We start from the raw sequence: 57172 nt of genomic DNA on the forward strand, positions 1-57172 counted from the left end.
ATCCCGCTGCAGTTCACCCACGGTCGTGCGGCCTTGCACGTCGGCCCGCATGTAGGTGCCGCCGATGCCGAACACGCTCATGCTGCCGGCGTCCTTGCCCTCGACATAGCCCGGGTCGAAACGCATGTTCTCGCCCAGGTCGATCGTCTCCTTGACGTTCCAGCGGCCGTAATCGATGGTGTAACGCGTTGCGATGCCGGTGTAGCGCGTCTGGGCGTCCGCCTCGGCCAGATCCACATAGCCGCCCGCCGAGCTCAGCAAGGTGGACTTCACCAATGCCGAGTCGTACCGCACACGACCACCCGAGAGGTCCACCTGCACGCCGGATTCGATGATGGTGGCACCCTGTGAGGCGATGCTCACGCTGCCGCCACTGGTGGAGCGCTCGGCCACCGTGCGCTCCATGCGTGCCTGGTAGCTCTCCAGGCTGTCCCTGGCGATCAGGGTCGATTCACCGGACTTGGCCTTCGCCAGGGCGCGCGCCACATCGACATAAGCCTTCTGGCCACGCAGCGGGCCGTTGCGGTTGATCGGGGAGTCCTTGAGTTCGTCGCCACGCAGCTCCACCTCCACCGTATTGCGGGCAGCAGACACCTGAACCTCTTCGACACCGGCCACGTCGATGCGCGCTCCGCTGGCAATGTGCACGCGCGCCTGGCTGGACACCGGGCTGTTGCCGGTGTAGAGCGAGTCCACCGAGCCCGGTGCATCCACCGCCGTGATGCTCACCTGACCCGACGGCGCCTTGATCAAGGCACCGCCCGCCATGCGAATGTCCTGGCCCAGCACCTGGATCTGCGAACGCTTTTCAAGGCCGTCCGCCCGCGTGCCATCGACCGACCCGGTGGTGTCGGTGAGCTCGGGCAAGACCTGGGTCACGCTGCCGGCACCCATCACCACACGGCCGCCGCGCTGCGCGCCAGCGGGGTCCAGTGTTCCGGAGGTGCTGCTGATCGCACGGTCCTTGGCTTGCAGGTACACCGAACCATTGGCCACCACCGACGTGGTTGCGCTGGCAAGGCCCATCTGGTTGACGGCATAACCCACCATGGTCACGTTGCCCCTCGCGGCCGAGAGCTGGCCGAAGTTGCTCACATGGCCGAGCTTGTCGTCGCTGGCATTGGTGAGCGCAACCGCCTGGCCGTTCAACACGCCGTCCCGGATGCCGGTGTTGGTGGTGTCGAAATCGTTCAGGCTCGCAGGCGAATCGATCTCCACCAGCAGCCCGCGCACATTCGTGTCCTCGCCACCTGCGGCGGTCAGGTACACCTTGGAAGCGGCGGCTGCGATCACCTGCCCGTCGGGCGCCGTGACCTTGCCCCGGTTGATCACCGTGGGCGCGAGCAGCATCACACGCCCGAAATTGCCCGCCGTGATCTCGGCGCCTTCGAACACCTTGATGAATCCACCCGTGCCGACAAACTGGGGCGTGCGATCGCCTGGAAACAGGGACTCGTTGATGAAGCGGTCGGCGATGTCCAGGCTGGACGCCGTGAAGCTGTTGAGGTTCACCTGCGAACCACCCATGAAGGCGATGCCGTTGGTGTTCACCATGATCACGTTGGCCTTCTGGCCGGCCGCCTGCGTGATGCTGCCCGCGATCACACTGGGGTTGATGTCCCAGATGCGGTTGAGGGTGGTGAAGCTGGCACCTGGCACGAACTGGTTGTTGATCAGATCGTTGACCTGACCGAACTGCACCGTCTTGCCGGCACCCACGTTGAAGGTCTGCCAGTTGTGGATGGCCTTGTTGCCCACCTGGTTGACGAACGCCCGGTTGCCAATGACGCTGTACCCCGCATTCGCACCCTGGGGCACGGGCAGCTCGGCCAGTGCGGGCGCCGCCAGCAGCAAACTGCCCAGCAACACGCCGGCGCTGCGCGCGCCGCTGGCCGACTTGCCGCGCCCGCGCGCGCTCTCGGCGACGGGCACCAGCCCCCCCAGGCTCGGGCTGAAGACGAGGCGGTAGCGTTGACGGTTCATGGGGTTCTCCTGCGCTGCATCACCACTCGTAGGCGACGCTGAAATGGAAGCGGTGGTCACCGCGGGCGGTGTTGCCCACGGCTTTGAGGGGGTACGCCCATTGCAGGGCGGCATCGAGACCGTTGAAGCCTTTGAGGCGCAAGCCCAGGCCCAGACTGGCCAGGGTGAAGCGGCTGGTGGCCGTGATGGGTTCGAGCACGCGCACGGTGCCCGCGTCCACAAAGGCAATGGCGTGCAGGTCGGTCACCGCTTCACCCAGTGAGGGGAAGCGGCCCTTGAAGTTGGGCGACTTGCCCTCCAGCGACACCGCCAGACCGGTCTCGCCCAACGCGGCCGACTCCAGGTAGCCACGCACCGTGTCCACACCGCCGATGGCGAACTGCTCGTTGGAGATGAGCGGCTGCCCGGCCACTTGCCAGGTGGTTCGCACTGCCACGCCGTAGTTGTTGGTCAGCGTGCGTTCCTGCGAAGCATTGCCACGCAGGTAGGCATAGGACGGCCGGCCCTTGAAGCGTTTGTCGGCAAATTCCTGCTCGTCGCTGCCCAGGCCCTGCACGTTGAAGTTGAACGAAATACCCAGGCGCGAAGTGCGCTGCTCGGCGAGCCAGGTGCTGTCCCAGCCGACGGTGAATGGCGTGTACTTGATCGGCGTGTTGAAGCCACCGCTGCCGATGAGGTTGACCGACTGGTCGAAGTCCTTGACGTCCACGCCGAACGAAGCGCTGTGGAAGAACGAATCGCTGCCCGGCAAGGGCACGATGTAGCGCGCGCCCAGGATGGTGCCGCGGCCGACCACGTTGAGCGTGCCCACGGCCGACACGTCGGAGTCGGACTTGACGCCATAGAGCGCGAGAAACTCACCCCCCGCCAGCGGAATGGTGTAGTTGACCGAAAACACCTGGCTCTCGCTGGGGTTGCTGGGCGCGGTTTGCAGGCTCAGGCCAATGCTGTGTTGTTTGCCCCAGAGGTTGTCGTAGCGCACGCTGGCGTTGAGCCGGGTGCGCGACGTGTCGGGGCTGTAACGGTCGTTCAGCTCCACACTGCCATGCAGCGGCAGCTTGTCCTGCACCTTCAGGTCCACCTCCACCGTGCCGGGTGTCTTGCCCGGGCGCAGCACGGGCGTGACGCGCCGGTCGGCGTTGCGGTTGAGCGCGGTCAACTCGGTCTGCATGTCTTGAAAGTTGGGCACATTGCCCTCGGCCAGCTCGGGCGCACCGGCGCGGATGGCGCCCTGGTCGAAGTAGCGCGACTCCACCACCCGCAGGCGGTCCACCGGCGCTTCGGTCACGGCCAGGCGCACCACGCCTTCGTTCACCCGCTGCTGCGGAATCGTCACCAGCACGGTGAGGTAGCCCACACCGTGGTAGGCCTTCTCCAGCGCCTCGCGCGCTTTCTCCACGTCGGCCAGGCTCTTCTTTTCGCCAAGATGGGGATAGACCGCCTTCTCCACCGCCAGCGCGGGAATCAGCGTGGTGCCTTCCACGCGGTATTCGAAGATGTCGAACTGCGTCTCCTGGGCGTGTGCACCACAACCCACACACACCAGCAGCGCCACCACCCAACGCGACACACACCCATCCATTGCAAAGCGCTTCATCATTTCAAGAGGTCTCGCCACAGCCACACACAGGGCTTCATGAAAACGAAAAACCACCCCCTGTTGAAAGGGGGTGGATGGACGAAGATCCCAACCCGGCTGGCCCCTGCCAGTCCGGGTGTGACGGTCATTACTCGGCCAGAACCTGCGGTGCGCAGAAGTTGCCGTTGCGCGTGCCCTTGTGCACTTGCGTCGGGAAGGCGGCGAAGGTCGAACCCAGAGCCGGGTTGTTGGCCTGGAAGATGCCGCGGGTGTTCAGGGCGGTCGGGTCGGAGAAGGTGTCCTTCAGCTTCGTGAAGAAGGTGTTGAAGGCCGAACCGTTGGGCCACAGCATCTGCAGCTCAGGCGACACGGGGTACTGGCCACGGATCGTGCTGATGCGCTGGTTGGCATCCTGAACCCAACCGTCGGCTGCACCACCACTGGCCACGTCTTCGGCGCTACCGACGGCGGTCTGGTAGGCGTTCGGCGACACGCCGTCGATCTTGATGTACTTCCAGCCAGCAGCTGGTGCGTTCTCCAGCGAGATCCAGCCGATGGCGTACTTGCCCAGGGCCGCATCGGCCACGTTGTTCGGGTTGTTGCCAGCGTTGCGACGGATCACGCAGTTGCGTGCGTCGCCCGTGCCGGAGCCTTCGAACAGGGCGAAGGCGCCACCGAAGTCGTCGTAGTTGCCGGTGACGGCGTTGGCTGGTGAGGCAAACACCACAGCTGTTGGGTTCGCCAGATCAACCCGCTTGGGTGCAACGAAGCCGTTGGTCGGGTTCGCCGAGGCGCAGGGGTTGTTCAGGAAGAACGCGTTCGACACGGCCTGGGTGCCCGAGGTTTCCACGCGGCGGCACAGGTTGACCGGGTTGGCATCGCCGGTGAGGGCGCCGTTGTTCACGTAGGCAAAATTGTTGCCGTCGATGATGGCGGTGTACTCTTCCTTGGTGATGCTGGGCTGCGCCGCGCCGGGGGTGTAGTCACCCACGACCACGGTGCTGGCCAGGCGACCTTCGGTCTTCTGCTTGGTCTGCATGGCCTTGTACAGCTCTTCGCTCACCATCACGCCAAAACCCTGGCCGGCAAAACCGCCGAAAGCCTGGGTGGAGCCCAAAGGGGGCACGGGAATGCTCAGGGCGCCGGTGCTGGCCGAACCGACCCACACGTTGGTGTCCACATCGGTCAGGCCGGCATTGGGCTTGATCGGGGTGGTCGTGTCCAGCGTGCAGTCGGTCGCGTTGCAGCTGTTGATGTTGGCCCAGCGCAGCAGGTTGGTCTGGCTGATGACGGGACCCACGCCGGCAAAGGAGCCGTCGGTGTCGCGCTTGACCAGGGCAAACGGGCCAGCGAACTGGGCACCCGCCACACCACTGGTGGTGCAGACGAACACGCGGCCGTCGGACGTGCCGCCACCGATGGTGAGGGTGCGCACGTTGGCGGCGCCACCGGTGCACAGCTTGGCCATCACGGCGGTGAGGGAACCGGTCAGGGCGGAAGCGCCCGACATGAACATGGTGTTGGCCACGGGCACGCCGAACTGCGACAGCAGGCTGGCCGAAGCGGGCGCGGAAGCCAGGGCGGCGACGGCGGCCACGGCAAAGGAGATGTTGCTGAGTTTCATGGTGGTGAATTCCAGTAGATGAAAGGAGATGCGTCCGGCTCAGGCCTGGCGGCGGCGGCGGGCGATGGTGCCCATGAGGCCCAGACCGGCCAGCAGCAGGGCGTAGGTCTCGGGTTCCGGCACCGGAGCGGCGGACGAATAGATCAGCTGGTTCTGCAGCGTGTCGAACGACCAGCTGCCGGCGTACTTGGTCACGGTGGCGGCGTTGGCGGCGGTCGAGCTGGTGTTGGACAGGTAGAAGAAGTTCAGCGGGTTGGAGGCGGAGCCAGGGCTGGTGAAGGACACGGCACCCTTCCAGTTGTCACCACTGCCGTTCTGGAAGCTCACGTTCGTTGCGTCACCGGCGTCGTACATGTTGGCGCCCGCAGCGGCAGAGCCGTGCGTGCTGTTGGTGGCATCGGCATTGGCGGCGGTCGTGTACGCGTCAACGTTGTCCATGGCAAATACTTGGCCATTCGATGCTGTAAGCGAAGCGGCAGACGAGGTCGAAAGGTAACGATTGGCACCTGCACCAGCAAAGCTCAGCGGGAAGCCATCCATGGCCTTGACGTCGAACACCAGGTCGGAAGCCGAAGCCACGGCCGGCGTTTCGAACATGTTGAAGATGCCGCCGTAGTTGATGGCTTGCACCTGAGCGGCCAGGCCGGTCAGGGTCGTGCTCAGGTCGGTGAAGCTGCCGGCACCGTCCAGGTCCCACACCAGCTTGATGCCCAGGGCCGAAGGGGCCACGGCAGCGTAGAACTGGTCCAAGCGCAGGCCCAGGTCGACCGTGAAGGAGGCAGAGCTGGCGGCGCTGTAGAAGCTGCCAAAAAGGTCGCCAGAGGTAGCGGTGTTGTCGTTGCTGTCGGCGATCGCTGCGTTAGCAGCGCCGGAAGCGGCCATCATGGCGGCCAGGGCGATGAATTTGAGTTTCATGAGTGATTCCAATCTGAAGTGAAGTAACAAGGAAGGGGGGAACTTTTCGCCGGTTGCAGCTCCAAGCCATCGGCTGCACAGAAGGAACTGTAGAAATCCAACGTTGCACCGCGTTGGGGCAGTTCCCGGGTCCGCGTAGTCCGTTCAGGTAGTGAAATCCGTCACGAAACGGATTCGGGCCCTGCGCCCTTCCCCCTGCTTGCTTCCTTGCTTCCTCGCCTCAGTTCAGATCGCTGTGCGCCATCAGGCGCAGCGTGGCGCTCTTGCCCACCGCTTGGGCGCGGTTGTTCACGTTGAGCTTGCGCATCACCTTCTGCAGGTGGTTCTTCACCGTGGGTGGGCTGATGCCCAGGATCTGGCCGATCTCCATGTTGGTCTTGCCGTTCTTCACCCAGTGCAACACCTGAATCTCGCGCTTGGACAACAGGGTGACCGGCGTCATGTCGGCGCAGCTGCCGCCGCTCTCGCGCATGCGCATGCGGTGCAAGGCCAGGTGCAGGTGGGGCATGAGCAACTCCAGCAGGTAGGCATCGCGCTGGTTGGGCACGTGGTCCATGCCGGCGAACACGAAGAAGCTGCCGTGTTCACCCTGCAACTCGCGCACGCCGTGCACCGCCACATGGTTGAAGCCGCAGTGCTTGAGCTCGCTGATGAGCTGGCGCCGGCCGACCTGGTCACCCCCTTCGCTGCTGAGCAGGCGCGGCATGCGTCCACCGCGGATCCAGTCGTCCACCAGACGCGGCAACAGGCCATCGGTGGCATCGGTCACCTGGGCCTCGATGCGTTCACTGGTGACGCCGTTGGAGAACGACTCCACCCGGAACCGCATGCGCTCGATGTCGCCGTGGGCACACCACAGGGCTTCGTGTGCGATGAAGCCCTGCAGCGCCCCCTGGGCCCACAGAAAGAATTGCGAACGGGTCTGGACTTCCAGCGCCCGCTCCATGGTCATGAGCAAGTGCTCCAGATCGCTGGCGTTCAGTCGAACAAACGATGAGGTGGTGTTCATGGGGATCCTGCTGTGACGGGTGAGATGTCGGAAGGGGCGGTGGCGGGCGGCTCGGCCACGAACACCCACTGGCTGTAGGCGGTGGTGCCGCTCAAGCTCGCGTCGCGCGGCTCGTGCACATGGCGCAGCGGCTCGCCCTCGTGGCGGGTGTGCACGCCGGTGATGCGCCCACCGGGTTTGACCAGCACCCAGTCGGTGCTGTTGGTCATGGGGTCGCGCCAGAGGCGGCGCAGGTGCGGCACGGGCTTGGGAAAGCGCTTGTCCTGCAGCAGGTCATCGAGCGTGGCGGGTGTGTTGGGCGAACCCTCGGGGCTGCGGTCGCGGTACGAGGCCAGGGCCAGTCGGAACTGGTGGCCCACGAAGAGCAACTGCGCCTCTTTCTCGCGCTGGGCCGCGGTGTGCCACACCTGGCCCGCGCTGGCCAGCGAGATGCCCATGGCCGCCAGGGCAAACAGCACCATGAGGTACCCGAAGCCCTGCTGCTGGCGACGGCCAACAGGCGGGCGATCACCACTGGTCATAGGTCTTGCCCTCCTCTTGCGCGCCGCTGCGCAAGTCCCACACGCCGCTGGTGACCTCGGTGGAATCCCCCTGCAGGCGGCTGGGCGGCGGCAGCAGGGCCCAGGTGTCGTTGCGGTCGGTGATCGGATCGGTGGGCAGGCTGCGCAGGTAGCGCTTGTCCACCAGCTCCTCCAGCGTGGCGGGGTAGCGGTCGTTGTCGGCGTGGTACTTGTCGATGGCGTCTCGCGTGACGGCCAGCGTCTGGCGCAACGCGGTTTCCCTGGCGTGCTCCAGGTGGGCGAAGTAGCGTGGCGTGACGATGGTCAACAGCGTGGCCACGATGGCCATGACCACCATGAGCTCGATGAGGGTGAATCCGCGCAGCCGTCTCATGGTCACCATTGCCGGTAGGGTTCGCCGTTGAGGCCGGTGCGCCCGGAGCGCGAGTACACGTCGTACACGTCTTCACCTTCGGCGGGCGCATCGGGCGGGCTGCTGTAGGCGCGCAGGCCCCAGGTGTCGGCCGCGTTCAGGTTGCGGTCGGCGTTGAACGGATCGCGCGGCAGGCGGCGCAGGAAATAGATGCGCGCGGTCGTGGGACTCTTGGCATCGGGCACCCCCTCAACCAGCTCGCCGAGGGTGCGCGGGTAACCACTGCCCCCCGTGCGGGCCAACACCCGGCCCTCGTCGGTGGCGCGTTTGTGCGCATCGAGTGCACCGCGGATCTGGCGCAGTGCGGTGCGCAGCTCGTGTTCTTTGGCCCGCTGCACGCTCAGCTCCACCAGCGGCACCGCCACCGAGGCCAGGATGGCCACGATGGCCACCGTGACCACCAGTTCAATGAGCGTGAAGCCACGGGCCTGGTGCTTCATGGCGCCTGACCTGCCGGGCGGGCGGGCGCCAGTGGCGCAACCGGTGTGAGCGTGACCGACGACGCTGGCGCACCGGCCGCCGCCGGTGCCGCCGGCACCGTGGGCGGCTGCGCGGCGGGCACGGCTGCAGCACCGTCCGCGCCGGGCGCAGGATTGACTTCGGCTGGCGCGTCGGGCGTGGCATCGGGTGCGACGGGGGTGTCGGGAGACCGGGCCGCGGGCAAGGCACCGGGCGGGCGCGGCAACGGACGCGCGCCCGCGCCGCCGCTGGACATCGACAGGCTGCGCGGCACGGTGCGCTTGAGCTGTATCGGCGGCGCGCCCACGTCGGCTTCGGAACCGGCGGGCTCGTTGAAGGCGTTGGCGTCGGGCCGGGCCACGTTGCGCACGATGCGCGGTGTGATCAGCAGAACGATCTCGGTTTTGCTGTTGTTGTCCCGGGTGCTGGAGAACAGCCGTCCCAAGGTCGGGATGTCGCCCAGCCCGGGCAGGCGGTTGGCGCTGCTGCGCTCTTCGTCGCTGATCAACCCCGCCAGCACTTGGGTCTCGCCGTCGCGCAGGCGCAGCACCGTGGCCGCGCTGCGGGTGCCGATCTGGTAGGCCAGGGAGCCAGCGGGGCCGGTGACTTCGCGGGTCACGGAGCTCACTTCCATCTGCACTTTGATGCCGACCTCATCGTCCAGGTACACGTTGGGCTCCACGTCCAGCTTCAGACCCACATCCAGATAGGACACCGAAGCCGACACGCCCACGTTGGCGGTGGAGGTGGTGGTAAAGACCGGCAGCTTGTCGCCGATGTGGATCTTGGCTTTCTCGCGGTTCTTCACGCGGATGCGCGGGTTGGCCAGGGTGTTGCCGTCGCCCGCTTCGCTCCGCAGGTTCAGCGTCAGCGCCGGGTTCGACACGAACGACGTGAGGCCGTTGCGGTTGCGCAGGTCAACAAAGCCCTGGGCCAGTGTGCCGCCCAGCGTGGTGTTGCTCTGCGTCACGCCGTTGTTGACGATGGTGGTGTTCAGATCGGGCTGCAACCGGCCGTAGCCGATCTGGTCGGGGAAGCGAAGGCCGAGCTCCTGCAAACGGCTGCGGGTGACTTCGAGCACTTCGACGTCCAGCATCACCTCGGGCTCGGCCATGTCGAGCGATTCGATCAGTTTCTCCGCCAGCCGCACCGCGTCGGCGGTGTCCTTGATGATCACCAGGTTGAGCTTCTCGTCGATGAAGATGTCCTTGGTCTTCACCAGCGTGCGGATCATCGCCTGCGCCTGCTTCACGTCGGCATTGGCGAGAAAGAAGCTGCGGGTGACCAGCTCCTTGTAGTCCCGCGCCTTGGCTGGCGTGTTGGGATAGATCATCAAGGTGTTGTCATTGAGCAGCTTGCGTTCGAGCTGGTTGGTGGTGAGCACCAGCTCGATGACTTCTTCAATGCTGGCATCGCGCACGAAGATGGTGACGCGGGTGTCGGAGCGCACGTCCTTGTCGAACACGAAGTTCACGCCCGAGGTGCGGGCGATCACGTCGAACACCGACTTGATCTGCACCTCGCGAAAGTCCAGCGTGATGGGCTTGGACAGCGCGGCGGTCAGGGCGTTCGGCGGTGCGTCGGGGCGTGGTGCATCGGCGCGCAGGCGGGCCAGCAGGCGGCGCGCTTCGGCCTGGGTGGGCGCCACCGACAACACCTCGCGCAACACACGTTCGGCGGCCGCGCTGTCGCCCTTGGCGAGCAGGCCGCGGGCCTGGGTCATTCGGGCAGCCACGCGGCGCTCGTTCTCCAGCGCGATCATGCCGTCGCGCACGCGCGGGTTGTTGCCATCGAGCCTGTTGGCGCGCTCGTAGAGCGTCTGTGCCTCGTCCAGTCGGCTCTGCAGTCGCTCGGTCTCGGCCAGGGCCACGAGCTGGGCCGACACCCGGTCGCGCTGGCGGAAATACAGGGCGCGCAGCTCGGTGTTGTTGGCCGATTCGCGCACACCCGCTTCCAGGCGCTGCACGCTTTCATCGAGCCGCCCCGCATCCAGCAGCGCCTGGCTCTCGCGGATGGCGGGGTGGGTGGCGCAGCCCGCGCACACGCACAGGATCAGCATGGCCGCCATGCGGCTGGAGATGAACAGGGGATTCAAGGATTGCTTCCAAACAGCAGGCGCTGTGTTTCGTTCAAGGGCAGGTAGGTCAGGCGCATGCCCAGCGGGGTGATTTCATCAACGCGGTAGTTGGACAGCAGGTCGCCCTGGCGCACCACGCGCGGTTGCTGTTGGGCTCCCTCGGCCAGAAACGCGATCACGCGGCCGTCTTCTTCCATGCGTCCCAGGTAGCGGTAAGGCAACTCGGGGGCGCGCGGTGGGGGCGCCGGAGCCGCCACCGCGGGCGGTGGTGGGGGCGGCTTCCAGCTTTGTGCGGCAAAGAGGTTGCCGCCGTCGCGCGCCATGCGTTGAGGTTCGTTGGCGTCGCGTTCCGCGGGCTCGCGGCCCACGGCGACATCCAACGCTGTGTTCGGTGCGGCAGCCCCGCCCGGTGCGGCCGTCCGACCCGATGGAGCGGCGCGTTGTGGCGCGGCCAACATCTCGTCTGCGGCCTCGTCAACGCTCGCGGCGTACCAGGTGGCCACCAGTGTGAGCACCAGCGCCCCGCCCAGCATGAGTGATCGGCGGCTGGCCATCAGGGCACCCTGAGGTAGAAGGACCAGCGCACCCGCGCCTGCACCTGGGTCTCACCCACGGCATTGCGCTTGAGGCTGATTTCGTCGAGTGCCATCGATGGCAACTCGTTGAGCACATCGGCCATCCAGGCCCGCAGATCGGGGTAACTGCCATCGGCCGGCAGGGTGATCTGGTAACGCTGCAGGCGGCCACCGGACTCGGGCACCAGACGGTACTCGCCGCTGGCCAGCACCACACCGTGTTCGGCCGCGCTGCGGTGCATGTGCCGCACCGCTTGAAGCGCGGCCGGTGCCTGCGGCAAGCGGGCCTCGAACTCGGCCAGTCGGGTGGCCTGGTCGGCCTGAGGGTCGGGCTGGCGGGCCTGGCGCTCGCGCTGCTCGGCCTGCGACTGTTGCAGGGCGCGCGTCTGCGCACGGGCACCATCGGCGCCGAAGTGGGCGAGCGGCCAGGTGAGCGCCATCAGCAGCAGCCCCAGCAACGCGGGCCAGCCGTGGCGGTGCAGCAAGAACAACAGGTGGCTCATGGGTGAGGCTTTCACGAGGCCCCTCCCCAGGCCATGTCCAGCGAAAAGCGGATCACCGGCACACCGTCTTGCAGGATCACTTCGTGCGAGCCCAGCACGACCGAACTGCTCAATGGCGAGCGGCGCAGGCTCTCGAGATAGGCGATCACCTCGGGCATGGTCCTGGCCTCCCCGGTGATGCGCAACTGGCGCGAAGCGCCCTGCGCTTCGATGCCCAGCAGGGCAATGCCCGGATCGGCCAGTTGTTCCAGTTCCCTGAGCAGGCGTCCCCAGGGCGGGGCGACCGCGGCGCCCACGCGCGCGCTGGCCGTCAGCACGCCAGAGGCCGGCGCCGGTGCGGTGCTGCGGGGTCTTGTCTTGGCGCTGCGCGCCTGGCGCTCGGCCCGGTCCAGCGTGGACTGCAGTTCTTCGCGCGCCTGCGCGTAATCCAGCGCCGCCAGCGCCATGCCGACCACGCCCACCAGCATGAGCGCCCAGCCCAACAGGGAAGCCGGTGGACGGCGCCTCAGAAAGTCAATGCGCAGAGCTTGCATGTCTAGATTCCCCAGGCCATGCGCTCGACCCCCGAGGGCCCGCCACCTTCGGCCGCGAGCCACACCACGCCCGCCTCGCGGCGATCGCCTGCTCCACCACCGCAGCCCACCAGGTACACCGGAGGAGCCTTGTCGAGCTCGATGCCGCTGGCCAGCTGGATCTGGGCCTGCAACGCCGGCAGCAAGCTGCGCCAGCCGGACGCGGAGGGCTGGGCGTGACGCGCCGATCGAAGTCCCCGCCAGACACCACGGTGCAGCAGGCCCAGCGTCAGGCTGCCGGGTTCGATCACGCCAAACCAGGCCACCTGATGGCCCAGGCTGCCGCGCCAACGGTCAAAGGCCGCAGAAAAGTAAGGCACCACGCTCGACACCTTGGTCTGGCCAATGCTGCCCAAGGCCTGCAGCTCCGCCAGCAGGGCTTCGTCGATCGCGCAGGCGGGCAGCGCACGCCCGGGCAGAGGCTCGGTGTGGACCACGCGCCAGCTGTCAGCCGCCGCGCCGAAGGTGGCGCGGAAACGAAGATGCACATAGGCCTCCAGCTCCTGCGGTCGCGTCAGCTGCGGCTGCCACTCGAGCAGTTGCCAGCGCACCAGCTGGCTGCTCAGAAACACACGCAGGTGGGCACGCTGCAAACCCCGTTCTCGCAGCCAGCCAGACAGCGCGGCCACAGCGGGCTGCCAGGCCGGCGCCTGAGGCGCGGCCAGCGGCAGGTTCAGCACCTCGGCCTTGAGCCCGGCCTTGCTGCGGCGTCCGTCAGCGCCGCCGATCACCAGACAGTTTTCCAGCAGGGCCACCTGCAGCTGCGTACGTTCAGCGAACAACACGGTTGAGCTCCTGCAGAGTGGTTTCGCCCTGACGCACCAGGTCCAGGCCAACGTCGCGCAACACGCGCGTGCCCTTGCGGTGGGCGGCCTCCTTGATCCGGCGAACAGGTTCCTTGGTGACGATCATTTCGCGCAGCTCGTCGTCCAGCATCAGCACCTCGGCCACCGCCTTGCGCCCCTTGAAGCCGGTGCCGCGACAGCTCGCGCAGCCCCGTCCGGCCATGAAGCGGAAACCGCTCACCTCGCCCAGCCCACTCTCGGCCAGCAGCTCGGCCGAGGGCGTGTCGTGCACCGCGCAATCGGGGCAGTTCACCCGCACCAGACGCTGCGCCACGATGCCATTGAGAGCGGCGACCAGGCTGTAGGGATCCACCCCCATGTGGGTGAAGCGGCCCAGCACGTCGAACACGTTGTTGGCGTGCACGGTGGTGAGCACCAGGTGTCCGGTGAGCGCGGCCTGCACCGCGATCTGCGCGGTCTCGCCGTCGCGGATCTCGCCCACCATGATCTTGTCGGGGTCGTGGCGCAGGATCGAGCGCAGGCCGCGCGCGAACGTGAGGCCCTTCTTCTCGTTGACCGGAATCTGCAGCACGCCCGTGAGCTGGTATTCAACCGGGTCTTCGATGGTGACGATCTTGTCGTGCCCATGGTTGATCTCGTTGATCGCGGCGTACAGGGTGGTGGTCTTTCCGCTGCCGGTGGGGCCGGTGGCCAGCAACATGCCGTAGGGCTCCTGACACAGCGCCCGCAAGGCACGCATGGTTTGTGGATCGAAGCCGAGCGCCTCCAGCCGCAAGCCCGTCACCTGGTCCGACAGGCGCTCCTTGTCGAGCACGCGCAACACGGCGTCCTCGCCGTGGATGCTGGGCATGATGGAGACGCGGATGTCGATGTCCCTGCCGAGGGCGGCCACCTTGAAGCGGCCATCCTGGGGCACGCGGCGCTCGGCGATGTCGAGCTCGGCCATCACCTTGATGCGCGAGATCACCTGCTCGGCGTTCTCGCTGCCGTGGATGCCACCCACGCTGGCCAGCACGCCGTCGATGCGGTACTTGATGTAGATGCCACCACCGGCGGTCTCCAGGTGGATGTCGCTCGCCCCCGACTTGAGCGCGTCGTACAGCGTGGAGTTGACCAGCCGCACGACCGGGCTCGCGTCCTCGCTGATGCTGCGCAAGGAAATGTCTTCGCCCTCGGTGGCGCCCGCGGCCTGCTGCATCGGGGCCAGGCTGTCCATCGCGCGAAGGCTGTCCTCGTGGCGCGCCAGGTAGGCCGCGATGTCGGCGCGGTGAGCCAGTCGCAACTGCTTGGGTTGGCGCACGCGCTCTTCGGCCCAGGCCAGCAGATCGGTGTTGAAGGGGTCGGCCATCACCAGCACCAGATCCCCCTCGGTGCCATCGGCCGCGGGCTCTGCGCGCATGAGCAGGCATTCGCGCTGCAAGGCATCGCCATAGGGCAACAGGTCAAAGGCGGGCTGCAGCGCGTGCAGTTCGTCCATGCCCAGCGCGGGTACGCCGGCGGTCGCGGCGAGCCGGGCGAGCCAGCCGCCGGGCAGACCCTGCTGGCCCTCATGGCCCTCCAGCCAGGCGATCAGACTCAAACCTTCGGTCAGCGCGGCGGCGCGCGCCTGTTGCAGCTCGGCCACCGAAAACGCCTGCGCCAGATGCTGCATTTCGCGCGGCGCGTTCATTGCACGCTCTCCGCGAGCTGGAAGATGGGCAAGTACATGAGCACCACGATCGCGCCAATCACCAGGCCCATGATCAACATCAGCGCCGGCCCCAGCAAGCGCGTGGCCCAGTCGGCCCAGCGAGACAGCTCTTCGTCGTGGAAGGCGGCGGCTCGCTCCATCATCTCGCCCATGTTGCCGGTGCGTTCACCCACCCGAAGCATGCGCAACGAGACGGCCGTGCTCAGGCCCTGGGCCTCGAAGGCCTGCGACATGGGCTGCCCTTCGCGGATGCGGCTGGTGGCCGCCGTCAACCGGGGCTGCAGCGCGGGCGACAGAAGACCACTCACCATGTCGAGCGCAGGAACGATGGCAATGCCGCCGCGCAACAGCATGCCCAGCGTGCGGTACAGACGGGCCAGCTGGAACACACGCATGCGCTCACCCACCGCGGGAATGCGCCAGAGCTGCCCCATCAGGCGCAGGCCGAGCCAGCGGCCACCGCCCATGGCGAGTGCGGCCACCAACGCCGCCATGAGACCCAGCAGCACGGGCCAGTGTTGCTCGACCGCCTGACCCCACTGCAGCATGAGCCGCGACATGAAGGGCAGCTTGTCGCCCATGTCTTCATAGATGTGCGAGAAGCGCGGCACCACATAACCCATGAGGAACAGGATCACGAGGGAGCTCACACCGATCAGCATGGCGGGGTAGATGGCGGCACTCACCAGCTTGCCGCGCAAGGTTTCGAGCTGGTTGCCGTAGGCGATGTAGCGCGCGAGCGCCTCGCCCAGATCGCTGGTGCGCTCACTGGCGCGCACCGTGGCAATGAAGAGCGGTGGGAAAGTTTGCGGCATGGCCTGCAACGAACTGGAGAAGGTGTGGCCTTCGCGCAGACTCGTCAACAGTCGCTGCAACACCGCGCGCACAGGCAGGCGGTTCTCCTTTTCCGCCAGCGTCTCCACCGCTTCCACGATGCTCACGCCCGAACTCAGCAGGGACAGCAGCTCCTGACTGAACAGCAACAGGGGGAACTCGCTGCGTCCTCCACCCGTTCCCAGCCGGGTCTCACGGGTCAGGGAGACCACCGACTGGCCCAGTGCCTGCACCTGACGGCGCGCGTCGTCCAGCGTGGGCGCCTCGATGCTGCTCACGGTCACGGACAAGTCGGCCTGCAAGGCCTTGACGCGGTAGCGCATGGCTACCAGCTCACCAGGTCTTCGGCTTCGCCGGTGCCACCGGGCTGACGGTCCTTGCCATAGGACGACAGGTCGTACTCGCCCTGCTCTCCCGGCGAACGGTAGATGTAGGCCAGACCCCAGGGATCCACCGGCACACCCTTCTGAAGGTAAGGACCCGACCACTTGCCGGCATCGGCAGGACGCTCGTTCAGCACCGCCAGGCCTTCCTCGCTGGTCGGATACCGGCCCATGTCGATCCGGTACTGGTCAAGCGCCTTGCCCAGTGCATCGATCTGGGCGCGCGCCGTCTTGACTTCGGACTTTCCGATCTGCGCAAAAAACCGGGGGCCGACAAAGCCCGCGAGCAGGCCGATGATGACCATGACGACCAGCAATTCAAGCAGCGTGAATCCACGCGACCGCGGGATGCGGTGGGCAGGTTTTCGAAACATGAGGAGAACTCCGCGACAGTGATGCTTGCAAGGGGCCTTGCGGTCACACGACTTTAGGAAGGCCATGTGAAGGGCGGGTTACACCGGGACGTTGGGATACCTGAATTCGATGGCCTTACCTCTTTTTGATCCAAACGGACCATACAAAGTGAAACCATCCACAGCAAAGTTGAAACAGTTCGCCAGGCTCGCGATCAGGACACGGTCAGGACACGGTCAGGCTGTACCCGCTGCCCCGCACCGTGCGTATCACCTGGTCCAGACCAGCGGGCAACAGCGCGTTGCGCAAGCGACTGATGTGAACGTCGACCGTCCGGTCGTCACCCACGAAGTCCGCGCCCCACACGTGATCGAGCAGCTGGCTTCGGCTGTACACGCGGTCGGTGTGCGTGATGAGGAAGTGGAGCAAGCGGAACTCGGTGCTGCCCAGCGCCAACGGCAAACCTTTTGCGATCACGGTCTTCGCTGCGGGGTCCAGCACCAGACCGCCGATGCGCACCACGTCCACCGTGACTTGCGGCACCCGGCGGCGCAGGATCACGGCCACGCGCGCAATGAGCTCGCGCGGCGAGAACGGCTTGGTGATGTAGTCGTCGGCGCCCACCTCCAGACCGGAAATCTTGTCGCGCTCTTCAATGCGGGCGGACAACATGATGATGGGGATGTCCCGCGTGCGGGTCTCCGAGCGCAGCATGCGTGTGAGTTCCACGCCCGACATGCCCGGCAACATCCAGTCCAGCAACAGCAGGTCGGGCAACGAGCGCTGCATCATCTCGCGGGCCTGCTCGGCATCCGGTGCGCAGCGCACGAAGTGCCCGGCGCGTGTGAGGTTGATGGCGATGAGCTCCTGTATGTGCGGCTCGTCTTCGACGACAAGAATTTGAGCGGCCATGTTTCATCCATCAATTAATTGCTTACATCCTAGTAGCACGCAGTGACGGTTTGATTGCAGCTCCGCGCGCTTTGGACTTTGCCCAGTCACACATCTGACGTACTTGCTCCCTAGACTCGCGGTCTTCTCATTCATCCGGTGTTCGCGTCACATGAAGCTCCTCAACTTCAACTGCCTTTTGGTCGCGACGGGCATGGCGATGGTCTCGCTGAGCGCCATCGCTCAGGACATCACCGGCGCAGGCGCCACCTTTCCCGCACCGGCGTATGCCAAGTGGGCCGACGCCTACAAAGGCGCTGCCGAGGTCAAGGTGAACTACCAGGCCATCGGCTCCAGTGGCGGCATTCGACAGATCGATGGACGCACCGTGGACTTCGGTGCCACGGACGCGCCGTTGAAGGACGACGAACTCGCCCGCAAAGGTCAGATCCAGTTTCCAACCCTCATCGGTGGCGTGGTTCCGGTGGTGAACCTGCGGGGCATCAACCCCGGTCAGCTTCGCCTCACCGGCGCCATCCTCGGTGACATCTACCTCGGCAAAGTCACCCGCTGGAGCGACCCCGCCATCCAGGCCCTCAACCCGCAACTCCCCCTGCCCGACACCACCATCACGCCGGTGTTTCGCTCGGACGGCTCCGGCACTTCCTTCATCTTCACCAACTACCTCGGCAAGGTGAACGCCGAGTGGAAAACGCGCATCGGTGAAGGCACCCAGGTGGGTTGGCCCACGGGCACCGGCGGTCGTGGCAACGTGGGCGTGGCCGCCGTCGTCTCGCGCACCCCCAACGCGATCGGCTACGTGGAGTACGCCTACGTGAAGCAGGCCAAGCTGAATTACGCCCTGCTGCAAAACGCATCGGGCGCCTTCGTGGCACCGGGCACCGTTGCGTTCCGGGCCGCCAGCACCGGCGTGGACTGGACCACATCCCATTCACACATGCTGACCCAGCAACCCGCCGCCGAGGCCTGGCCCATCACCGGCGCCACCTTCGTGCTGATGTATGCGAAGCCCGACAACGTGGCCCACGCCGCTCAGGCCCTGCGCTTCTTCCACTGGGGCATGACCAAGGGAGAAACCATGACGACCGATCTGGGCTACGCGGCCCTGCCCAAGTCCGTGGTGGATTCGGTCGAGTCGCTGTGGGCCCGGGTGCGGGATCCCTCAGGCAAGTCTGTTGCCTACAAATAGTCCAGCGCCCCGCGCGTCCCTTTCTTTCTTAGAGCTCGACATGAATCACTTCAAACGCACCCCCATGGTCACCCTGTTGCAGACGACCGTGCTGGCCTTGTCACTGTCCGTTGGCCTGAGCGCCTGCGGCAGCCAGGAAGACGGCACCAAGGCCACGCAGGTGGCTGCCAAGGTGGGCTCCAGCGAAATCTCGGTGCACCAGATCAACCAGGTTCTCAGCCGAACGCCCGTGGGCAATGCATCCAAGGACGAGGTCCAGGCGGCCAGCCGCCAGGTGCTCGAACGCCTGATCGACCAGCAGCTGGCGGTGGACCAGGCCACCGAAAGCAAGCTGCACCGCTCGCCCGACGTGGTGGCCCAGCTGGAAGCGGCGCGCCGTGAGGTGCTGGCCCGCGCCTTCCTTCAACAACTCACCGCCACCGTGGCCAAGCCCACCGCTGAAGACGTGACGCAGTACTACACCGCCAACCCGGCGCTGTTTGCCGAGCGGCGCATCTTCAACCTGCAGGAAATCCGCGTGCCCAAGGCCACCGGCGTGGTCGACGACCTGGTCAAGCTCGCCGAGAAGGCCCGCCCCATCGAAGAGGTGGCAGGCTTCCTGCGCACGCGCAACGTGCAGTTCGGCGGCGGCAGCGCCACCCGCTCCGCAGAGCAGATTCCACTGGAACTGCTGCCCCGCGTGCATGCCCTCAAGGACGGCCAGAGCACCGTGGTCCAGGCGGGCGACAGCGTGACCTTCCTGCGCATTGCCTCCTCGCAGCAGGTGCCAGTGAGTGAAGCCGTGGCCACGCCCGGCATCACCCAGTTCCTGGGAAACCGGCGCAACACCGAGGCGGTCACCAGCGAGATCAAACGCCTGCGTGAGACCACCACCATCACCTACCTCGGCGACTTTGAACGTGCCGCGGCCAAACCCTCCACCGGGCCACAAGGCCCGGGCGATGCCGGTGCAACAGCGCCCTCGTTGGTGGTGCCGCCGGCCAATGGCGACAAGCCCGCCGCCAGCCCCGAGCAAAGCGCCATCGAGCGTGGTCTGCAGGGCCTGAAGTGAACCCGGCGCTCATGAGCCTGCCGAGCAGGCTGCGGTCCCTCTTGTTGCTGGTGGCCTCGGCGTTTCTGTCGTTCGGTGCACAGGCGCAGACCGGGCCGGTGGACTATCCGCTCGCCGCCGGTGACACGGTGCGGGTGCAGGTGTTCCAGAACCCCGACCTCACGCTGGAAACCCGCATCACCGAAAGCGGCACCATTTCCTTTCCCCTCATCGGATCGATCCGCCTGGGCGGGCTGCCGGTCAGCGCGGCAGAGAAGAAGATCGCCGACGCGCTCAAGAGCGGAGGCTTCCTGCAAAACCCGCAGGTCACGCTGCTGCTGACCCAGATCCGCGGGAGTCAGGTGTCGGTGCTGGGTCAGGTGGGCAGGCCGGGCCGGTTTCCGCTGGAGACCGCCAGCACCCGCCTGAGCGACATGCTGGCCAACGCGGGCGGCACCGCCCCGGGTGGTGACGACGTGGTGATCGTGAGTGGTCAACGCGCGGGCAAGCCGTTTCGCAAGCTGGTCGATCTGCCGGCCCTCTTCCTGCGGGAGCGCAGCGAAGACGACATCGTGCTGCAGGGCGGCGATGTCGTCTACGTGCACCGCGCACCCGTCTTCTACGTGTATGGCGAAGCCCAGCGGCCGGGCTCGTTTCGCATCGAGCGATCCATGACCGTCATGCAGGCACTGGCCCTGGCGGGCGGTCCGACCGCGCGCGGCTCGCGCGACCGATTGCAACTGCACCGCCAGCAGGACGACGGCAGCGTGAGGCTACTCGCACCCCAGATGAACGACCTGGTGATGCCCAACGATGTGCTCTACGTCCGCGAGAGCCTCTTCTGAAGTCCGGTGCCTGAGACCTCCCCACCATGACACCCCACCAACTTCTGATCATCCTGCGTGCGCGCTGGCTCGTGGTGTTCGTCACCTTCGTGCTGGTTGCCGCCAGCACCGCCGCCGTGTCCCTGCTCTCCGACAAGCAATACACCGCCACCGCATCGGTGGTGCTCGACGTCAAGCCCGATCCGGTGAGCGGCACCATGGGCGGCATGGTGGCCACCGGCTACCTGGCCACCCAGGTCGACATCATCAAGAGCGACCGTGTGGCCAAGCGCGTGGTGAGCAATCTGCGCATGGACAGCAACCTCTCGGTGCAATCGCAATGGCGCGAAGCCACGGGCGGCCGGGGCCAGCTCATCGACTGGCTGGCCGGCCTGCTCAAGGGCAACCTCGATGTGAAGCCCTCGCGCGAAAGCAACGTGATCAACATCGAGTACGTGGGTGCCGACCCCGACTTCGCTGCCGCCGTGGCCAATGCATTCGCAAAAGCCTATGTGGACGTCAACCTCGAACTTCGGGTGGACCCCGCGCGCCAGTACGCCGGCTTCTTCGATGAGCAGACCAAGGCAGCGCGTTCGCGCCTGGAGACCGCGCAGAAAGCGCTGTCCGACTTCCAGCAGGCCAACGGCATCACGTCCAACGACGAGCGCGTGGACTACGAGACCGCCAAGCTCAACGAGACCAGCAGCCAGCTGACCTCGATCCAGGCCGCCACCACCGACAGCCGCAGCAAACGCGCGCGCGCCGACGGCAACACCGTGGCCGAGGTGATGCAAAGCCCCTTGATCAACGGACTGAAGTCGGACATCGCGCGGCTGGAAGCCAAGCTGATCGAAAGCGGCGTGAACCTGGGCAAGAACCATCCACAGACGCAGCGCGCCGAGTCCGAACTGGCCGCATTGAAGTCGCAACTCGAATCCGAGACCCGGCAGATCACCAGCTCCATCAACACCACCTACGAGGTGAACCGCCAGCGCGAAGGCCAGCTGCAAGCCGCCCTGGCCGCGCAGAAGTCGCGCGTGCTGTTGCTCAACCAGCAACGCGATGAAATCCGCGTGCTGCGCGGCGACATCGAGTCGGCCCAACGCGTGTTCGACTCGGTCAGCCTGCGCGCCTCACAAAGCAGTCTGGAGAGCCAGACCAGCCAGACCAACATCGCGGTGCTCAACCCCGCTGTGGCGCCCATGTTTCCGTCAGGACCCCGGGTCAAGCTCAACATCGCCATCGCCATGTTCCTGGGCGGCCTGCTCGGGGTGATGCTGGCGTTGTCGCTGGAGTTCACCAACCGGCGCGTGCGTTCGATGGACGACCTGCACGAGCTGCGCGACGTCATCCTGCTCGGCGCCATCAGCCCGGCCGGCGGCATGATGAAGCCGGCCACCGGAGGCCGTGCATGAACGCGCCGGACCGCCTGAAACCCCACGGCACCATTGGCGACCTGCTGGTGGCGCGTGGCGTGCTGCAGCCCGAGCACATCAACCGCATCATCGAACGCCAGCATGCGCACAACGAGCCCTTTGGCGAAGCGGCCATTGCACTGAACCTGCTGCAGCGCAGCGATCTCGACGCAGCCCTGTCGACGCAATTCAACTACGGCTACTTGCTCGACGGCGACACCCATCTCAGCCGCGAACTGGTCACCGCCTTCAAGCCGTTTTCCAGAGCGGCCGAAGAAATGCGGGCGCTTCGTGGCCAGATCATGCTGCGCTGGCTCAACGACGACCGCCGCCGCCGCGTGCTCTGCGTGGTCAGCCAGCGGCCGCAGGACGGCCGCAGCTTCATCGCGGCCAACCTGGCGGTCGTGTTCTCGCAGCAAGGCCAACGCACGCTGCTGATCGATGCCAACCTGCGCCAGCCGCGCCAGGACCAGTTGTTCCACACCGGCCACAGCGCCGGTCTGGCGGGCATCCTCGCGGGCCGCGCCGGGCTGGAGGTGATCGAAGCCGTGCCCGGCCTGCCGGGCCTGCGCGTGCTGCCGGCCGGCGCAACGCCGCCCAATCCTCAGGAACTGGTGGGCATGGCGAGCTTCGGGGAATTGCTGCAGACAGTGAGCCAGCAGTTCGATGTGGTGCTGATCGACACCCCGCCTTGCGAGCAATACGCCGACGCGGAGATCATCGCCGCGCGTGCCGGCGCCGCACTGGTGGTGGCGCGCAAGAACCGCAGCCCCATGCGCGGTGTGAGCGAACTCGCCCGCCGTTTGCAGGACACCGGCGTGGCCGTGGTCGGCTCCATCCTCAACCACCACTGAGCGTCAATGGCGCTCGACCTCCACATGTGCAGCCACCCATGCCCTGAGCTGCATGCGAACCGCGAGCACGACCGTGCCCAGCGCCGCACCCGCCGCGTCCGCCACCAGATCGTCGATCTCGGCGGTGCGCCCCGGCAGCCGCATCTGGCTGGCTTCATCAACCAGGCCCACCAGCAAGGCACCCGCAAAGCCGAACAGCATGGCGGACGGACCGTGGCGGCGGCTGGCGAAACCGATGGCACACGACAGCACCGCATACACGGCCATGTGGGCCAACTTGTCCCAGGGGGCCGGCACCAGACCGACCGCAAAGGGTTGTGCGCCGCCCACCCACAGCGCCAGCGGGATGCTCAAGGCCAGCAGCACGGCCAGCCAACGCGCAATGCGCTGAACGCGCCCCAGTGAGAAAACCATGACCGCCACCACCCCTGTTCCTGAAGCGACCAGCCCATCGATGGTGATGCGCCTGATGCCGTACCTGCCGATTATGGTGGGCCTGGCCCTGTTGTATCTACCCAGCCTGTACGACCTCTTCACCGGCATCTGGGCTCAGGACGAACAGTTCCATGGCCCGATCGTGCTGGCCATTTCGCTCTGGCTGCTGCAGCGCAACTGGGCCGCCATGGAGGTGGTCTCGCGCGGCGAACAGCCCAGTGCCTGGGGCTGGCCGCTGGTGGCGATCGCTCTGGTGCTGTATGCGCTGGGCCGCTCGCAGGGCATCGGCATCTTCGAGGTGGGATCGGTGATCTGGCTGCTCGCCGGGCTGTTGCTGCTGCTGCGCGGCACCACCGCGCTCAAGGCCCAGTGGTTCGCGCTGTTTTTCATGCTGTTCATGGTGCCTTTGCCCGCGCAGGTGGTTGATCTGGTGACCATGCCCATGAAGATGGCGGTGTCCTACGTGGCGGAGAACGTGCTGTACCTCGCGGGCTACCCGATCGGACGCAACGGGGTGGTGCTGCAGATCGGCCAGTACATGCTGCTGGTGGCCGACGCCTGTGCCGGCCTGCACACCTTGCTCACGCTCGAAGCGCTCGGTCTGCTCTACCTCAATCTGGTGCGGCGCGACTCGCTGTTTCGCAACGTTGCGCTCGCCATCCTGATCGTGCCGATCTCCTTCACCGCCAACGTGATCCGCGTGATGGCACTCAGCCTGATCACCTACCACTTCGGCAATGAAGCGGGCCAGGGCTTCCTGCACGGCTTTGCCGGCATGGTGCTCTTCCTCAGCGCGCTGCTGTTGATCATCTGCACCGACACCGCGCTCCAGTTCTTCGAAGGCCTGCGCAAGCGGACCAGCACCCAACCCCACGAGGCCTGAAACCCATGGTCTTCCCGCTCAAGAACCTCCTGCTGCTGGCCCTCATGGTGGCCTCTGCCGCACTGGCCGCGGCCATCCGCCCGACCGCGAGCCTGGCCGACGAACGACCCACCATCGATCTCGCCGCCATGGTGCCCGGCGCGTTTGGAGGCTGGAGGGAACAGTTCAACGTGGCCGTGCAGATCGTGGACCCGGAGCAGCAGGCCACCATCGAGGAGATCTACACGCAGACCCTCACGCGCAACTACGTCCACAGCGACGGCTACCGCGTGATGCTCTCCATTGCCTACGGCAAGAACCAGAGCGACAACCTTCAGCTGCACAAACCCGAGGTCTGCTACCCGGCGCAGGGCTTCAAGCTGGAGAAAGTCGAACGCGTGCCGCTCAACCTGCTCGATCAGTCCATCGCCACCACCCGCCTGGAAACCCACCTGGGGCAACGCTTCGAGCCCGTGACCTACTGGACGGTGGTGGGAGATCACATCACCACGACCGGTATCGACAAGAAGCTCACCGAGATGCGCTACGGCCTGCGCGGACGGGTGCCCGACGGCATGTTGGTTCGTGTGTCGTCGATCGACCGGGACAGCTCCCGAGCCCACCGCATCCAGGCCGAGTTTGCCGCCGCCATGGTGGCGGCCATTGCCCCTGAAAACCGCGCCCGATTCGCCGGCGTCAGTCCCACCAGCGGCGCTCGCGCCACCACCGCACCATGAAGAAAAAGACCGCACTCATCACCGGCATCACCGGTCAGGACGGCTCGTACCTGGCCGAACTGCTGCTCGACAAAGGCTACGAGGTGCACGGCATCAAACGCCGCTCCTCGTCGTTCAACACCGACCGCATCGACCACCTCTACCAGGACCCGCACGAGTCCGACCGGCGACTGGTGCTGCACTACGGCGACCTCACCGACAGCAGCAACCTGATCCGCATCATCGGGCAGGTGAAGCCGGACGAGCTCTACAACCTCGGCGCCATGAGCCACGTGGCGGTGAGCTTCGAGAGCCCCGAATACACCGCCGACGTGGACGCCACCGGCACGCTGCGCCTGCTCGAAGCCATCCGGTTGCTCGGCATGCAGAAAACCTGCCGCTTCTACCAGGCCTCCACCAGCGAACTGTATGGACTGGTACAGGAAACACCGCAGAAGGAAACCACGCCGTTCTACCCGCGCAGCCCCTACGCGGTGGCCAAGCTCTACGCCTACTGGATCACGGTGAACTACCGCGAGGCCTACGGCATGTACGCCTGCAACGGCATCCTGTTCAACCACGAAAGCCCGCAGCGCGGCGAAACCTTCGTCACCCGCAAGATCACTCGCGCCATCTCGCGCATTGCGCTGGGCCTGCAGAAATGCCTGTACCTCGGCAACATGAGCGCGCTGCGCGACTGGGGCCACGCCAAGGACTACGTGGAAATGCAGTGGCTCATGCTGCAACAGGACAAGCCGGAAGACTACGTGATCGCCACCGGCGTGCAGTACAGCGTGCGCCAGTTCGTGGAACTCGCCGCGCTCGAACTCGGCTTCACACTGGACTGGATCGGTGAAGGCAGCGACGAAGCCGGTGTGGTGGCGGCCGTGCACCGCAAAGATTTGCGCGTGCAGGTGGGCGACGTGGTGGTTCGGGTGGACCCACGCTACTACCGCCCCACCGAAGTGGATACCCTGCTGGGCGATGCGAGCAAGGCGCGCACCCAGCTCGGCTGGACGCCCAAGATCACCCTGCCCCAGCTGGTGCAGGAGATGGTGCAGTCCGACTACCGCATGGCCCGGCGCGACGCCATGGTCAAGCTGGCCGGCTTTCCGGCTTTCGAGTTTCACGAGTGAGCCGCGCCATGCACACCGACACCCGGATTTACGTGGCGGGTCACCGCGGCCTGGTGGGCTCTGCCATCGTTCGCCAGCTGCGCGCTGCCGGCCACGACAACCTGCTGCTGCGCACCCATGCCGAACTGGACCTGACCGACGGGAACGCCACGCGCGATTTTTTCGCGCAAGAGCGACCCGAGTGCGTGTTCCTCGCGGCCGCCCGCGTGGGTGGCATCCAGGCCAACCAGCGCTACCCTGCCGACTTCGTGCGGGACAACCTGCTGATCCAGACCAACGTGATCCACGAGGCCTGGCGCGCCGGTGTGCAGCGCCTGCTGTTCCTCGGATCGAGCTGCATCTACCCGCGCCTGGCACCGCAGCCCATGCAGGAGAGTGATCTGCTCACCGGGCCACTGGAGCCGACCAACCGGCCCTACGCCCTGGCCAAGATCGCGGGCATCGAGATGTGCTGGAGCTACAACCGCCAGCACGGCACGCGTTTCCTGGCGGCCATGCCCACCAACCTCTACGGCCCGGGTGACAACCACGACCTTGACAACAGCCACGTCATCCCGGCGCTGCTGCGCAAGTTTCACGAGGCGCGGGTGCTCGGTCGCTCCAGCGTCACGGTGTGGGGCAGCGGTGAGCCGCGCCGCGAGTTCATGCACAGCGACGACATGGCCGGCGCCTGTGTCTTCCTCATGAACCTGCCCGAAACCACCTTCGACGCACTGCTCGGCAGTGACGAAGCCATCACCGGCCGATTCGAGCCCCCGCTCATCAACGTCGGCGTGGGCCATGACATCAGCATCCGCGAACTGGCCGAGACCGTGCGTGAGGTCACCGGCTACCAGGGCGAGATCGTCTACGACCGCAGCAAGCCCGACGGCACGCCGCGCAAGCTGATGGATGTGTCCTGCCTCAACGCGCTGGGCTTCCAGGCCAGCGTCTCCCTGCGGGAAGGCCTGCGCCGCACACTCGCGGACGCGCCCTACGCGTGCGCGCAGGCCAGCCCCGCATGAACACCCGGCTCGCCCACACACGAGGCCGCCGGTGAGCGCACTCGGACACACGGTTCTGTACCTGGGCCCCAAGAGCGGGACCTGTCTGGACCGCGCCAACGCCCTGCGCCGCATCGGCTGCACGGTGGAACACATCGACCTGCGCAGCCTGCTGCCCCAGCACCGGTGGGTAGACCGCTGGGCGTGGCATGTGGGTGGCCACTGGTTTTCGGCACTCGTTGCCAAGGGTCTGGTGCGCACGTTGGAACACAAGCGGTTCGACTTGTGCCATGTGGACGGCGGCGAGTGGGTTACGCCCACCGTGCTGAAAATATTGCGTGATCACGCCGAACGTGTCGTGAACTACAACATCGACGACCCCACCGGGCCACGCGACGGCGCACGCTTCACCGCCTACCGGCAGTCGGTCGGTTTGTACGACTTGCTGGCCGTGGTGCGCGAAGACAACCTGCCCGAACTGGAAGCGCTCGGTGCGCACAACGCCGTGCGCGTGTACCGCAGCGCCGACGAAGTCAATCACGCACCGCGCACACTCACGGTCAGCCAACGCCTGGCATGGATGTCCGAGGTATTGTTTCTGGGCAGCTGGTTCCCGGAGCGCGGCCCGTTTCTGCGTGACTTGATCCGGTTGGGTGTGCCGCTGACGATTCGTGGTCCGAACTGGCACAAGGCTCCCGAATGGTCCGAGCTGAAACCGCATTGGGCCGGAGGGGCCATTGGAGGCGACCAATACGCGATGGCCATTCAGTGCTCGCGGGTCAACCTGGGACTGCTCTCGCGAGAAAACCGCGACCAGCACACGACCCGTTCACTGGAAATTCCGTCGCTGGGTGGGCTGCTGTGCGCCGAGCGAACGCATGAGCACATGGCCATGTATGAAGAAGGCGTGGAAGCTCTTTTCTGGAGCAACGCTGAAGAGTGCGCTGCCACTTGCCTGCAAGTGCTTGGCGACGAGCCGCGCCGTGTCCGAATCGCCCAGGCCGGCCATGAGCGCTTCAAGCAAAGCGACCACCGCAACGAAGCGGTGATGCGCTTGCTGCTGGAAGCGGTGGAAGCGGTGGCCCAATGAGCCGAGCCATGCACCAGCGCGTGCTCGCCGCCATGGGCGCCCACTCGATGGGCATGGCCATCACGGTCGGTATCCAGCTCGCCTCGCTGCCCCTGTTTCTGGCCGTCTGGGACACCGCTGCATACGGCATGTGGCTGCTCATCTCGGCCCTGCCCGCCTACCTGGCGATGGCGGATGCGGGCATGGTCACAGCGGCTGGCAACCGCATGACGATGGCAATGGGTGCAGGCGACAACGCGCTGGCCAACCGGATTTTCCAGAGCGCACAGGTGTTCATGCTCATCGTCTGTGCGACCCTGGGCGCACTGGTCTTGCCCGTGATCTGGTGGTCACCCTGGCCAGCAGATGCCACGGTGGACCAGCGCATCGCCTTGGTGGCCCTGACGGCCAGCGTGCTGGTGTCGTTTGCCGGCGGGCTTTCCGAGCAGGTCTTCAAGGCCTCCCACCGGTATGCACTGGGCACCCTCCTGGGCAACCTGACCCGCCTCGGGGAGTGGGCGGGCTGGATGATCGGCTTGTTGATGTTCGGCTCCTTCAGCGCGGTGGCGGTGGGCGGTTTGACCTTGCGTGTGGTCGGGACCCTGCTGACCATGGCTGTGGCCAGCCACGACGCCCATGGCATGCGTTGGGGCCTGCGCGGCGCGACCCGCGATACCGTGCGACAGATGATCCGGCCCGCCGCGGCGTTCATGGCCTTCCCCTTGGCCAACGCGTTGAGCTTTCAGGGCGTGACCCTGCTGGTGGGCGCCATGTTGGGACCCGTGGCGGTCGCGGTGTTCAGCACCTACCGCACCCTGGCACGCACAGCGGTGCAGGTGACTGCCATGTTCAGTCACTCCCTGTGGCCGGAGTTCTCCCGCTTGTTCGGGCAGGGCTCACTGACCGAACTCAGGAAACTGGCCGAGCGCGGTGGCTGGCTGAGCGCAGCCCAGGTGGTGGTGCTGTGTGGTGGGCTGTATCTCGCCTCGCCATTGCTGTTGCAAGCCTGGACACACGGCAAGATTGCATTCGACCCCGCGGTCATGGGGCTGCTGACCGCCTATGCGGCTGTCGGGGGTCTCTGGCACGTGCCTCGCGTGCTGCTGATGTCGACCAACCAGCATGGCGCTCTGGCCTTGTGGACCGTGCTGGCCAGCGCCATGTGCGTGACCCTCACCGCCTGGCTTGCACCTTCCAGGGGCTTGAACGGTGTGGGTTGCGCCATGCTGTTGAGCGAATTGCTGGTTGCCGGAGCTTGCGTCGTGCTGGCTCTGCGCGCACTGGGACATCGCGGTTTGGCGTCGACGGTGATGCCATGAAAGTTGCGTTGTCGGTGATCGGGAAGTTCCACACTTTTGATCTGGCACGTGAACTGCACGCGCATGGGGCGCTGGCGGTCGTGCTCACTGGGTATCCGCGCTTCAAACTGCGCGCGGAGCGCTTGCCCGACGCCTCGATCCGCACCTTCCCCTGGGTACAAGCCCCCTACATGGCCAACCCGATCAAGTCGCGAATGCCTCGTGGCTTGATCAGGGAATGGGAAAACCTGGCTGCCACCACCTTCGGGCGTTGGACGGCACACGCGCTGCCTGAGTGCGACGTGTATGTGGGTCTTTCAGGCAGTGGATTCAAGGCGGGGCAGATGCAACAGGCTCGGGGTGGACGCTATGTCTGCGACCGGGGTTCTTCTCATATCAAAGTGCAGGACACCTTGCTCCGCGAAGAGCACACGGAGTGGGGGCTGCCGTTTGAAGGCATCGACCATCGCGCCATTGAGCGCGAAGAGGCGGAATACGCGTTGGCGGACTGCATCACGGTGCCGTCCGGATTCGCGTACCGGTCGTTCGTGGATCAAGGCGTTGCGTCCGAAAAGATGCGCTTGCTGCCGTACGGCGTCAACCTGTCCCGCTTTGCGCCTTGCGGCACCCCTGATCCAGCGCGTTTTGATCTGTTGTTCGTTGGCGCGATGAGTCTGCAGAAGGGTGTTCCTTACCTGTTGCAGGCTTTCAAACGGGTTCGACACTCCGGAAAGTCACTCACGTTCGCCGGGGCCGTCGCGCCACAACTCATCGCACTCATGAAGGTGCGTGGCCTGTGGTCGGATGACATCCGTGTGCTGGGCCACGTGCCGCAGGCCGAACTCAAACAAGTCATGAGCCAAAGCCACGTTCTTGTTCTGCCCAGCGTTCAGGAAGGGCTTGCCATGGTCATGGCCCAGGCCATGGCCTGTGGTTGCCCCGTGATAGCCAGCGAAAACACCGGTGCACGCGACCTGTTTGACGACGGACAGGAAGGGTTCATCGTCCCCGTCCGCAACCCACAGGCGCTCACCGAACGGCTGCAACGCCTTGCAGATGAACCGGACTTGCGCATGCGCATGAGTGCACAAGCGCTGGAGCGCGTCAAACGCATGGGTGGGTGGCGAGACTATGGCCAACGTGCCTTGAGCACCTACCAAGCCTTGGTGCACTCATGAACGCCAACGACGTTCCAGACCGCGCCGGGAATCATCGGCCCTTGACGCAACAAGCAGCCTACCTGAGCAACGGCCGTCTGATCCTGTTGGGGTTGATGGGACTGGCATTGCTCGCCCTGCTCGCGCAGATGGGCATTGCCTTCACATCCGAAAACGTCGCATCAGCCAGCATCGTCTTTGCCTCGACGACCGCCATGCTGCTGTACCTCCTGTGGACACCCGCGCTCCAGACACACCCGCTGTCCACCTTCGCGGTGTTCGGCTTCTGCGTCACCTCCCAGTTCGGCGCCTTGCTGGGTCAGACCCTGTACTGGACACCACTGGCCGACAACCTGCGCCAGCCCATCGCCACGTTCGCCCTGCTCGCCGCATTTCAGGCGCTGGCCATGGTCGCCCACACGGGCCACCGCTGGCTGATGCCTGCGCCCGAAGCGCAGCGCGGTTCGCTGCCGCGCCAACTCCTGCACAAGGCGGGTCTGTACAACACACCGAGCACGGGTGTGCTGTGGTTCATGGGCTATGTCGGGTTGCTGGCGTTCCTGTTGGGCTCGGGCCGCGAAGGCACCTTTGGCAAGGCCATGCACGGGTTGGCGTTCATCACCTGGGCGCCGTTCCTCATCCCCATGTACCTGATCCAGTTTGGCGATGCCTACAGCAGCTTTCGCCGGCAGTGGCCCTACCTGGCGGTCTTTGCCGGTCTGGTGGTGCTGTTGGGGCTGGCGGCCAACGCGCGGCAGGTGATGCTCTCCGGCTTCGTCACCATCGCGCTGTTTGCGCTGCTGGGCGCGATGCGCAGCACCAACAAGGTGTCTGGAAAGCGGGTGCTCAAGCTCGGCGTTCTGGGCCTGGTGCTCGCGGGCCTGGCGATCCCGCTGAGCGATCTCGCCACCGCCATGGTGGTGGCACGCAAGGTGCGCAGCAACGTGTCGGCGGTGCAGATGGTTCAGGAGACGCTCTATTACTTCCAGCGGCCCGAGGCGCTGGCCGAGCAGAACGAGGATCAACGCAACGCCACGCTGGGCAAATACGACGAGTACTACTTCGAGAACCCGTTGCTGGCGCGGCTCGTCGAGACCAAGTTCCACGACAACTCGCTGTACTTCGTCTCCACCTTCACCCAGAGCGACGCCGATCTGCTGACAGAGACGACGGTGGACCTGTTCTGGGCCATCCTGCCCGACCCGGTCATCAAGCGCCTGGGTGTGAACATCGACAAGAAGTCACTGGAGTTCTCCATGGGCGACTACCTGAGCCACCTCAGCCAGGGCGCGCCTCTGGGCAGCCGCCGCACCGGCTCCATGCTGGCGCAGGGCGTGGCGCTGCTGGGTGTCGGCTTTGCCGTGCTCTACATCGCCTTTTGCCTGGTCGCATTCACCATGATGGACCTGCTCTCGTTCCGCAACCGCAGCGGGCAGGTGGTGCTGTCGGCCGTGGGCATGCTGGCCGTGTGGCGGCTGTTCCAGTACGGCGTCACCTCGGAATCACTTCAGGCCTGGGTCAGCGGCATGCTGCGCACCATCCCGCAGAACATCGTGTTGTTCTTGCTGGTGGCGGCGGTGGCCCGCAGCCTCGGCATGTTTTTCGGCGGGGGTTCACGCGGCGAGCGCGGTCCTCTGCACCGGGCCACCGGCCTGCACACCTCGAGTTGAGCCATGCGCATCGTGCTGTTCACCCACCCACCGTTCATGGCTTCTCAAAGCATGCCGCGCTTTGCGCGCATGCTGCAGCAGGCATACCAGGAGCGCGGCCACGAGGTGCACCTGTGGGCACCCCAACCGCTGGTACACCGCTGGGTGCCGGCCGGGCGCTGGTCCAAGTGGGCAGGCTACATCGACCAATACCTGCTGTTCCCGCTGCGGGTGCGTCGTGAGGTGGCAAAACAACCGGCAGACACCCTGTTCGTGATGGCCGATCAGGCCCTCGGGCCTTGGGTTCCACGGGTCAAGCACCGGGCGTTGGTGGTGCATGTGCACGACCTGCTGGCCCTGCGCTCGGCGCTGGGCGAAGTGCCGCAGAACCCCACCGGATTCACCGGACGCCTCTACCAGCGCTACATCCGTTGGGGCTTTGCTCAAGCGCGCCATTTCATCTGCACCTCACAGCGCACCCGCAGCGACCTGCAGCGAGTGGGCGGCGTGGCGCCGGACACCGCCGAGGTGGTCTACAACGGACTCAACCAGCGCTTTGCGCGCACACCCTCTGCCACGGCGAGGTCCTTGCTGCGAGTGGCCGGCCTGCCTGTGCCTGACGACGGCCTGCTGCTGCATGTGAGCGGCAACCAGTGGTACAAAAACGTGATCGGCATCCTGCACATCTACGCGCGTTATGCCGCCGGTCAGGCCCATCCCCTGCCGTTGTGGCTGGTGGGTGTTCCGCAAACCGACGCGGTGCGCGCCGCGCTGGCCGCCGTGCCGCCTCAAGGCAAGGTGCACTTTCTCTACGGCATCGACCACGCCCTTCTGCAGGCCGCGTACTCGCTGGCCAGGGCCTTCCTGTTTCCCAGCCTGGCCGAAGGGTTCGGCTGGCCGATCGTGGAGGCCCAGGCCTGTGGTTGTCCGGTGATCACCACCGACGACTCGCCCATGAACGAGATCGGCGGCCCGAACGCGGTGTACCTCCCCCTGCTCGGCCCCGATGACGACCGGCGGGCGTGGGCTGCCCAGGGCGCGACCGCGCTGAACACCCTGCTGTGCGAGCCGGCACAGGCGGCCGCGGAGCGGGCTGCGGCCTGCGTGGCCTGGTCCCGGCGCTTCGAGGCAAACCTCGTCATCGATCAGTACCTGCAGGTCTACCAACGCGTGCTCACCAGCCACCTCACCCCCATCGATCGGGCTCTGGCCCGGGCTTCCACATGAAAATCCTGCACGTGATCTCGTCAGCCAACCCGGCGGGCGGTGGCCCCATCGAAGGTGTGCGCAACCTAGGGCAGCGCATGCTGGAACTGGGCCACACCACCGAGCTGGTGACGATGGACGACCCCGCCGAGCGCTGGCTGGAAAACGCGCCGCAACCCGTGCACGCGCTGGGCCCGGTGCGTACCGGTTACGGCCTGAACCGGCGCCTGCTGCCATGGCTCAGGTTGCATGCCGCGCACTATGACTTCGTCATCGTCAACGGCATCTGGCAGTACCACAGCTTTGCCACCTGGCGCGCGCTGACACGTCTCAAACGTCCCTATGCGGTGTTCACGCACGGCATGCTCGATCCCTGGTTCAAGCGCGCCTACCCGCTCAAGCATCTGAAAAAGTGGCTGTACTGGCCGTGGGCGGAGTACCGGGTTCTGCGCGACGCCTCGGCGGTTTTGTTCACCTGCGAAGACGAACGCGTACTGGCTCGCGATTCGTTCTGGCTCTACCGGGCGCGCGAGCAGGTGGTGACCTACGGCACACGCCCGCCGCCCGTCGACAAGGCTGCGCTGGCCGCGCGCTTCCTCGCCGAATACCCCGGACTGCAGGGCAAGCGGGTGCTGCTCTTCCTGAGCCGTATCCAGGAAAAGAAGGGCTGCGACCTGCTGATCAGCGCCTTCGCCGACGTGGCCGCGCAAACACCGGACCTGCATCTCGTGATGGCCGGCCCCGACCAGAGCGGCTGGATGACTGCCTTGAAGACCCAGGCCACGCAACTCGGCGTGGCCGATCGCATTCACTGGCCCGGCATGCTGCAGGGGGACATCAAGTGGGGCGCGTTCCACGCGGCCGAGGCCTTCGTGCTGCCCTCGCACCAGGAGAATTTCGGCATCGCCGTGGCCGAGGCCCTGGGCTGCGGCCTGCCGGTGCTGATCTCCAACAAGGTGAACATCTGGCGCGAAATCGAAACCGCTGGCGCCGGCCTGGTGGCGGATGACACCGTTGATGGCACGCGCTCGCTGCTGACCCGCTGGCTGGCACTGGGGCCGGCGGCGCGCGCGGACATGTCGCGGGCCGCCAGTCAACTGTTCAGCAACCGGTTCACGGTGAGCGCCATGGCCGAAAGCCTGTTGCGCGTGATCAACCAGCAAGCCTCAAAGGCCGTCCCATGAACAAGGCAAGCCATTCGGTGGGCCACATCGGCTCCGCACTGGACTGGGGTTGGGAGAACCTGCAGTTCCTGCGCATGCGGTTGCGCGGCCTGCAAGACAAAGAGGCCGATCTGACCAAGCTGCTGGTCGAGCTTGACGGCTACCGGTCGCTCTACGAATCCCTGACGGAACGCCCGTTTCAGCAAGCCTCGATGTTTGAAGTGGGTTACGGCGCCCGGCCGCTGCGCCTGCTGGCGCTCATCTCCATGGGCCTGAACGCGCGAGGCATTGACCTGGATGCGCCCATGCTCCAGGGCTCCGTTCACGAGCTGCTGCGCATCCTCAAGACCAACGGATGGCAGCGCTTCATCAAGAGCACGGTGCGAGCGACGGTGTTCGATGCCCACGAGCGCCACGCGCTGGACCGTGCCTTGGCTCGCCGGGGTGCGCGGCTTCGCGTGCAGCCCGATCGATTTCTGGTGGGGGACGTCTCCGACGTGGCATTGACCCCGGCATCGCTGGACTTCATCTACTCTGAAGACGTGTTTGAACACATACCGCGCGAAGCGCTGGACCGGGTGTGTGCCAGTCTGGCTCGAGCGCTCGCGCCTCAAGGGGTGGCCGTGATCTCCCCCTCCGTGTTCACCGGGATCGGCGGCGGTCACCTGGTCGAGTGGTACCCCCACACGCTGGACCGCGACATCGATCGCCGATCGGAGCCGTGGGAACACCTGCGGCAGCGGCGCTTCGCGCCCGATTGTTTTCTCAACGAGATGCGGCTGTACGAATACCAGCGCCTGTTCGAGCGCCATTTCAGCGTGGAGGCCGTGCACAACCTCCAGGCGGGCCTCGGCCGCACTTTTCTGACCGAAGACGTGCGGGAGGAACTGGACGACTACAGCGTGGAAGAGCTGCTCGGTGACAAGTGGCGCTTCGTGCTGCGCAAAAAGCCCGAGGCGCAGCCGTGATCATCGAACACAACGACCCATTCACCCAGCCCTCCTTTTCCCTGCGCAACCGGCTGGGTCGCCTGGCGTGGGGCGGCGTGTGGCTGCTGCTGTTTCGCACCAGCCCGCGCCCCATGCACGCATGGCGGTGTTTTCTGCTTCGCTCGTTCGGCGCGGTTATCGGGCAGGACGTGCACATCTACCCCAGCGTGCGCATCTGGGCGCCCTGGCAACTCACATTGGGCACCCGCGTCGGCGTGGCCGACGGCGCCATGCTCTACAACATGGCGCACCTGACCGTGGGAAACGACTGCGTGATCTCGCAAGGCGCACACCTGTGCGGCGGCTCGCACGATGTCGACTCGCCCAACTTCCAGCTGGTGGCGCGTCCCATCGTCCTGGGCGACCAGGTCTGGATCTGCGCCGACGCCTTCGTCGCGCTGGGAGTGCGGATCGCGCCAGGATGTGTGGTCGGTGCCCGATCCCTGGTTTTGAAGGACATCAACGAACCGTGGACGGTGTGGGCAGGCCATCCGGCCGAGCGCAAGCGGCAGCGTCGACAAGGGAGCCAACCATGATTCCAATTTCCGTGTTGATCCTGACCAAGAACGAACAGCAGGACCTGCCAGGTTGCCTGGCCAGCGTCGCGTGGTCAGACGACGTGCACGTCTACGACTCCATGAGCAGCGATCGCACCGTGGAAATCGCACAAGCGGCGGGCGCGAGGATCACCCAGCGACCGTTCGACAACTGGGCCAGCCACCAGAACTGGGGCTTGCAGAACATCGCGTTCAAGCATCCGTGGGTGTTCTACATCGATGCCGACGAGCGCATGACCCCGGAGCTCGTGCAGTCCGTTCAAACGGCGGTAACGGCCCCCGGCGACAGCGTGGCTTTTCGTCTCGAGCGGCGCGATTTTTTCATGGATACCTGGCTGAGGCATGTGCAGACGTCATCGTTTTACATGCGCCTGTTCCGCCCGGAGAAGATGCGCTACGAGCGCCTGGTCAATCCGGTGTCTCTGGCAGACGGACCCGTGGGCGAGATCGCCGGCTATCTCGACCACTTTCCGTTCAGCAAAGGACTGGGCCATTGGTTCGACCGCCACAACAGCTACAGCCGGTTCGAGGCCGAACAGATCGTCGCCAACCGCCGGCGCGGCGAAGGTTTCTCGGTCATCAAGGCCTTGACCGAAAAGGACTTCCACGAGCGGCGCTACCACCAGAAGGAACTGTTCTACCGCCTGCCGCTGCGCCCGCTGGTGAAATTCCTGCTGCTGTACGTGGTCAAGCGGGGCTTCCTCGACGGCCGGGCCGGCCTGCGCTATGCCATCCTGCAGTCGATCTACGAATACATGATCGTTCTCAAGGTGGAGGAACGTGAACAGCAGTTGTCGGAGACGTCGGCGCCGGTGCTGCTCCAACAACCATGAAGATCCTGATCCACAGCGCCAACTTCGCACCCGAGCCCACCGGCATCGGCAAATACTCGGGCGAGATGGCCGAGTGGCTGGCCGCGCAGGGCCATGAGGTGCGTGTCGTGGCGGCCCCGCCCTACTACCCGGCCTGGAAGCTCGACGAAGCCTACCGCTGGCCACCCTGGCGCCACGAGATCTGGCGCGGCGTGCGTGTGTGGCGCGCGCCTCTGTGGGTGCCGCGCAAACCAGGGGGCCTCAAACGGGTGCTGCACCTGAGCACCTTCGCTCTGTCTTCCATGCCGGTGATGCTGCGGCAGGTGTTCTGGCGTCCCGACGTGGTGCTCACCGTGGCACCGGCGCTGGTGTGCGCCCCCGCAGGTTGGCTCACCGCACGCCTGAGCGGTGCCCAGGCGTGGCTGCATGTGCAGGACTTCGAAGTCGACGTGGCGCTGCAGATGGGGCTGCTCAAGGGCGAGCACCTGGCCCGCGCCGTTCGCGCAGTGGAATCCGCGTTGCTGAAGCGCTTCGACGTGGTCTCCACGATCTCGGGGCGCATGTGCGAGCACCTGCTGCGCAAGGGCGTGGCGCCTGAACGCACGCACCTCTTCGTGAACTGGGCCAATGTGGAGAGCATCAAGCCCCTGACCCAGCCGAGCACTTACCGTGCCGAGCTGGGCCTGTCCCCCACCACCTACGTCGCCCTGTTCTCGGGAACACTCAGCGCGAAGCAGGGCCTGCTGGTGATCCCGCAGGCAGCGCGCCTGCTGGTGCACCGGCACGATGTGCTGTTCGTGATCTGCGGCGGCGGGGCGATGCTGCCCGAACTCGAGCGCGCGGCGCGCGAGCTGCCCAACCTGCGCTTGCTGCCGCTTCAGCCACTGGAGCGCCTGGGTGAGCTGCTCGGCCTGGCCGACGTCCATCTGTTGCCACAAAGCCAGGAAGCCGAAGACCTGGTGCTGCCCTCCAAGCTCACCGGCATGCTCGCCAGCGGTCGACCCGTGCTGGCCACCTGCCGGGCCGACACGGAACTGGCCACCGTGGTCGGTCAGTTCGGCCGCGTCGTGCCCCCGGGTGATGCTGCCGCGCTGGCTCAGGCCTTGTGCGAGTTGCTGGCCGACCCTGTACAGCGCCGCGCGCTGGGTGCGCAGGCCAGAGAACACGCGATGCTGCACCTGGCACGCGACGGTGTGCTCGATCTGCTGGTGCGCCGCATGCAGGCACACGCCCCACAGATTCAGACAAGCCCATGAACACAAGCACCGCAACCCATCCGTTTCCATCGGCCGGCGACATCGTCATCTTTCAACCAGAGTTCGAGGAGTTCGGCGGTGAAGAACGCGTGATCCTGTCGCTGTCCGCCGGTCTGCATGCGCAAGGCAAGGCTCACAGCGTGCTTTGTTACCACGACCACATTGGCCTGGCGCGGCACGCGCACCTTCCGCTGCCGGTGTTTGAACTCAAACCGTCGGGCGGCGGATGGGTCAAAGCCATGGCACTTCGGGCCGCGTTGGCGCGGCTGCATGCACGGGGCGATCCGACACCCGTGCTGTTCAGCATCCAGTCGGCCTTGCACGCAGGCATGGCCAACCTGCGGAGCCACTCCCCCTACTTCCTGCGCATTCCCGACACCTACAGCCTGCTGAACTACGAGACCACCGCCACGGGTGGGCCCGGAAGGACGGAACGGCTCTCTGCAAGGCACTGGCTCACACGCCACGGCATCCGCTCAGCACGAGGCTTTGCCACCAACACCCTTGCGCTGGCCAACGAGATGCATGCCTTGTATGGTCGAAGGGCCGAGGTGGTGTACCTCGGCGGCTTCGGCCAACAGCCGCTGGCACAACTGCCGGCGCGCGCCAGCCAACCCATCGAGTTGTTGAGCGTTTCGCGGCTGCAGAAAAACAAGCGGGTGGACTGGATCCTGCAGAGCCTGGCGGAGATCGTTCGACGACCCGAGGGAGAGCCCGATTTTGTGTTGCATGTGGTGGGCGCAGGACCCGAAGAAGCTGCATTGAAGTTGATGAGCCAGGCGCTCGGACTGGGAGAGCGCGTGCGCTTCCATGGCTTCGTCTCGGACGATGCCTTGACCCACCTGTACCAGCGATCCCACGTGTTCCTGATGCCCGCATGTCAGGGCTACGGATTGCCCGCCATTGAAGCGCTGTACCGCCGGCAAGGCGTGGTGCTCAACCACGAATCGGGCGTGGTGGAGCTGCTGGCCGACTCACAGTGGGCGGTGGTGGCAGAACCCGGGCCGCTGGGCTTCACCCAGGGCGTTCGCGACATGTTCAAACGCGTCTGCGATCCGCGCTTCTTCGCCCATCCCTTGCCCTCATTGCCCACCGAAGGTGACTGGGCCAAAAAAATCATCGCGTTGTTTGGCTGGTAAAACCGTCTGCATGACAGAAAGGTTGGCATGAGCATTCAATCCTGGTTTTCGCGCAGCATGGGTCGGGTCCGCGAGGGAACCAAGGCACATCTGGTGAGCTCTGCCGAGCTTCTCGACTTCACCGCTGACGCACTTCACGCCATGCGCGAAGCCACAGACGACGAATGTGAAGCCTTGTTCGTTGAACATGTCTCCCGGACTTGTGGGGGCACCGTCGATTGGAGGGAGCATCCAAAGGACATCGCAGAAATAGTCGCTGCATTTCTCAGCGCAGACGAAGTCTCTCTGATCCAGACATCGACGTTCAATGATCGAACTGCGCCCCCACAAGCCATGCAGAGATTTGACGAATCCCTGAAGGGTTCACCGCGGGGAGTTCGGGCCCTGGAGTCGTTCGGAGATTTCTACATCGTGCTGGTCTTGCCACGCCATCTGCTGCCACGCTTTGATGAAATCAACCAGCACTGGATTGCAGCAGGCGTGACATGAAAGATGTCACGGCTTCCGGGGCTTGACGATCAAACGCGCCGGCACATCGGCGGTTCCAGTCGCCGGTGCAGGTTCACTCAACACCTCTCGCAGCCAGACGGCGTGTTCGCCCAGCACCACGCCCCCGCCACCCGTGCCCGACGCCCGTGGACTTGCGGTGGTGGCACCGAAGGAGATGTTGAAGGTGTTGACGCCAGCGAGATACCACCGACCATCCACGTGCACAAAGGCCGCACTGCCCGAGTCGCCGTTGGCCAGGGTCGCCTCTCGATCAAGCCCCAGGGTGCCGTTGGCGGGCACCGCGGGTCCCAGGCGGTTGGTGGCGAGGTCGGGGCCATCGAAGTCGAACAGGTAGGTCGCGGGGCGCCCGAGGAAGTCGGGAAACACCAGGTCGGCGCGGTTTTCCCCGGTTGTAAACAGCGTGGTGCTGCCGCCGTGGCTCACGAGGGTGAGGACGCGCCCCAGCACAGGCCCGGTGAACAGGCGCGCGACCGGCATCTTCGACGGTGCGGGTGTGGCCAGCCGCACGATGGCCAGGTCCGCATGCACGGAGGGATCGCCCGGGCTGTTGTTGGCGCTGCTGCCGGTGTAGCCCGGGTGCACCTGCACCGAGGTGCCCGCACTTGTAAATCCCTCGGCGGCCGCGCTGCGAAAGCGGATGTGCGCCGGATTGGCGCCGGCCACCACATGAGCTGCCGTGATCACATGCTGCCGGCCGATCAAGGTGGCACTGAACAGCCGTCCGCCCACGTCCAGGCTGCCCACGGCGGCCCAGGCCGGGTCCGCCGGCTCCTCGCTGGGACCAGCGCCACCGGTGAGCGCATGGGCGAGGCCCATGGCCATGCCAACGCAGGCGCAAACGCTTCGCCGCAGCCATGCGCGGGAGGCACGGGCACGCTCCGCCCGTCGACCGGCAGTCAACCTGCGCGCACCACCATCCAATCGGACCATGCCAGCACCCCTACCCAACGTGAAACGAACGAACAACCACGTCAGCCTCCCCGCAAAATCGGAAGCTCGTGGCTGACTCACGTGGTGACCATACCCAGGCTGGTGTGACTTTGCTATCGCGTGTCAGTCTTTCATTTGTTGGCACCGTCCCGCTGCAATCCCGGGGCGATGAAAGGTGATCACCATGTTCCGTTTGAAATCCCTCTGCCGGGCCGTGTGCCTGGCCACCGGCCTGATCCTCACGGCGGGCGCTGGCTCTGCGGCCACTCCCCTGTCCGCCCTCGGCGGCACGTCCACCGATCTGCTCGCTTCCGCTGTGTCGTTCAACCCCAATTGGTTCGACGACGCATCGTCATTTGCCAGCCGCAGCGCCAGCAGCTTCGACCTGAGCTCGATGCTCATGGGCGCTTCCCTGCTGCTGACGCAGCCCGCCAACGTCACATACACGCTGATGGGGTTTGAAGCCGGCTTCAACAACGCTTTCGTGTCGGGCACTGAACAACTGACCAACCGCAGCGGCTCGACACCCCGGCTCGGCACCTCGTTGAGCTTCAACCACGTCACGGCTTCCCCGCTGGACTTCGGTTTCCTGTCCAACGGAAGCGGCACGCTGTTCGCCAATGGCAGCTCGCGCACGGGCCTGGTGATGTCCAACGACGGCCAGAGCGCGCTCATCCTGTTCAACGACATGTACTCGGGCGACATCGATTTCGACGACATGGTGATCCGTGTGTCGATTTCGGCGGTGCCGGAACCCGAGATGCTGGGCATGCTGCTGGCCGGCCTGGGCCTGGTCGCAGCAGGTGCACGGCGTCGTTTGAAGCGCATGGGCACGTTGGCTGTTTGAGATGGTGCGCGGGCGGCCGGTCTGGTCAGACCGCCGTCACGCCGCCCTTGTTCTGCCGGCGGCGGATGTAGCCCCCCATGAGTCCGAGACCGGCCAGCATCAGCGCATAGGTTTCGGGTTCGGGCACGGCACTCACGCTCACGTTGTCGATGCGCAGCTCGCTGGTGCCCAGGTAGTCACCAATGTCGGCGACGCCAATGACGAGCGACACCGCGCCGTCGCTGGCAGCGGTGTAGGTGTAGCTGTTCTCGGTGAACACCCAGCTGGCCGCGCCGAAGTCACCGAAATTCCCGGTGAAACTGCTCACCAGAGGGCTGCTGGCGGTGTTCACGAAACTGACCACGGTGTCGTTGATGGCGATGAAGCCGAAGTCGGCATTGGCCGTGTCGGACGACAGGAAAGCCCAGTCGAACTTGACGGTGATCTGCTGTCCGGCGGTGGCCATGAAACTCTGGCGCAGGGCGGAGCCTTCGTATGCGAAGCCACCGATGTCCAGTGAGCCCACGGCCACACCGGCGAGGTTGTTGTTGAAAGAGAAATCAACCGCTGCGGTGCCCGAATTGTTGTTGAAGCCGGCGCCCAGGGGAGCGTCGTCCTCATAGTCGAGCGAGGCGGTGGACAGGATGCCGATCTTGCGACCGCTGGTGGTGACGAGCACATCACCATCGGTCGACCAGTTGGTCAAGCCGGATTCGAAACTGCCGTTCTGAAACGTGGTGCTCTGGGCCATGGCCGAAGCGCTGGCCAGTGCAAACACGGCGGTGGCAGCCAGGCTGCGAGGGATCGATGTCATGGGAGGCCTTTGTTGAATGAAGAAGGATCAGGATTTCAGGGAACGACGGGGGCCACCAGATCACGACCAGGCGCCATCTGCGCAGCGGTCAGACCTTTGAGCAGGACGAAGGGACGCGCCACGGCGGGGCCGGTGGAGCCGTCGGTGTCAATGGACAACTGCACGCCACCGATCACGTCGAAGAACGTCACATGTCCGCTGGCCACACCGTTGCCCGCCACGCCCAGGCTGCCCAGCAGCGGGGTGAGGTCGAGCTTGTCGGCATAGGGCGTGAAGTCGGTGATGGTGTCGCCGGCATCGCGGGTGCTGGTGAAGCGGAAGACGTCACCACCAGCCCCACCCGTGAGCATGTCGGCACCGGCGCCGCCGATGATGATGTCGTCCCCTGCGGTGCCCACCAAGGTGTCGCGGCTGGTGGTACCGGCGCGCGTGACACCGGGCGTGGCCTTGGCGACGGCAGCATCGATCAAGCGGCCATGTGAGTCGAACGCGTTTTCTTCGCCGTACATGTTCACGGTGATTTCGTCGCCATCGGCCAGGCTCACGCGCTGCAGGCCACCTGTTGCTTTTGGCGCCTTGATGAAGTTCGCCAGTGCTTCCTGGTAGGTGATGGTGTTGACCGTGTTGTTGAACACCACGTTGTTGGCCGCGAAGGGGTAACCGTCGCCACCGTTGGCGGTGAAGTCGATGGTCGCGAAGGAGAAGACACGCGGCGACACGACCACACCGTTGTCGACCAGCAAGGTGCCGTCGTCGAGCCTGATCTTGCGGATGCGCTCGCCCGTGCCCAGCGTGGATCGGGCCGTGCGGGTGGTGTCGTACGTCACCTGCATGCCGGAAATCTGCGCGAAGCGGCCCTGTGCCGAGCCACCGGGCGTGGACGCGGCCACGGAGTGCTCCATCAGATCCTTGAGCTGAGCCGCATTCATGGCCGGTGCGGTTTTCACCAGGTTGGTGAAGGGCAGCACGTTGAAGGTGTCACCGGTGGTGACGTTGCCCGGGCCGGCAATGCTGGTGCGGATCCCGCCGCCGTTCTGAATGCCCACTTCGGCGCCACCGGCAAAGCGCATCGCGTCGGCCACGAGGTTGCCCAGGCCGGTGTCGGCGTTGCGCACGCCCTCGGTGTATTCGCAGGGCAGCGGCGTGCAGGCCACATGGGTGGGACCGTTGAGCTTGGTGGCGGTCGTGCCGATGATCTCGGCGTTGAGAGCCGCAATGAAGTTGGAGACCGGTGTGATCACCGAAGCCTGCAGGGCGGGGTCGCCGCTGACGCGGTCGGCATCGGCGGCAGCACCCGAAACTCGGATCATGCGGGTGGCGAGCACGGCGGTCACCGCGCCGGTGGTGTCATGGATGTCGAGTTGGACTTCACCCACGTAACGGTTGCCAAAGTGACCGGTGACCATGGGCACGGGTTTGCCGGTGGCGTCGTTGCGGTAGGTGGGATGGGTGCTGTAGGACGGTGCCACGCCGCCGTTGATCAGCAGGTCGTCCGAGTCGACCATCAGTTCGTGGCCACCGCCCGAGATGACCATGTCCACACCGCTCAGGGCCGGGATCATCACATTGAGTTCGTTGGCGGCATTCTGCAGGTGGCTCATCACGATGATGGCGGTCACTCCCTGGTTGTTCCTGAGGTCATCGATCTCGGCCTGCACCAACGGCAACAGGGCCTGGATGTTCTGCAACTCGCTGTTGCTGGCGCTCCAGTTTTTCATGATGCCGGCCGGTGGCGATGAAATGCTGGGCAGCAGGGGCGTGGTCACGCCGATCACGCCCACCTTCTTGCCCGCCGCGGTGGTGAGGATCTTGGAGGGGCGCACCTTTTGCTGGGCGGCCAGATTGGCCAGCGCGGGGGTGACGCTGAAGTCGAGGTTCACCGACAGGTAGGTGGTGCCCGAGACCTCCGCGAAGCGCGCTGCCACCGGGCCGGTGTTGTCGAGGTCGAATTCGTGGTTGCCGAAGGTGGTTGCGTCGATGCCGATGGCGCGGTTGGCGATGGCGTCGTAGAAGTCCTGGCCACCGTCGGCCGCCGCCGTGGCGAGGTTGGTGAAGCTGGCGGTCAGGCGCGGGCCGGGCAGGAACGAGTCGCCGGCGTTGAGCGTGATCACGGTGCTGCCAGCGGTGGCGGCAGCGGCCTTGCGGGCTGCAACCACACTGGCCAGGCGGTCGATGCCGCCATAGAACGAGATCGCCTGCGCGGCGTCATTGCGCAGGTTGCCCTGCGCCGACAACAACCACGACTCCTGGTCACCAATGTGCAGCACGGTCAGGGTTTCGGCCCAGGCGGCGTTGAAGCCGGTGGCCAGGGCGAGCGAGACCGCGAGGGTGCAGGCGCTGCGGCGCAGAGGGCTGCGGGTTGTTTTCATGAGTGGGAGGCTCCGGGTTGGTGTTCAGGTGAGTTGGAACGGGTGCGGTCGGGTCACAGGCCGAGGTCGCGTGTCGGCACGATCTGGGCGGCCGACACGTTGCTGAGCGTGACCAATGGCCGGCTCACGGCCGGGCCGGCGTTGCCATCGGTGTCGATCTGCACAACCAGCCCTGCGGCGCTGTCGACCAGCCGCACGATGCCGTCGGCGATGGCGTTGCTGCCGGTGTAGCCAATGCCCTGCAGCAGCGCGCTGATGTCGATGCGATCGGTGGCCGGCGCGAAGTCGGTGATGCGGTCGGCGGCATCGCGGGTGCTGGTGTAGATGAAGGTGTCGGCTCCGGCGTTGCCGGTGATCACGTCGGCGCCAGCGCCACCGGTGATGTGGTCATCGCCGGCTGTGCCCACCAGCGTGTCGCGACCCGTTGTTCCCTGCAAGGACTTGACCAGCGACAAGCCCAGCAGCACGGCGTCGTGATCGGAAGAGCGGTAGACCGTGGGCGTGTAGTAGTCGGGGCCGCAAGTGGCGCAGGCGGGCTGCTTGAACTCGAGGTTGTAGTCAATGATCGACGGCTCGTCGGCATTGATGTGCCAGTGCACCGCGCCCGTGACCAGGGGGCTCAGGCTGGTGGTGGTCAGACCGTGGTCGAGGTAACCCGCTTCGCCGTCGAACACATACGAGTAACTGTCGGCACCGCGCCGGGCAATTTCGTCCACCAGGCCCTGGGCCGCCAGTTCGAGGATCGGGTCTTCCTTGCCGTAGGCGTTGAGGTCACCCACCACCACCACATCGGGGTCGGTTGCCTTCAAGGTCTCGATGAAGTTGCCCAGGGCACGGGCCTGATCCACGCGGGTGGCGTTGAAACACCCCTGGCCATCGCCCGCGTCGAGATCGGCAGCGTCCGAACCGGCTGCGCAATTCTTGGACTTGAAGTGGTTGACCACGACGGAGAACCGTTCGCCGTTGGCAGCGGCAAAGGTCTGCGCCAGCGGCGGACGGTTGTGCACCGGGTCGGTGTCGCTGCGGGCCTGGCCCACCAGACTCAGACGGCCGGGCTTGTAGATCATGGCCACGCGGATCGCGTCAGTGCCGGCACCGCCCACAGGCAGGGCGACGGTGGCATAGGCGCCCGCGCCGGCCACGGCGTTCAAGCCGTTGACCAGGTCCTGCGCGGCCGTGTTGCCGTTGTTCTCGATTTCCATCAGACCCACCACGTCGGCATTGAGGCCGAGGATGGCGGGAATGATCTTGTTGCGCTGGCGCTGGAACTCGGCCGTGCTGTCGGCACCGCGGCAGTCGGACCGGGTGCCGGTGGGGTAGCAGCTGGCACCGGACTGGTCGATGGTCGTGAAGTAGTTCAACACGTTGAAGCTGCCCACACGCACATTGCCGCCCACCGCGGGCGGTGCTGCCAGGCGCGGATTGGCGCGGGTGAACACGATCGGCTCGGTCGGGTGGATCTTGTAGTCGCTCAGGCCGTCGACGTTGTTGGTCGCCAAGCCGTAGTCGATGACGCCGGTGATGCCGCCTGGCAAGGTGTCGCCGGCGCGCAGTGTGTTGTCGGCGCCCATGTAGGGCGTGGGGTTGGGGTTCTGCAGGCTGGTGCCGTCGTCCAGGATGATGCGGCGGCGAGCGTTCTCGTCGGCCAGGGCGATCGCTTCGACCGAGCCAGCCGGGTGCACGTTCGTGGGCTTGATGAGGCGACCGTCAGCGCCCAGCGTCACCTGCCCGTATCGACCCTGGAAGAAGTTCTGCGCCGCTGTCAGGGGCGTCTGTATGTAGAGCAGCATGCCCTCGTAGCGTTCGAGTTCACCTTCGACCACCTCGGGCAGCGTGATGACGGTGGGGGAGATGGCGTTGCCGCTGGAGACCACGCTGATCACGGGCGAGGTGAGTTGCGTCACGGGCTTGTAGGCGGTGTTGACGCCGGTGGGTGCAAATTCACCCACCGTGCCGCTCACGCGCACATCCTGGCCCACCGCCACCGTGGGCGCGACGTTCGTGAACACGAAGATGCCATCGGAAGTGGTGGCATCGCCGTCGCCCTGCGGGTCCTGCATGTAGAAACCGTTGTTGAGCAGCTTGATGACCACGCCTTGCGTCGCCACGGTCTGCCCCACACGCGGACTGAGGTCGCCGTTGCCCTGAATCTGGGGGATGCTCACGACCCCATTGACCGTGACGGTGAAGTCACAGGCGACCGACTGCAGCTCGTTGTTGGTGAAAGTGATCTGCACCGGATAGGTGCCCACGGGCACGCTGCCGTTGACCTGCACGGACGTTGTCGCCTGACCGCCATCGCTGGTGGCCGAGTTCAGCGCGCCCATGGCGATGCCGGCCACTGCGGTGCTGGTCAGGCTCGCGCCATTGACCACGCTGTCGGCGTCGGTGGCGCTCAGATTGACCACACCACCCACACCTGCGTCGAACACCGCAGGGGCCGGGCAAGTGGCGGTGATCGGCAGGTTGACACCGCCCCCCAGCGGCGAGCCCGTGATGGTGATGTCGTCGATGCCGATCCATTCGTCAGCGCCAGCCGCATCGGTCGTGATGATGCGAACCTGGACTTCGGCCTGGTTGTCGGCAGCGGCCGGCAGGACCACGGACACAGGGAAGATCGCACCCGTCAGGCTGGGGCCCTGGCTGGCATCGGCCACGAAGCCGGCCGGCAGGTTGATGAAGTTGCCGCTGTTGCCAACCCGGTATTGCAGTGCCACGGGCTGGATCGCGTTGTCGGCGGCGCCGTCCACATCGCGCAGCACGTAGCTCACCTGCACGGCCTGCTGTCCGCTCGTGTTGAGGTGGATGACGATGTGAGGGGCCTTGGCCGTGCCCGAGCCTGCGAGCGCCAGCGTCGGCTTGGCGATGGCGAACTCCGTCACACCGCCGGTGGTGAAGGTGTTGGGATTGCTCTGATTGGCGTTGACGTCGACCAGGAGAGTGCCGGCCCCGACAACCGTCTGGGGATCGGCGCCCGTGCCGCTCGCCATGCCGTCTCCGCGGTATCCAACGATGCCTGCAACGCCCGCCCAGTCGTCACTCGCCGAAATGAGACCGGCGTTGCTCCAGTCCTGGGAAAACGGAAGGGTTTGCGGAACCGAGTCCGCCCAGGCAGGCAATGCCGACAACACGCCCAAGGCCACCAGGCAGGCAGAAAGACGCTGGGGAGCCAGCGACAGGCGGGGGGTGGTCGTGCGCGAAGTGGTCATGAGCATTGTTTCGTTGGGAGAATTCGGAGGCGAGCAATGCAACGCCGATGTGCGTTGGATCATGCAGAGCGTCGATCACGGGATTGCGATCCCCCACGCCGGGTTTACTGGTCCGAACGGATCACGGGTTCCCACCCGGTTGAACTTTCCCGCTGGCTTGACGATGAGCCGCGCGCGTGCTTGTGTTCAGTGCGGCCATGGATGCGCGCAGGCGTGTAGACCCACCTCGCGTCAAAGCGCGGGGCGGGTCAAACAACACGATGTGGGAGTGGGTGACCCGGTGGCGGGGCACCTGCCGGTTACGGCTGAGCTCGATCAGAGAACATGATTTCGCGCCGACCGCTCAGGGTGACGCGTCCCAGCAAACCCCCATCCAGCGTGGGCGACTCCAGGAGCCAGATGCCAGGCTCAACCCCCAGCAGGGCGTCGATCGGCCGCTGTCCCGGGCAAACGCTGAGCGTGCCCATGAAGTAGTCCCCGGCGGGCGGATGCAGCATCTCCAGATGCGCCAGACGATTGTTGAAGATGTTCATTCAGATACCTGTGGCATGACTGTGGGTGTCGGCCGAACACTGTGATCGACGGCTCCCGGACCACAGACAGCCGCAGGTCAAAGTCTGAACAGATTTGATTGCAGTGGCTTGACAGTCATCGGTTCAAGCATGGGCCGAACGGCTGCTGCGCCATGGCCATCCCATGAGATATCGCTCTGTTCAAAGGCTGGACGCACCTGCGCACACCCCCAAATGGCTCTCCAGCCGCGTGGCCATCGCGCCTCAGACATCAATCGGCATGCGACACCTGCTCGTCGCGGGCATCGGCCCAGGCACTGGCGCGCCCCAGACTCTCGCGGCACTGCGCCACCATGCGCTGCACCAGTTCCCCACAAGTGGGGATGTCGTCGATCAGTCCCACCACCTGGCCGGCCCACACCAAGCCGGCATCGACCTCACCGGACTGCAGCGCACTGCGACCGCGCGCGCCCGCCACCAGCGGTTGAATGTCGCTGAACTCGCAGCCGCCAGGGCGCCGCTCGGTGGCCACCACCTCGTCGGACACCGCGTTCTTGAGCACGCGTCCGGTGTTGCGCAGGGTGCGGAAGATCAGTTGCGTGTCGCGCTCGCTGGCCTTCACCAGCGCCTGCTTGATCTGCTCATGGATAGGCGCTTCCACCGTGGCGCAGAAACGTGTGCCCATGTTCACGCCCTCGGCGCCCAGCGCCATGGCCGCGGCCATGCCGCGGCCGTCGGCAATGCCACCGGAGGCGATCACCGGAATGCGCAGCACGCGCGTGGCCAGCGGGATCAGGATCAACCCGGGGATGTCGTCCTCGCCGGGATGACCGGCGCATTCGAAGCCGTCGATGCTCACCGCGTCCACGCCGTTGCGTTCGGCCGAGAGTGCGTGGCGCACGCTGGTGCACTTGTGCATGATCCGCACGCCGTGGCGCTTGAGCTTTTCGATGAAGTCCTTGGGGCTGTTGCCCGCCGTCTCGATCACCTTCACGCCGCACTCGATCACCACGTCGAGGTACTCGGCATACGGCGGTGGCTTGACCGACGGCAGGATGGTCAGGTTCACGCCGAAGGGCTGGTCGGTCATGCCGCGGCAGCGGTGAATCTCGCGCAAAAGTGCCTCTGGCGTGGGTTGGGTGAGCGCGGTCAGGATGCCCAGACCGCCAGCGTTGGAGACGGCGGAAGCGAGCTCGGCCGTGCCCACCCATTGCATGCCCCCCTGGATGATGGGGTAGCGGATGCCCAGCAGTTCGGTGATTCGGGTTTTCATTCAATGACCTTTGAAAAGCGGTTTGCGTTTGTCGAGGAAGGCGCCCACGCCTTCGGTGAAGTCGGCGGTCTGCGCGCAGGCAAGAAAGGCCTGGGCCTCGGCGTCGAGGTGGGTGGAAAGATCGTTCTGTGCAGCAGCGCGCAACAGGCGCTTGAGTTGCCCCAGGGCCTGCGTCGGTCCCGCGGCCAGGCGCTGTGCCAACCGCTCGCCCTCGGCATGCAGCACATCGACCGGCACCACGCGGTTCACCAGGCCCAGGCGCAGGGCCTCGGCTGCGTCGACCACATCGGCCAGCAGGGCCAGCTCCATCGCCTTGCGCAGGCCCAGGACCTGCACCAGGCCCCAGGAGGTCGAACAGTCGCTGCTGGCACCGATGAGGGGGTAGGCGATGCCCAAGCGCGTGCCCTCGGCGGCCACCACCAGGTCGCAGCCCAGCACCAGACCCAGGCCGCCGCCGAACACCGCGCCTTGCACGCTGGCCACCACGGGCGCGCGCAGGTTGGCCAGCAGCAGCAAGCCGCCGTGCATGCCGGCAATCAGTTCGCGTGCCACCGGCACCGGGTCGGCGCGCATGGCCGCGAGGTCGCCACCAGCCATGAAGGCGGCGCCCTCGGCCGAGATGTGCACCGCGCGCACCAGAGGGTCGGCCGCGATGGCCGCACAGGCGGCGTGGAAGCCCTGTGCCATGGGTACGTCGATGGCGTTGAGCGCTTTCGGCCGGTTGAAGCGCAGTTGTGCCACCGTGCCCTCGCGCCAGCACAGCACGCTGGCAGCCGTGTCATTCTCCCGGTCGGGGTAGGCCATGCGGTGCTCCTCAGGCGAGGTTGTAGTAGGCCGCGGTTGAACCGAGGTTCTCGCGCGCCCGGCTCAGCTCATGGCGTGCGATGGCACGCAGGTGCACCTCGTCCGGGCCGTCGAAGAAGCGCATCGCGCGGCCCCAGGTCCACAGGTACGAGAGCGGCGTGTCGGGCGTGATGCCCATGGCGCCGAAGACCTGCATCGCGCGGTCGAGCACGCGGGTCTGCAACAGCGCGGCGACCAGCTTGATCGCCGACACATCGATGCGGGCGGCCTTGTTGCCCTGCGTGTCCATCAGCCAGGCGGCGCGCAGCACCAGCAGGCGGGCCTGGTCGATCTCCACACGCGAGTGGGCGATCCAGTCCTGCACGTTGGCGAAATCGCTCAGGTGCTTGCCGAAGGCCTTGCGCGTGAGGGCGCGCTCGCACATCAGCTCCATGGCCAGCTCACACTGGCCGATCGAGCGCATGCAGTGGTGCACCCGGCCCGGGCCCAGGCGGGCCTGCGCCAGCGCAAAGCCCGCACCCTCCTGGCCCAGCAGGCTGGTCACCGGCACGCGCACGTTGTCGAAGGTGACTTCGCAATGCCCCTCGGGGGTGTGGTGGTGCATGATGGCCACGTTGCGCACGATCTTGAAACCGGGTGTGTCCAGCGGCACGATGACCATGGAATGCCGGTTGTGCGGGCTCGCGTCGGGGCTCTCGTCGGAGACCCCCATCACGATGGTGAAGCGGCACAGCGGGTGCATGGCGCCAGTGCTGAACCACTTGCGGCCATTGATCACGTACTCATCGCCTTCGCGGCGGATCGTGGTCTGGATGTTGGTCGCGTCCGACGAGGCCACGTCCGGCTCGGTCATCGAAAAACACGAACGGATCTCGCCTTCCATCAGCGGCTTGAGCCAGCGCTCGTGCTGCTCGGGCGTGGCGAAGAGATGCAGCATCTCCATGTTGCCGGTGTCGGGCGCGTTGCAGTTGAACACCTCCGAAGCCCATGGGATGCGGCCCATGATCTCGGCCAACGGTGCGTATTCCATGTTGGACAGGCGCGTGCCGGGCTCGCCCTCGCGCAGGCCGGGCAGGAACAGGTTCCACAGGCCGGCCTCCTTCGCCAGCACCTTCAGCGGCTCGATCACGGCCGAGGGGTAGGTGCCGCTGTCGGCCAGGCGCTGCCACTCGCGGTTCTGCGGCAGCACGTGCCTGTCCATGAACTGGCGCAGCGTGCGCTGCATCTGCTGGTTGTCTGCGGAATACTGGAAGTCCAAGGGGTGCTCCTGATCAGGATGTGAGGACGGGTGTGTCGATGGCTTCGAGACCGCGCCGCGCCATGGCGACGCTGAGTGCGCCGACCTCGGCCGCGTTATCGGCCACCGCGTTGCCGCGCTGCGCGCGCGCCGCGATGCCCTCGAAGATGACGGCCCAGCGCATGAACGCGAAGGCCCAGTGAAACGGTTCGGGCAAGGCGCCACCGCCGATGGCGCGCTGGTAGTGCGCCAGGTATTCCTGCTCGGCGGGAATACCCAGTGCGGCCAGGTCCAGCCCGCGGATGCCGCCGAACTCGGTGGGGAGCGTGCGCCAGGGCACGGTGTTGAAGGCCACGTCGGCCAGCGGGTGGCCCAGGGTGGAGAGTTCCCAGTCGAGCACCGCGACCACGCGCGGCTCGATGGGGTGGAACATCAGGTTGTTGAGCTTGAAGTCGCCGTGCGCGATCGTGGTGGTGTCGTCGTCGGGCATGTGCGCGCCCAGCCATGCGATGAGCTGGTCGATGGCCGGGTTCTCGCGCGTTTTGGACAGCGCCCACTGCTGCGTCCAGCGGCGCAGCTGGCGCTGGAAGAACTGCCCCGGCTTGCCGAAGTCGCCCAGGCCAGCCGCGCGCCAGTCCACCTGGTGCAGCCGCGCCATGGTCTCGGCCATTGCCAGGTAGATCGCGCGCCGCTCGGCCGGCTCCATGCCCGGCAGCGCGTTGTCGGCGAACACGCGGCCCGGTACCCGGTCCATCAGGTAGAAGGGCGTGCCGATCACCTCGTCACCCGCGTGGTAGAGCACGGTGGGCGGCACCGGCAGCGCACTGTCGGCGAGCGCGCGCATCACACGGTACTCGCGGTCCACCGCGTGCGCCGAGGGCAGCACCTCGCCCTCGGGCTTCTTGCGCAGCACCATGCGGCGGTTGTCGAAGTCGACGAAGAAGGTCGGGTTGGACTGGCCACCACCGATCTTCTGCAGCCGCATGGGGCCGGCGAGCGCGGGCAGTTGTGCGCGCAGGAAGGCCTCCAGCGCCGGGGCGAATGCGGGAAAGGTCGAAGTCGGGGTGTCGGTGGAAAACGGCATGGCATCGCAGGACGAGACTGGTGCCCGAGCTGGTCACCACGCCAGCGATGGTGCGGGAAACCCGCCTCGCTGCATTCGTCCGATCCGACGATGTGGGACCGGAGGCAACAGAATTAGTCTGGCTTCAGCGCGCTCCGCTGGCGAAGCGCTGCCTGGCTTCGACCACCCCACAGGAGACATCCGTGAGCACCACCCACCGCACCGTTCAACAACTTCACGACCTGCGCGGCCGCACCGCGCTCATCACCGGCGGCTCGCGCGGACTGGGCCTGCAGCTGGCGCACGCGCTGGGCGAGGCCGGCGCGCGCCTGCTGATCAGTTCGCGCAAGGCGCAAGACCTGGAGGAAGCCGCTGCCGAGCTGCGCGCCGCCGGCCACACGGTGGACGTGTTCGCCGCCGACGGCCGCGACGACACGCAAGTGCTTGCGCTGGTCGATCACGCGCTGGCCACGCTGGGCCAGATCGACATCCTGGTGAACAACGCCGGCGCCACCTGGGGCGCGCCGGCCGAAGACCACCCGATGGACGCCTGGGACAAGGTGATGGACTTGAACGCGCGCAGCGTCTTCCTGCTCACGCGCGAGGTGGCGCGGCGCTGCATGCTGCCGCGCGGCGAGGGCCGCATCGTCAACATCGCCTCGGTGGCCGCACTCGGCGGCACGGCGCGCTCCATGCAGGCAGCGGCCTACCACGCGAGCAAGGGCGCGGTGGCCAGCCTCACGCGCGCGCTGGCCTGCGAATGGGGTCCGCACGGCATCACGGTCAACGCCATCCTGCCGGGCGTGTTCCCGAGCAAGATGGCGCAGCACATGCTGGAGCCGGCCGTGCTGGCACCCATCGTCGCGAGCGTGCCGCTGCGCCGCATCGGCGACGACGAGGGCCTCAAGGGCGCGGTGCTGCTGCTCGCCTCCGATGCCGGACAGCACATCACCGGCGTCCTCCTCCCGGTGGACGGCGGCGCTTCGGCGGTGGTCGGCGCCTGAGCACCAACCACCCTGGCCCGCGTGCTCAGGCCGTCGGCAGCTTGTGGTCGCGGTACTGCTCACGCAGTTTCGTCTTGAGCAGCTTGCCGGTGGCGGTGTGCGGCAGGCCGTCGACGAACAGCACTTCGTCGGGCAACCACCATTTGGCGATGCGCGTGCCCAGGTGGTCGAGCAGATCCTGCGGCTCCACGCTGGCACCGGGCCGGCGCACCACCAGCAGCAGCGGGCGCTCCTGCCACTTGGGGTGCGAGACACCGATCACCGCCGACTCGGCCACGCCCGGGTGCGAGGCGGCCGCGTTCTCCACGTCGATCGACGAAATCCATTCGCCACCCGACTTGATCACGTCCTTGGCACGGTCCACCAGTTGCAAATAGCCATCAGGGTCGATGGTGGCCACGTCGCCGGTGGGGAAGAAGCCCTCCTCGTCCAGCACGGAGCCACCCTCGCCGCGGTAGTAGCCGCTGGCGATCCAGGGGCCGCGCACCAGCAGGTTGCCGAAGGCCACGCCGTCCCAGGGCAAGGCCTTGCCGTCGGCGTCGACGATCTTCAGGTCCACGCCCCACACACCACGGCCCTGCTTGAGCTTGACCTTGAGCAGGTCTTCCTTGTCGATACCCGCGTGCTTGGGCAGCAGCTTGCTGATCACGCCGATCGGGCTGGTCTCCGTCATGCCCCAGCCCTGCACCACCTCGGCGCCGAACTGGTTCTCGAAGCGCTCGAGCACCGCGCGCGACACCGCCGCACCACCGATGCCGATGCGCTTGACGCCGAGCTTTCGCGGATCGATCTGCGGGTTCTTGTCGAGGTACTGGAACAGCATCATCCAGACCGTGGGCACGCCCTGCGAAAAGCTCACCTTCTCGTCGCGCATGAGGTTGTAGACGCTCTCGCCATCGAGATGCGGGCCGGGCAGCACCAGCTTGGCGCCCACCATGGCCGCCGCGTAGGGCGCGCCCCAGGCGTTGGCGTGGAACATGGGCACGATGAGCATCAGCGTCTCGGCCGAGCTGATGCCGAAGGTGTCGGGTGCGAGCTCCATCAGCGTGTGCAGCAGCGTGGAGCGGTGTGAGTACAGCACACCCTTGGGGTTGCCGGTGGTGCCCGAGGTGTAGCAGAGCGAGGATGCACTCTTCTCGTCGAACTCGGGCCAAGTGTAGTCGGTGCTCTGCGCGTCCATCAGGTCGTCGAAGCACATCAGGTTCGGCACGTTGATGGCCGGCATGTGCGCGCGGTCGGTCATGGCGATGAAGGCCTTGACGGATGTCAGGCGCGGCGCGAGCTGCTCCACCAGCGGCGCGAAGCTGATGTCGAAGAACAGCACCTGGTCTTCGGCGTGGTTGACGATGTAGTCGATCTGCTCGGGAAACAGGCGCGGGTTCACGGTGTGCAGCACCGCGCCGCTGCCCGACACGCCGTAGTACAGCGCAAGGTGGCGGTATGAGTTCCAGGCCAGTGTGCCGACGCGCTCCCCCGGCTGGATGCCCAGCGTCTGCAGCGCGTGGGCCACCTGGCGCGCGCGGTGGCAGACACCCAACCAAGTGGTGCGGTGCACGGTGCCCTCGGGCAGGCGAGAGACGATTTCGGTGTGGGGGTGGAAGGTGGCCGCGTGCTCGATCAGCGACGAGATCAACAGGGGGCGGTCTTGCATCAAACCATGCATGGGATTGTCTCCAAGGAAAAACAGATCACCCGCAGCGACCGGCCTGGTGGGTGCACCAGTGCGACCGCTGCGGGTGCGGGGTACCGGCTTCAGCCGCCGAAGATAGGGCCGAAGGACTCGTAGGCCTTGCCGTTGAAACGCTGCAGCGTCTTCTTCTCGATCGGATAGTAGTCGGTCGGCGAGGTCTTGATGTCGATGCCTGGATAGAGCATGGGTGGGGTGAAGTTCAGGTTGGCGGCCTGCTTCATCAGGTTCTCGCGCGTCAGGTTGTCACCCGACTGCTTGAGCAGCTGCGTGACGGTGGCGGCCGTGGCGTAGCCGATCACGTTGAGCGTGTCGTAGGGGTCACCGCCGGGGTAGTACTGCTTCATCACGGCCAGGTACTCGTCCACGTCCTTGTTGCCCTTGCCCGCCGGGTCGTCGGCGCCAAGCAGGTAGGTCGAGGTGATGACGCCCGTCGAGTTCTCGAGGCCAGCCGGCTTGAGCACCGCGGTCATCGACTGCGACACGCTGGAGACGTAGTGCGCCGGCTTCCAGCCGATCTCGGCCGCCTTGCGGATCGCCTGCGCCGCGAACTTGGGCGTGGAGATGTTGAAGAAGGCGTCGGCGCCCGAGGCCTTGAACGACACCATCTGGCTGTCGATGGTCGGGTCGCTCACCTCGTAGGTCTGGTGCGAGACGATCATGGTCTTGGCCTTGTCGCCCAGGGCGTCCACGAAGCCCTTGTAGAAGTCCTTGCCGAAGTCGTCGTTCTGCATCAGCACGGCGATCTTGGCGTTCGGGTTGTTCTGCAGGATGTGCAGGGCGTACACCTTGCCTTCGGCCTGGTAGGTGGGCTGCCATCCCATGGTCCAGGGGAAGCCCTTCGGGTCGCCAAAGCGCGTGGCGCCGGTGGCCACGAAGAGCTGCGGCACCTTCTTGGCATTCAGGTAACGCTGCACCGCCACGCTGTGCGCCGTGCCCAGCGAGCCGACCAGCGCGAGCACCTCGTCCTGCTCGACCAGCTTGCGCGTCTGCTCGACCGACTTGGCCGGGTTGTAGGCGTCGTCCAGCGTGAGGAAGTTGATGCGCCGGCCGTTGACGCCACCCGTGGCGTTGACCTTCTCGAAGTAGGCCGTCATGGCCTTGCCGATGGTGCCGTAGGCCGACACCGGGCCGGAGTACGGCACCAGGTTGCCGAGCTTGATCTCCTTGTCGGTGGCGCCGGGGTCGTACTGCTTCTGGGCCTGGGCCGACAGGGGCAGCAAGGCGGCCAGCACGAGGCTGGCACCGAGCTGGAGGGACCGGCGCAAACCGGCGTTGTGAATCTGGGGCATGAAAGTCTCCATAAGGGTGGTGGCCGCGTGAACCGCGCCCTGCGTTTGTGCTGACGGCAGTGACTTCGGTTCGGGTCCCATCGTAGGAACGGCGCCCCTCGCGGGCATCGTCGAAACTGACGATATTGGTCGCGCGCGCATCAGCGCGGCGGGAACACCGGCTCGCGCTTGTTCAGAAATGCCTGCACACCCTCGGCGAAGGTCGGCCGGTCGATCAGCTCGCGCTGGCGTTCGGCCTCGCTGCGCATCTGCTCCACCAGCGTCTGCTGCCCGGCCAGCTCGTAGACCGCGCGGATCTCCTGCGCGGCATGCGCTGGCAGCGCGGCCATGCGCTGTGCGAGTGCCAGCGCCTGCGTGGGCAGATCGGCGTCGTCCACGCATCGCCACACCAGGCCCCACCGCTCGGCCTGCTCGGCGGCCAGGCGCTCGCCGAGCAGCGACATGGCAACCGCGCGCGCACGGCCCAGCGCGCGTTCGAGAAACCAGGTGGTGCCGAGGTCGGGCACGATGCCCAGCCGCGGCATGAAGGGCAGATAGAAGTAGGCCGAGCGCGCGGCCAGCACCACGTCGGCCGCCAGCGCCAGGCCCACGCCCGCACCCGCGCAGGCACCGTTGACCGCGCTCACCAACGGGAACGGCAGCGTGCGCAGGTCTTCGATGAGCCGATTCGACAGCGCTTCCATCGCGTCCGCCGT

Annotated in this window: 53 protein-coding genes (2 of these 53 running past the window's edge); 23 read left to right on the plus strand and 30 right to left on the minus strand. The window is 66.0% G+C overall.

Annotated elements, in window-relative coordinates; translation table 11 throughout:
* The 17 genes from IV113_RS03475 to phoB form a co-directional block, all read right to left on the minus strand.
* Window positions 1-1983: the start of a filamentous haemagglutinin family protein gene (locus tag IV113_RS03475; RefSeq protein ID WP_291080835.1), read on the minus strand. Its footprint begins 8382 nt before the window's first position; 1983 of the gene's 10365 nt are visible here — the first part of the coding sequence; its start codon is at window positions 1981-1983; its stop codon lies beyond the left edge, outside the window.
* 19 nt (window positions 1984-2002) lie between these two features.
* Window positions 2003-3580: a ShlB/FhaC/HecB family hemolysin secretion/activation protein gene (locus IV113_RS03480; RefSeq protein WP_291080837.1), complete on the minus strand. Its 1578-nt coding sequence runs from the start codon at window positions 3578-3580 to the stop codon at window positions 2003-2005.
* Between the two features lie 130 nt (window positions 3581-3710).
* Complete coding sequence (locus IV113_RS03485; protein ID WP_291080839.1) at window positions 3711-5186, minus strand: hypothetical protein; 1476 nt, start codon at window positions 5184-5186, stop codon at window positions 3711-3713.
* Between the two features lie 39 nt (window positions 5187-5225).
* Window positions 5226-6101, minus strand: coding sequence for a PEP-CTERM sorting domain-containing protein (locus tag IV113_RS03490; protein WP_291080841.1), 876 nt, complete (start codon window positions 6099-6101; stop codon window positions 5226-5228).
* 220 nt (window positions 6102-6321) lie between these two features.
* Window positions 6322-7110, minus strand: a complete 789-nt coding sequence (gene epsA / locus IV113_RS03495; RefSeq protein ID WP_291080843.1) for an XrtB/PEP-CTERM-associated transcriptional regulator EpsA — start codon at window positions 7108-7110, stop codon at window positions 6322-6324.
* On the minus strand, window positions 7107-7631 hold the full coding sequence (locus IV113_RS03500) for a type II secretion system protein (protein ID WP_291080845.1): 525 nt from the start codon (window positions 7629-7631) through the stop codon (window positions 7107-7109). The genes epsA and IV113_RS03500 overlap by 4 nt, the downstream gene beginning before the upstream one ends.
* Window positions 7618-8013, minus strand: a complete 396-nt coding sequence (locus tag IV113_RS03505) for a prepilin-type N-terminal cleavage/methylation domain-containing protein (RefSeq protein WP_291080847.1) — start codon at window positions 8011-8013, stop codon at window positions 7618-7620. The genes IV113_RS03500 and IV113_RS03505 overlap by 14 nt, the downstream gene beginning before the upstream one ends.
* Entirely contained in the window at window positions 8007-8483 is a 477-nt protein-coding gene (locus IV113_RS03510; RefSeq protein ID WP_291080849.1) for a type II secretion system protein, read from the minus strand. The genes IV113_RS03505 and IV113_RS03510 overlap by 7 nt, the downstream gene beginning before the upstream one ends.
* Complete coding sequence (locus tag IV113_RS03515; protein ID WP_291080851.1) at window positions 8480-10597, minus strand: secretin N-terminal domain-containing protein; 2118 nt, start codon at window positions 10595-10597, stop codon at window positions 8480-8482. The genes IV113_RS03510 and IV113_RS03515 overlap by 4 nt, the downstream gene beginning before the upstream one ends.
* Window positions 10594-11133 carry a hypothetical protein gene (locus tag IV113_RS03520; RefSeq protein WP_291080853.1) on the minus strand — a complete coding sequence of 180 codons (540 nt, stop codon included), beginning with the start codon at window positions 11131-11133 and terminating at the stop codon, window positions 10594-10596. The genes IV113_RS03515 and IV113_RS03520 overlap by 4 nt, the downstream gene beginning before the upstream one ends.
* Complete coding sequence (locus IV113_RS03525) at window positions 11133-11657, minus strand: GspMb/PilO family protein (RefSeq protein ID WP_291080855.1); 525 nt, start codon at window positions 11655-11657, stop codon at window positions 11133-11135. Before IV113_RS03525 ends, IV113_RS03520 begins: the two co-directional genes overlap by 1 nt.
* A gap of 11 nt (window positions 11658-11668) precedes the next feature.
* Window positions 11669-12190: a PilN domain-containing protein gene (locus tag IV113_RS03530; protein ID WP_291080857.1), complete on the minus strand. Its 522-nt coding sequence runs from the start codon at window positions 12188-12190 to the stop codon at window positions 11669-11671.
* Window positions 12191-12192: 2 nt separating this feature from the next.
* Window positions 12193-13014 carry a hypothetical protein gene (locus IV113_RS03535; protein ID WP_291080859.1) on the minus strand — a complete coding sequence of 274 codons (822 nt, stop codon included), beginning with the start codon at window positions 13012-13014 and terminating at the stop codon, window positions 12193-12195.
* Window positions 13001-14704, minus strand: a complete 1704-nt coding sequence (locus IV113_RS03540) for a GspE/PulE family protein (protein WP_291080860.1) — start codon at window positions 14702-14704, stop codon at window positions 13001-13003. Before IV113_RS03540 ends, IV113_RS03535 begins: the two co-directional genes overlap by 14 nt.
* Window positions 14701-15882, minus strand: a complete 1182-nt coding sequence (locus IV113_RS03545) for a type II secretion system F family protein (protein ID WP_291080861.1) — start codon at window positions 15880-15882, stop codon at window positions 14701-14703. Before IV113_RS03545 ends, IV113_RS03540 begins: the two co-directional genes overlap by 4 nt.
* Window positions 15883-15884: 2 nt before the next feature.
* Window positions 15885-16316, minus strand: a complete 432-nt coding sequence (gene gspG, locus IV113_RS03550) for a type II secretion system major pseudopilin GspG (RefSeq protein WP_291080862.1) — start codon at window positions 16314-16316, stop codon at window positions 15885-15887.
* A 205-nt stretch (window positions 16317-16521) separates the two neighbouring features.
* A complete protein-coding gene (gene phoB, locus IV113_RS03555; protein WP_291080863.1) occupies window positions 16522-17208 on the minus strand; it encodes a phosphate regulon transcriptional regulator PhoB in 687 nt (228 codons plus the stop codon).
* Window positions 17209-17359: 151 nt separating this feature from the next.
* On the opposite strand from phoB, the gene pstS reads away from it, so the two are divergent.
* From pstS to epsG, 5 genes are read left to right on the plus strand one after another with little or no spacing between them, the layout of a single operon-like run.
* Window positions 17360-18397 (plus strand): phosphate ABC transporter substrate-binding protein PstS, encoded by a 1038-nt coding sequence (pstS, locus tag IV113_RS03560; protein WP_291080864.1) that lies wholly within the window; start codon window positions 17360-17362, stop codon window positions 18395-18397.
* 40 nt (window positions 18398-18437) lie between these two features.
* The gene (locus IV113_RS03565; RefSeq protein WP_291080865.1) at window positions 18438-19448 is read left to right on the plus strand and encodes an EpsD family peptidyl-prolyl cis-trans isomerase; all 1011 of its coding nucleotides are present in this window, start codon (window positions 18438-18440) and stop codon (window positions 19446-19448) included.
* The gene (gene epsE, locus IV113_RS03570) at window positions 19445-20272 is read left to right on the plus strand and encodes a polysaccharide export protein EpsE (RefSeq protein ID WP_291080866.1); all 828 of its coding nucleotides are present in this window, start codon (window positions 19445-19447) and stop codon (window positions 20270-20272) included. The genes IV113_RS03565 and epsE overlap by 4 nt, the downstream gene beginning before the upstream one ends.
* A gap of 26 nt (window positions 20273-20298) precedes the next feature.
* Complete coding sequence (gene epsF / locus IV113_RS03575; protein ID WP_291080867.1) at window positions 20299-21666, plus strand: chain length determinant protein EpsF; 1368 nt, start codon at window positions 20299-20301, stop codon at window positions 21664-21666.
* Window positions 21663-22520, plus strand: coding sequence for a chain length determinant protein tyrosine kinase EpsG (gene epsG, locus IV113_RS03580; protein WP_291080868.1), 858 nt, complete (start codon window positions 21663-21665; stop codon window positions 22518-22520). The genes epsF and epsG overlap by 4 nt, the downstream gene beginning before the upstream one ends.
* Window positions 22521-22523: 3 nt before the next feature.
* Here epsG and IV113_RS03585 read toward each other — a convergent pair whose 3' ends face one another.
* The gene (locus tag IV113_RS03585; RefSeq protein ID WP_291080869.1) at window positions 22524-22934 is read right to left on the minus strand and encodes a VanZ family protein; all 411 of its coding nucleotides are present in this window, start codon (window positions 22932-22934) and stop codon (window positions 22524-22526) included.
* Between IV113_RS03585 and xrtB the strand changes: the two genes are divergently transcribed.
* The 16 genes from xrtB to IV113_RS03665 are packed head-to-tail and all read left to right on the plus strand — an operon-like array spanning window position 22933 to window position 39436.
* Window positions 22933-23838, plus strand: a complete 906-nt coding sequence (gene xrtB, locus IV113_RS03590; RefSeq protein ID WP_291080870.1) for an exosortase B — start codon at window positions 22933-22935, stop codon at window positions 23836-23838. The two genes, IV113_RS03585 and xrtB, sit on opposite strands and share 2 nt — an antisense overlap.
* A gap of 5 nt (window positions 23839-23843) precedes the next feature.
* Window positions 23844-24554, plus strand: a complete 711-nt coding sequence (gene epsI, locus IV113_RS03595) for an exosortase-associated protein EpsI, B-type (protein WP_291080871.1) — start codon at window positions 23844-23846, stop codon at window positions 24552-24554.
* Entirely contained in the window at window positions 24551-25669 is a 1119-nt protein-coding gene (gene gmd, locus IV113_RS03600; protein WP_291080872.1) for a GDP-mannose 4,6-dehydratase, read from the plus strand. The genes epsI and gmd overlap by 4 nt, the downstream gene beginning before the upstream one ends.
* 8 nt (window positions 25670-25677) lie before the next feature.
* Window positions 25678-26673, plus strand: coding sequence for a GDP-L-fucose synthase (locus IV113_RS03605; RefSeq protein ID WP_291080873.1), 996 nt, complete (start codon window positions 25678-25680; stop codon window positions 26671-26673).
* A gap of 31 nt (window positions 26674-26704) precedes the next feature.
* Window positions 26705-27742 (plus strand): glycosyltransferase, encoded by a 1038-nt coding sequence (locus tag IV113_RS03610; RefSeq protein ID WP_291080874.1) that lies wholly within the window; start codon window positions 26705-26707, stop codon window positions 27740-27742.
* A complete protein-coding gene (locus IV113_RS03615; RefSeq protein ID WP_291080875.1) occupies window positions 27739-29040 on the plus strand; it encodes a hypothetical protein in 1302 nt (433 codons plus the stop codon). Before IV113_RS03610 ends, IV113_RS03615 begins: the two co-directional genes overlap by 4 nt.
* A complete protein-coding gene (locus IV113_RS03620; RefSeq protein WP_291080877.1) occupies window positions 29037-30197 on the plus strand; it encodes a glycosyltransferase family 4 protein in 1161 nt (386 codons plus the stop codon). The genes IV113_RS03615 and IV113_RS03620 overlap by 4 nt, the downstream gene beginning before the upstream one ends.
* Window positions 30194-31846, plus strand: coding sequence for a hypothetical protein (locus IV113_RS03625; RefSeq protein WP_291080879.1), 1653 nt, complete (start codon window positions 30194-30196; stop codon window positions 31844-31846). Before IV113_RS03620 ends, IV113_RS03625 begins: the two co-directional genes overlap by 4 nt.
* Window positions 31847-31849: 3 nt before the next feature.
* Window positions 31850-33052 (plus strand): glycosyltransferase family 1 protein, encoded by a 1203-nt coding sequence (locus IV113_RS03630; RefSeq protein WP_291080881.1) that lies wholly within the window; start codon window positions 31850-31852, stop codon window positions 33050-33052.
* A complete protein-coding gene (locus IV113_RS03635) occupies window positions 33049-34215 on the plus strand; it encodes a glycosyltransferase (protein WP_291080883.1) in 1167 nt (388 codons plus the stop codon). Before IV113_RS03630 ends, IV113_RS03635 begins: the two co-directional genes overlap by 4 nt.
* Window positions 34212-35162, plus strand: coding sequence for a class I SAM-dependent methyltransferase (locus tag IV113_RS03640; protein WP_291080886.1), 951 nt, complete (start codon window positions 34212-34214; stop codon window positions 35160-35162). Before IV113_RS03635 ends, IV113_RS03640 begins: the two co-directional genes overlap by 4 nt.
* The gene (locus IV113_RS03645) at window positions 35159-35719 is read left to right on the plus strand and encodes a putative colanic acid biosynthesis acetyltransferase (RefSeq protein WP_291080889.1); all 561 of its coding nucleotides are present in this window, start codon (window positions 35159-35161) and stop codon (window positions 35717-35719) included. The genes IV113_RS03640 and IV113_RS03645 overlap by 4 nt, the downstream gene beginning before the upstream one ends.
* Window positions 35716-36573, plus strand: coding sequence for a glycosyltransferase family 2 protein (locus IV113_RS03650; RefSeq protein WP_291080893.1), 858 nt, complete (start codon window positions 35716-35718; stop codon window positions 36571-36573). The genes IV113_RS03645 and IV113_RS03650 overlap by 4 nt, the downstream gene beginning before the upstream one ends.
* Complete coding sequence (locus tag IV113_RS03655) at window positions 36570-37808, plus strand: WcaI family glycosyltransferase (protein ID WP_291080895.1); 1239 nt, start codon at window positions 36570-36572, stop codon at window positions 37806-37808. The genes IV113_RS03650 and IV113_RS03655 overlap by 4 nt, the downstream gene beginning before the upstream one ends.
* Window positions 37805-38947: a glycosyltransferase gene (locus IV113_RS03660; protein ID WP_291080897.1), complete on the plus strand. Its 1143-nt coding sequence runs from the start codon at window positions 37805-37807 to the stop codon at window positions 38945-38947. Before IV113_RS03655 ends, IV113_RS03660 begins: the two co-directional genes overlap by 4 nt.
* Window positions 38948-38974: 27 nt before the next feature.
* Window positions 38975-39436 carry a hypothetical protein gene (locus IV113_RS03665; protein ID WP_291080899.1) on the plus strand — a complete coding sequence of 154 codons (462 nt, stop codon included), beginning with the start codon at window positions 38975-38977 and terminating at the stop codon, window positions 39434-39436.
* A gap of 6 nt (window positions 39437-39442) precedes the next feature.
* Here IV113_RS03665 and IV113_RS03670 read toward each other — a convergent pair whose 3' ends face one another.
* A complete protein-coding gene (locus IV113_RS03670; protein ID WP_291080901.1) occupies window positions 39443-40279 on the minus strand; it encodes a trypsin-like serine protease in 837 nt (278 codons plus the stop codon).
* Window positions 40280-40571: 292 nt separating this feature from the next.
* On the opposite strand from IV113_RS03670, the gene IV113_RS03675 reads away from it, so the two are divergent.
* Window positions 40572-41234, plus strand: coding sequence for a PEP-CTERM sorting domain-containing protein (locus IV113_RS03675; protein ID WP_291080903.1), 663 nt, complete (start codon window positions 40572-40574; stop codon window positions 41232-41234).
* A 25-nt stretch (window positions 41235-41259) separates the two neighbouring features.
* Here the strand turns inward: IV113_RS03675 and IV113_RS03680 are convergent, their stop codons facing one another.
* The 8 genes from IV113_RS03680 to IV113_RS03715 form a co-directional block, all read right to left on the minus strand.
* Window positions 41260-42027: a PEP-CTERM sorting domain-containing protein gene (locus IV113_RS03680; RefSeq protein WP_291080905.1), complete on the minus strand. Its 768-nt coding sequence runs from the start codon at window positions 42025-42027 to the stop codon at window positions 41260-41262.
* 35 nt (window positions 42028-42062) lie between these two features.
* Window positions 42063-44396 carry a 5'-nucleotidase C-terminal domain-containing protein gene (locus IV113_RS03685; protein WP_291080907.1) on the minus strand — a complete coding sequence of 778 codons (2334 nt, stop codon included), beginning with the start codon at window positions 44394-44396 and terminating at the stop codon, window positions 42063-42065.
* A gap of 53 nt (window positions 44397-44449) precedes the next feature.
* Window positions 44450-47605, minus strand: coding sequence for an ExeM/NucH family extracellular endonuclease (locus IV113_RS03690; RefSeq protein ID WP_291080909.1), 3156 nt, complete (start codon window positions 47603-47605; stop codon window positions 44450-44452).
* A 299-nt stretch (window positions 47606-47904) separates the two neighbouring features.
* Window positions 47905-48138 (minus strand): hypothetical protein, encoded by a 234-nt coding sequence (locus IV113_RS03695; protein ID WP_291080911.1) that lies wholly within the window; start codon window positions 48136-48138, stop codon window positions 47905-47907.
* Between the two features lie 250 nt (window positions 48139-48388).
* Window positions 48389-49390, minus strand: coding sequence for a nitronate monooxygenase family protein (locus IV113_RS03700; RefSeq protein ID WP_291080912.1), 1002 nt, complete (start codon window positions 49388-49390; stop codon window positions 48389-48391).
* Window positions 49391-50194, minus strand: a complete 804-nt coding sequence (locus IV113_RS03705; protein ID WP_291080914.1) for an enoyl-CoA hydratase-related protein — start codon at window positions 50192-50194, stop codon at window positions 49391-49393. It abuts the gene before it with no gap.
* Window positions 50195-50204: 10 nt separating this feature from the next.
* Complete coding sequence (locus IV113_RS03710; RefSeq protein WP_291080916.1) at window positions 50205-51452, minus strand: acyl-CoA dehydrogenase family protein; 1248 nt, start codon at window positions 51450-51452, stop codon at window positions 50205-50207.
* 13 nt (window positions 51453-51465) lie between these two features.
* Window positions 51466-52515, minus strand: coding sequence for a phosphotransferase family protein (locus IV113_RS03715; protein WP_291080918.1), 1050 nt, complete (start codon window positions 52513-52515; stop codon window positions 51466-51468).
* A gap of 182 nt (window positions 52516-52697) precedes the next feature.
* Between IV113_RS03715 and IV113_RS03720 the strand changes: the two genes are divergently transcribed.
* Entirely contained in the window at window positions 52698-53498 is an 801-nt protein-coding gene (locus IV113_RS03720) for an SDR family oxidoreductase (protein ID WP_291080920.1), read from the plus strand.
* A gap of 25 nt (window positions 53499-53523) precedes the next feature.
* On the opposite strand, the gene IV113_RS03725 is transcribed toward IV113_RS03720, so the two are convergent.
* The 3 genes from IV113_RS03725 to IV113_RS03735 form a co-directional block, all read right to left on the minus strand.
* Complete coding sequence (locus tag IV113_RS03725; RefSeq protein WP_291080922.1) at window positions 53524-55161, minus strand: 3-(methylthio)propionyl-CoA ligase; 1638 nt, start codon at window positions 55159-55161, stop codon at window positions 53524-53526.
* A gap of 89 nt (window positions 55162-55250) precedes the next feature.
* Window positions 55251-56477 carry an ABC transporter substrate-binding protein gene (locus IV113_RS03730; RefSeq protein WP_291080924.1) on the minus strand — a complete coding sequence of 409 codons (1227 nt, stop codon included), beginning with the start codon at window positions 56475-56477 and terminating at the stop codon, window positions 55251-55253.
* 140 nt (window positions 56478-56617) lie between these two features.
* Window positions 56618-57172, minus strand: the 3' portion of a protein-coding gene (locus IV113_RS03735) for an enoyl-CoA hydratase-related protein (protein WP_291080926.1). The gene runs 246 nt beyond the window's last position; the window shows 555 of its 801 coding nt (coding positions 247-801); its start codon lies beyond the right edge, outside the window; it ends in the stop codon at window positions 56618-56620.

Source organism: Hydrogenophaga sp., from assembly GCF_018780385.1.
GTDB lineage: Bacteria > Pseudomonadota > Gammaproteobacteria > Burkholderiales > Burkholderiaceae_C > Hydrogenophaga.

Coding starts and splice junctions, on each gene's coding strand:
- IV113_RS03635 (WP_291080883.1), top strand. CDS start 33,049: ATGAAAATCCTGCACGTGATCTCGTCAGCCAACCCGGCGGGCGGTGGC.
- xrtB (WP_291080870.1), top strand. CDS start 22,933: ATGACCGCCACCACCCCTGTTCCTGAAGCGACCAGCCCATCGATGGTG.
- IV113_RS03705 (WP_291080914.1), bottom strand. CDS start 50,194: ATGGCCTACCCCGACCGGGAGAATGACACGGCTGCCAGCGTGCTGTGC.
- IV113_RS03655 (WP_291080895.1), top strand. CDS start 36,570: ATGAAGATCCTGATCCACAGCGCCAACTTCGCACCCGAGCCCACCGGC.
- pstS (WP_291080864.1), top strand. CDS start 17,360: ATGAAGCTCCTCAACTTCAACTGCCTTTTGGTCGCGACGGGCATGGCG.
- gmd (WP_291080872.1), top strand. CDS start 24,551: ATGAAGAAAAAGACCGCACTCATCACCGGCATCACCGGTCAGGACGGC.
- IV113_RS03605 (WP_291080873.1), top strand. CDS start 25,678: ATGCACACCGACACCCGGATTTACGTGGCGGGTCACCGCGGCCTGGTG.
- IV113_RS03660 (WP_291080897.1), top strand. CDS start 37,805: ATGAACACAAGCACCGCAACCCATCCGTTTCCATCGGCCGGCGACATC.
- IV113_RS03640 (WP_291080886.1), top strand. CDS start 34,212: ATGAACAAGGCAAGCCATTCGGTGGGCCACATCGGCTCCGCACTGGAC.
- IV113_RS03730 (WP_291080924.1), bottom strand. CDS start 56,477: ATGCCCCAGATTCACAACGCCGGTTTGCGCCGGTCCCTCCAGCTCGGT.
- IV113_RS03650 (WP_291080893.1), top strand. CDS start 35,716: ATGATTCCAATTTCCGTGTTGATCCTGACCAAGAACGAACAGCAGGAC.
- IV113_RS03615 (WP_291080875.1), top strand. CDS start 27,739: ATGAGCCGAGCCATGCACCAGCGCGTGCTCGCCGCCATGGGCGCCCAC.
- IV113_RS03505 (WP_291080847.1), bottom strand. CDS start 8,013: ATGGTGACCATGAGACGGCTGCGCGGATTCACCCTCATCGAGCTCATG.
- IV113_RS03620 (WP_291080877.1), top strand. CDS start 29,037: ATGAAAGTTGCGTTGTCGGTGATCGGGAAGTTCCACACTTTTGATCTG.
- gspG (WP_291080862.1), bottom strand. CDS start 16,316: ATGTTTCGAAAACCTGCCCACCGCATCCCGCGGTCGCGTGGATTCACG.
- IV113_RS03525 (WP_291080855.1), bottom strand. CDS start 11,657: ATGAGCCACCTGTTGTTCTTGCTGCACCGCCACGGCTGGCCCGCGTTG.
- IV113_RS03675 (WP_291080903.1), top strand. CDS start 40,572: ATGTTCCGTTTGAAATCCCTCTGCCGGGCCGTGTGCCTGGCCACCGGC.
- IV113_RS03665 (WP_291080899.1), top strand. CDS start 38,975: ATGAGCATTCAATCCTGGTTTTCGCGCAGCATGGGTCGGGTCCGCGAG.
- IV113_RS03630 (WP_291080881.1), top strand. CDS start 31,850: ATGCGCATCGTGCTGTTCACCCACCCACCGTTCATGGCTTCTCAAAGC.
- epsA (WP_291080843.1), bottom strand. CDS start 7,110: ATGAACACCACCTCATCGTTTGTTCGACTGAACGCCAGCGATCTGGAG.
- IV113_RS03485 (WP_291080839.1), bottom strand. CDS start 5,186: ATGAAACTCAGCAACATCTCCTTTGCCGTGGCCGCCGTCGCCGCCCTG.
- IV113_RS03520 (WP_291080853.1), bottom strand. CDS start 11,133: ATGGCCAGCCGCCGATCACTCATGCTGGGCGGGGCGCTGGTGCTCACA.
- IV113_RS03480 (WP_291080837.1), bottom strand. CDS start 3,580: ATGAAGCGCTTTGCAATGGATGGGTGTGTGTCGCGTTGGGTGGTGGCG.
- IV113_RS03540 (WP_291080860.1), bottom strand. CDS start 14,704: ATGAACGCGCCGCGCGAAATGCAGCATCTGGCGCAGGCGTTTTCGGTG.
- IV113_RS03695 (WP_291080911.1), bottom strand. CDS start 48,138: ATGAACATCTTCAACAATCGTCTGGCGCATCTGGAGATGCTGCATCCG.
- IV113_RS03725 (WP_291080922.1), bottom strand. CDS start 55,161: ATGCATGGTTTGATGCAAGACCGCCCCCTGTTGATCTCGTCGCTGATC.
- IV113_RS03685 (WP_291080907.1), bottom strand. CDS start 44,396: ATGAAAACAACCCGCAGCCCTCTGCGCCGCAGCGCCTGCACCCTCGCG.
- IV113_RS03690 (WP_291080909.1), bottom strand. CDS start 47,605: ATGACCACTTCGCGCACGACCACCCCCCGCCTGTCGCTGGCTCCCCAG.
- IV113_RS03490 (WP_291080841.1), bottom strand. CDS start 6,101: ATGAAACTCAAATTCATCGCCCTGGCCGCCATGATGGCCGCTTCCGGC.
- IV113_RS03500 (WP_291080845.1), bottom strand. CDS start 7,631: ATGACCAGTGGTGATCGCCCGCCTGTTGGCCGTCGCCAGCAGCAGGGC.
- epsG (WP_291080868.1), top strand. CDS start 21,663: ATGAACGCGCCGGACCGCCTGAAACCCCACGGCACCATTGGCGACCTG.
- IV113_RS03530 (WP_291080857.1), bottom strand. CDS start 12,190: ATGCAAGCTCTGCGCATTGACTTTCTGAGGCGCCGTCCACCGGCTTCC.
- IV113_RS03715 (WP_291080918.1), bottom strand. CDS start 52,515: ATGCCGTTTTCCACCGACACCCCGACTTCGACCTTTCCCGCATTCGCC.
- IV113_RS03545 (WP_291080861.1), bottom strand. CDS start 15,882: ATGCGCTACCGCGTCAAGGCCTTGCAGGCCGACTTGTCCGTGACCGTG.
- IV113_RS03680 (WP_291080905.1), bottom strand. CDS start 42,027: ATGACATCGATCCCTCGCAGCCTGGCTGCCACCGCCGTGTTTGCACTG.
- phoB (WP_291080863.1), bottom strand. CDS start 17,208: ATGGCCGCTCAAATTCTTGTCGTCGAAGACGAGCCGCACATACAGGAG.
- IV113_RS03565 (WP_291080865.1), top strand. CDS start 18,438: ATGAATCACTTCAAACGCACCCCCATGGTCACCCTGTTGCAGACGACC.
- IV113_RS03585 (WP_291080869.1), bottom strand. CDS start 22,934: ATGGTTTTCTCACTGGGGCGCGTTCAGCGCATTGCGCGTTGGCTGGCC.
- IV113_RS03510 (WP_291080849.1), bottom strand. CDS start 8,483: ATGAAGCACCAGGCCCGTGGCTTCACGCTCATTGAACTGGTGGTCACG.
- epsF (WP_291080867.1), top strand. CDS start 20,299: ATGACACCCCACCAACTTCTGATCATCCTGCGTGCGCGCTGGCTCGTG.
- IV113_RS03625 (WP_291080879.1), top strand. CDS start 30,194: ATGAACGCCAACGACGTTCCAGACCGCGCCGGGAATCATCGGCCCTTG.
- IV113_RS03700 (WP_291080912.1), bottom strand. CDS start 49,390: ATGAAAACCCGAATCACCGAACTGCTGGGCATCCGCTACCCCATCATC.
- IV113_RS03670 (WP_291080901.1), bottom strand. CDS start 40,279: ATGGCCATGGGCCTCGCCCATGCGCTCACCGGTGGCGCTGGTCCCAGC.
- epsI (WP_291080871.1), top strand. CDS start 23,844: ATGGTCTTCCCGCTCAAGAACCTCCTGCTGCTGGCCCTCATGGTGGCC.